Here is a 46,003-nt window from a genome sequence, read left to right as displayed (position 1 = left end):
GCAGGTGCCGGGCGCTGTGCCAAATGAATAACCAAAGGTGACTCAATTGCTCCGGCCAAGCTTAGGCCCTCAGTCATCAGAGCAAATCCACCGCCAGCAGTATTTACCATTGCTCTGGCACCTGCGTACCAGGCTCCGATTGCCATATTTATTGCCGCAATCTCGTCTTCTGCTTGCTCTACGACCAGGCCTAGTTGACCGGCTCTTTCAGCCAAAAATGTAAAGACATCAGTTGAGGGAGACATAGGATATGCGGACATAAAATTGCACCCACCAAGCAGCGCGCCAATTCCAACAGCTCTTGAACCATTAATCAAAAAATCTTTTTTTATGCTCTCGGTAACCTTTAAAGGTAACCCGGACAGCTTCCCGGCAAGCAGTTCTTTGCCGGTATTATAGCCGTTTTTTAAGGCTTTTCTGTTTTTTTCGCGAACGCTTTCGTCTTTATCGGCAAATTTTTTTAAAACATCATCTATGATATTCTCAAGATTTAAGCTGAAAACTCCAGCTAAAACACCAATCAGTACACTATTTATGAACAGTATTCCTCCTGCTTCTGTTGCCATTTTCTGTAAAGGAATTTTTATTTCGTTTACATTTTTTTCTTGCAGTAATTTATCTATAAATGTATCATCGGTAAGTACCAGTGTTTCAGGTGTGATGCGTTCCAGGAATCTTTCACTGGCATTAGCGTTAAATGGTATGAAGATATCAATCCTGCTCAGGTTTGCCTTAACAGGAAATTCAGCTATTCTCACGGTCAGAGAATTATTGCCACCTCGCACCCTCGACATAAACTCCTGAGAGCCATGCACATGATAACCATTCTTTTTGAAAGCTTTGATAAGTATATCGGCTACAAAATTCAGCCCTTGCCCAGCTTCACCTGAAAATACGATGTTTCTAACCTCTTCAGGAAAATCATATGCCATCTTTAGTCTCCTTTTTGAATACAGTTTGATATGTCTTTATTATAAAAAAAGGAGCTATTTATTTAATGCTTTTACGCAGCTTTTAACTGACTTTTTTCCTCATAAAACTTTTAGAAAAGCCAAACTAAAATGTGTGAGTCTACTCTTCGCCGGGAAACGAAGGTTTGTTTACATACATCTGCCAAATACCGCAAGGACAAACAGCCGCGCAAATTCCGCAGCCGATACATTTTTCCGGGTCGGCGATATATTCGTAATTCTTTTCATCATGCTGAACCCGATAGATGGCAAGTTCAGGACAGGATTCCTTGCAAAGCCGGCAATCGCGGCAGGTACCGCAACTTATACAACGATCAACATCCTTACAGATGCCATCAATACATTCTTCATGGACCGTATCAAAATAAGCAGTCACAATACGGTTTTTATTTATCAGATCCTTTACTTTAGGTTCGTAAGTACGATTGTTGAACCTGGCATCTAATACCAAGGCAACTTCGCGGCCATGACCTATAGAATCAGCCAGAAGCCCTAGCCTGGTCATATCTCCTATGGAATAAACATTATCCATCAGCTGATAATCTTTTTCTACCTTAAGATACCCCCGGATATTTTCCACTTCGTCGTTTATATAATCCAGTACCGGCACTTCGCCGATTGCCAGAATTACAGAGTCCGCTTCAAGAAGCCTGCCGTCAGTTAAAACTACGCCTTTATCAGTAATTTCCTTGGTAAATACCGGCCATAAAATTTTAGCACCCAGGTTCCGGGCATGTTCCAACTCTTTGGGGAAAGCGCTGGGCTTTTGTACGTCAATTGCGGTTACTTCTTTGGCTCCGCAGGTGTAAGCGCCATAAACCACATCCATGCCTGTATTCCCGGCTCCGATAACCACTACCTTTTTACCAAGGTTTACTTTTTCGCCTTTATTTACTTTTGCCAGAAAATCAAGAGAAATCAGCAATTTTTCCTTGCCCGGCCAATTGGGAATTTTCGGCTCATAAGCACCAGTAGCTAATATAACAGCGTCAAACTTTTTCTTTAACTCATTGTATAATTTTTCGTCCACAGCTGTATTTAATTTATAATCAATACCGATTTTTTTAAAATTATCCAGATCTCTGCTCAGAGATTCGGTAGATAAACGATCCCTGGAAACCGCATGGAAAAGCTTGCCACCGATTTGTGAACCCTTTTCATAAACGGTAACCTGATATCCCATGTGCCGAAGATGCCAGGCTGCAGACAATCCACCGACTCCTCCTCCGACAATAGCTACTTTCTGCGGCTTTTCCGCTGCATTTAACTTTACAGTGGTTTCAGATACAGAACCCAGACCTTTTACATCAATAGGCTGGTCTACGTCGCCGCGGGTACAACTTTCCATACAAAGGTTAGGGCAAACTTCCCCACAAACAGTACGAGGGAAGGGGTTATATTGGTAAATAAGTTCCAGCGCTTCCCTGATTTTTCCTTCGCGGATCAAATTATAGCGCTGCTGGGTTGGCACAGAAATGGGGCACTTGTATTCACAGGGGGCGCAATGTTTGATATTTTCCCACTGGGGATAACGCAAACGATTGTCGCCAGTATTAACCAGCCCTAAAACTTTCCCTTCGTCAGGATAAACGTCAGAAAAAATACCATCCTTTACCCAATCATTCAGCCTAAACTGCTGCGGACTAATAATTTCGTAGTAATGACGTTCCTTATAATTCTTGGGAACAATTTTCTGCCAGTCTTTCCAATTGGAAAGCTCTTTTTCCAGTTTCTCTTTGCCAATGGCTTTTAAAAAAGGTTTCAGTCCTTTGCTTAAAAACTCCTTATCCTGTTCTTCCAGAGGATAAAGGCGAACCTCGCCGGATACTCCGGAAATATTGCCTCTTACATATACCAGGCCGCCGACCATACCAACACAGGCTCTGTCACCTAAAACAGAATCAAATTCCTGGCAGTCATAACCGCAAACTACACCTATACCTCCTCCCATAAACTCAAAGGGGAAGCTTCCTGTGTTTTTAAGGACCCAAAACTCAGGGGGCTCGTATCTGGGATCATGCTTCATAAGCGAGCCGGAACGCGTTCCCACTCGCCCGCTGGCATATATTTTTCCAGCTGCAGCACAATGAGCGGTTGTGTCGCCGCTATCACCTTTTATTGTTATGATTCCGCCGGCATTAAGCCATCCTACATCCGCAGGGGCTGGTCCCTCGATAATGATTTCTGTATTTTCCATACACATAGAGCCCGCCCGCTGTCCCGGATCATGTAAAAGAAATTTTAATGTTTTCCCGTCCTTGTTCCACAGGGGACCGCCAATATCATGCTGACCGCAGGCATATATCTCAAAGTCTGTTTCTCCGGCAGCAATCGCCTGGTTTATCTGTTGCAAAAGGTCCTGAGTGGACATTCTGTCATGTTTTTTTATTGAATGTATAACTTTTACCATCTTTATTCCTTCTTAACAGGCATATGGAATTTGCAGTTTATCCGCAATTCCCTTATCCACAGAGACCAAGGCATCACTACGTCCCACGGGCAATGAACTGTTTCCTATTGGTGCCATTAATTTCCTAAATTCTGTATCTACCGACAACATATAATTCACTAACGTTTCCGCTGCTTTATCTATATCCAGTCTTTGTACCAACCGATAATCCTGAGTAGTAACTCCTGTAGGGCATAAACCTGTGTTGCATTGATTACAGCGACCGTTTTCATTACCAATACAACCGAGCAATTGAATCAAAATTTTACCTGTAAATACTCCGTTTGCACCAAGGCAAATCATCTTGAAAGCGTCTGCGGCCATGGTTCCTGTCAATCCTACACCACCACCGCCCCATAAAGGAATTCGGCCCTGTTTACCCTGATTGACCGCGGCTATGTATGCGTCTCTTACTTTTGAAACTACGGGGTGTCCGGTATGATCCAGAGAAACCTCATGCGCGGCTCCTGTTCCACCCTGAATACCATCCAGAAAAAATCCTCCGACTATGTGGTACGGATCACGCAGCAAATTGTTATATACGGATACCGATGAAGAAGAAGCAGCTACTTTGATAGCAACCGGGACTCTGAATTGAAAGGCGGCATTAAATGACAAAAACATTTTCTGCACTGATTCTTCAATACTATACAAACCCTGATGATTTGGGGGAGATAACAGGTCAGACCTTGGCACACCACGGATTTCCTGAATATGACGAGCAACTTTGGCAGCCATGAGAAGGCCTCCGTCACCGGGTTTTGCGCCCTGTCCGATCTTGATAAGAATACCAGCCGGATCCTCTGTCATCTGCGGCATGGCTTTTATTATTCTGTTCCAGCCAAAGTGCCCCGAGGCAATCTGCAATATCATATATTTTAAATATTTGGACTGCATCAGCTTTATCGGCATGCCGCCCTCACCAGAACACATCCGCACCGGCATATTATATTTTTCATTTAATATAGCAGTTGCTATACAAATTGCTTCCCAGGCTCTGGTGGAAAGCGCGCCTATAGACATATCCGCGAATATTATTGGGTATATCCAGTGTACGGGAGGTATTGAACCTTTTATTTTTAGTTCATCGTTTTCTATTTTAAAAGGAAGTTCTTCGGGGCCAAGCACCCTTCCGAAAGGACTAAGCATATCAAATGTATGGCGCTGCGCATCCAGCGAGGGGTCTGTCATCTGGGATATACGGCCGACTTTAATCCGGTCGAGCGTACGCTCAATGCTTAAGTTGGTCCTTCCGCCTCTTTTAATAGGGCTGCCCAGTTCATGATTTAAAAGATTTTCCCTTGTATCAATATTTCTAACCGGTTTAATTGCCTGATTCGGGCAAACTTTTTCACACATACCGCAACCAACACACTTTTGTTTAATTGTAGCTATTTGCTTGACTACAGGTATTGTGCTGAATACTCTTTTGGGAGCAGGTACTTTTGTATCCGAAACAGTATAAGCCCTGCGTTCAACTTTCATTTCCAGGGCATGAAAAGTACAGGTGGAAATACATCTTCCACATCTGGTGCAACGAGTATTGTCATATTCTACTTTCCAGTTAAGGTCATTCTCGGTTATATCATTAATTTTTATATTTGCTTCCATCGTTCAATCCTTAATTCGTTTGTCACAACAACCGTTTCCCTCTCGTTAGGGTAAACATCCTTTGTTTTATCACGGTCGGGCAAAATCACATTCAGCCCGTTCACTTCAGAAGTAATAGCAACTATTTTATTGTCAGCGCCTACGACAACAGGTCTTAACTTCTTGGAATCACAAACCGTAAACATTGTATTATCCGGCAACAGACCTATTACGGTATTGGGCCCGTTAATTTCCAGATGGGCCAACGACTCTCTGATCTTGTATAGTATTTGCTTGTCGGGATGTTCTTCTATTTCTTCAAAAGGCAGAGGAGTTATCACGTGCTTGTAGTAAGCGAAAGGCCATTTTAGTTCATGATGCAGATAATGCAGGGTATACAAAAAACATTGGGAATCCGATTCAAAACCTATATAACCTTTATGCAGGCTTTGCTGATATTCCTTGTTTTTTACGTAAAATGTATTTTCTCCATTGGCACAAAGCGTGTAGCCCTGAAGAAAAAAGGGATGCGCGGCATAACGTACAATTTCATAATTGGTATTCTGCCGATATTGAATCATAATATTCTTTGCCAAAATATCCTTGTTTTCTTTCCATAAATTAAAATACTCTCCTATATCATTAGGGTTGCCTATTTCCTTAATGGTTAATGTATCGGGCCAGAAAGAAAACACATAACCGTCCGCGGTTTTTTCCAGTAACTTCCTAAGTTCCAGCCTGGTGTTGAGAAGAATTTCTTCTTTTTCTTTAACACTTCCTTTTAAAATAGATTCCGGATAGTTAAAAACATCAAAACCGTAAAAGTCCATTTTGGCAAAATCATAGTGCTCTTTTTCAACGAAATCCGGCTCCCAGGTGAATATTTTTTTACTGAATCCCTTTTTTAGCATGAAGTTACTGATGATTTCTTTGCCTTTATTGGTACAGGAAAAGGAAAGCAGGGGAAGTTCCTTATACGGCTCAAAAATGCCATATAAGTCTTTCATTACTATAGCAAATCCCGAATTGTCATGTCCCTCCTGCTGGGGAAGCATTAAATACAATGCTTTGGAAGGATGAAACGGTTCAATACTTTTAATACAACCAATTCTACACATCGTTCAGTAATTTTGCTATAAATTACATCAAAGGTCAATAGCATAGCTTTCATAAAAACTTATTTCATTGTATTTTCAATTTGATTATAAATTTTTTACTGTAAATCTAAAAAATCCGCTTGTCGTTTACAGGCAAAAACAAGCTGAAAGCCTTATAATATCTGGCATTCAATGATTTTAATCCGAACAATTTGTGGTATAATTTAATACGAAAATGCAACGAGCATCCAATAATGATTTACTAAAAGCTTTATCAAAAATAAGCCAGGCAATAACATCTGAAGGTTATCTGGACGATATTCTTAAGCTGATTGTTGTTGTCACTGCCGAACTTATGAAATCCAATATTTGTTCATTGATGCTTTATGATGAAGAAAGTCATGTGCTTAAAATAAAGGCAACCCAAAGCATAAGTGACGAATATATTAAAAAGCCGCCCCTGAAACTCGGTGAAGGTATTGCTGGAAAAGTAGCTCAAACTAACAAACTCATGGTAATTAAAGATGTAACCAGCGAAAAAGATTACAAATATCGAGATATCGCCACAAAAGAAGGCTTAAAATCTCTACTTTCAGTGCCCATGGCTGTTAAAGGCAGGGTTATCGGTGTGATAAACTGCTACACCTCAGAAGTGCATAGCTTTACCAAAAATGAGATACATATTCTTACCACTATTGCCAACCAGGCAGCAATGGCCATTGAAAACACGAATCTTATTTTAAAAAGCAAATTAATTCAGGAAGAGCTGGAAACACGCAAAAAAATAGAACGCGCCAAAGGAATAATCCAAAAAGATACAAACATCTCGGAAGAAGACGCCTATTTAAAAATTAAAAACTATGCCATGGACCACAGAATATCCATGCAGGATGTGGCTAATCTCATTATCACTGCTGAAGAGATTAAGTCGTATAAAATAAATAAATAAAACCCGTCTGCATGCCGAAGTTGTCACGCAGACGTTATTAATTGAATAAACAATGTCGTTGATTCTTATCTCAAAAATTGATGAGGAGGGTGCTTTATGTTGCAATGGTCAAAAAGTAATGATGTTATCGGAAGCGTTAATAGAGGAAATCCGACCGAATCCGGACTTTGTACGCTGTGTATGGCAGATTGTTCTGGAAAATGTGAAACCTGGTTGTCCAGTATAAAAGGCAGAAAGATGCTTTATCCCAGAGAATTCGGGTCAGTAACCGCCGGCAGTGGAAATACTACACATATAGGGGTCGCTTATAACTCATTACGCATTCAGGGTTATAACTATGGTGTTCACGGTCTGCCCAAAGGTCTTTCCACATCGGCTGACGACTGTATTTTCCCTAATGTCAGCCTGGAAACTTCGTTCGGTACGAAAATTAAAACAAAATGCAAAATCCCAGTCATGACCGGCGCTCTTGGCTCTACTTTTGTAGCGGCCAAGTATTGGGAATCTTTCGCTGTAGGCGCAGCGTTAGTGGGTATTCCGATTGTAGTCGGAGAAAATGTAGTCGGTGTTGATAAAAAATCTGAAATTAAAAATGGCAAAATCAAAAAAGCTCCTGAACTAGACCGCAGAATCGATACTTTTCTGAAATATTATGACGGTTATGGTGCTATTATTGTGCAGATGAACGTGGAAGATACTCGTAACGGCGTTGCCGAATATGTTGTTAATAAATATGGCAACAAAGCAATTATCGAGTTGAAATGGGGACAGGGAGCCAAGGATATCGGCGGAGAAATTCAGGTTACAAGTCTGGATTATGCTATTTTCTTAAAGGAACGCGGCTATGTAGTTGACCCTGATCCCACTAAAAAAGAAGTGCAGGAAGCATTCAAACATAGGTCTATCAAATCTTTTGCCCGTCACAGCCGTCTTGGCTACACAGATTTAACTTCCTGGGATGCTGTACGAGAAAACTTTATGGATTCAGTCGCTTATTTGAGAAAAATAGGTTTCGATAGAATTTCATTAAAAACAGGTTCTTATGGTATGGAAGCATTAGCCATGTCTATAAAATTTGCTTCTGAAGCAAAGCTTGACCTGCTAACCATTGACGGTTCAGGTGGCGGGACAGGCATGAGCCCATGGAACATGATGGAAAGCTGGGGTGTCCCCTCCATCCTATTACATTCCAAGGCATATGAATATGCAGCCATTCTGGCAGCCAAAGGCCAAAAGGTTGTAGATATGGCTTTTGCAGGAGGACTGGCAAGAGAAGACCAAATCTTCAAGGCTCTGGCACTGGGTGCTCCCTATACCAAACTTATTTGTATGGGCCGGTCAGTAATGATTCCGGGATATCTGGGTTCTAATGTGGAAGGTGTACTCAATCCCAAAAACAAAGCTAAAGTCAACGGCAATTGGGACAGCCTGCCTAAAAATATTGCGGAACTTGGTTCAAGCGCTGAAGAAATTTTTGCCGGATACTATGATGTCGAGAAAAAGGTCGGCAAAAGTGAAATGAAACATATTCCATACGGCGCAATAGCTATCTGGACTCTCTGCGATAAACTCTCCGCCGGACTACAGCAACTAATGGCCGGGGCAAGAAAATTTACACTAAACCAGATTGCACGTGAGGATATTTTTTCCGCGAACAGAGAAACTGAAAAAGAAACAAAAATTCCCTTTATTACCGATGTAATGGATGAGTGTGCAAAAAAGATACTGAATTCTTAGTTTCTTTTTTTTAGCAAGGAGAGGCTGGAAAGCATTACCGGCCTCTCCTTGAACTGTTTCTTGCAAAATTTTTCTTTTAATTTTTTAAATTTATGCTACATTAATAATATTATGGACCCTTATAAAATATTAGGTGTGAGCAAAACTTCGTCTGATACTGAAATTAAAGCGGCTTTTCGCAAGCTTTCCAAAAAATATCATCCGGACTTGAATGCCGGGAATAAGGATGCTGAAAAAAAATTTAAAGAAATAAATAATGCTTATGAACTAATAAAAAACAAAGAAGCACGTGACAGACTTGAACAGGAAAATGCACAACCTAATTATCAGGATTATGCGCAAGCAGGGCGTCAGGGGCCATTCTATTATGAAACTCAAACACCCGGTTCCAGATATGGTAATTACGCACAAGGAGATTATGAAGATTTTTTTGATACCTTATTTAAGGGCAGTACAACACGTGGTTTTTCAGGAAATTTCGAAGACCAGGTCGAATTCCCTGGGCAAGACATACAGTATTCAATGGAAATTACGTTTAAGGAAGCCGTGTTGGGTGTAGAAAAAGAAATTATTCTGGCTAAAGGAAAACATCTGAAAGTTAAAATTCCAGCAGGCATAGAATCCGGGACCAAACTTCGCTTCAAAGGCCACGGCTCCAAGGGTATGGGTAGAAGCAAGTCCGGAGACGCATATGTGGAAGTGCGTGTAAAAAATTCTCCGACCTTTAGAAAAGAGGGAGCCAATCTGGTACTGGAAGTGCCAGTAACAATTAATGAAGCTATAAACGGTGCAAAAATTGAAGTCCCCACAATAGAAGGCAAGGTCCTTTTAACCATACCTGCCGGCGTGAATAGTGGCACAAAGCTCCGCATGAAAGGCAAGGGGTATTACTTAAGGTCAACAAAAAATAAAGGGGACCAAATTGTTGTAATTAAAATTGTCTTGCCGGAAAAAATTGACCCTGAATTAAAAACTTTTTTTGAAAACTGGAGTAAAAAACATTCTTACAACCCCAGAAGCCATTTAAATTTTCAGGAGTAAGGCCATGAAAAAAAAGCATTATCAATTAAAAGAAATAATTAAAATCTGCAAAGTTAGTAAAACTTTTGTTTTAAGCTGTATAGAAAATGAGTGGATTGTTCCTTTTGACAACGAAGGCTCAATCTTTGACCAGGAAGATATTGCGCGCCTGCTGTTAATAAATGACCTTATAAATGAGATGGGGGCCAATGATGAGGCAGTGCCCATCATTCTGGGCCTGGTAGACCAAATCTATTATCTGAAAACAAAAATTCGTAATCTAAGTTAATTATAATTTTAAAAAGTTAGTTCGGCTTGTTTTGTCAAAACCATTGCCCTTCGTTATAATAAGGCTATGTTCGGTGTTTTCTTAAATTTGCTTTATTCCCTGTATTTTATTTTTATCAGTTTTTTTCTGTATTTTTTATTCTCAATTCCGATTTTTATTACCTACCCTTTTCTGGGGAGGAAAAAGCATTATTATTACTCTGTGTTTGCCAGGGCCTGGGCCAGAACAATTCTTTTTCTCTGCGGTCTTTATCCCAAAATCACAGGCAGAATGTCTGATGCCGGAAAATCATATATCTATATTTTTAATCACCAAAGCCAGTTGGATATACTTATTGCTCTGGCAGTGCTGCCTCCGGGGTTTTTATTCATTGCCAAAGAGGAACTATTTAATATCCCCTTGTTAGGCAGCTCAATGAAAAAGTGCGGTTATATAGCAATAAACCGCAAGAATACCAAAAAAGCCCGTGAAACTATCGAACAGATAAACGAAATGGTCAGAAAAGGTACTTCTATTTTAATTTTTCCAGAAGGAACACGTAGCCGGACAGGAAAGCTCGGTACTGTTAAACGCGGTACCATTATGATCGCTTTTGATACTGAAACTCCCTTGCTCCCGGTGGTCCTTAATCCAGCCTACAAAGTTATGCCCAAGGGTTCACTTTTTTTAAAACGTCAACCAATACGTCTTGTGTTCGGTCATCCTCTGGTTTTTGATTGGACAAACAGAAGCAGGGAATATAGCATCAAAACCGCTGAGAACATCGAAAAAATTCTTAGTGAGATGCTTGCAAAAATAAAATGACAGCTGAAATTTTATCTCATATTTACACCTTTTTTTTAAATATCAATTTTATTTTTATCATCATTGTTTTATTTTCTAAAAAAAATCCGACAAAAATAATCAGCTGGCTATTGGTATTATATTTCATACCACCAATAGGTTTTGTGCTCTATCTTTTCTTTGGAATTAACTGGCGTAAACGTGTAATTCAGGCTCGAGTATCAGAATCAAGTTATTTTCAGACATTAAAAGAATTGCCCCCAAAACAGGCTCTGGAGCAGCAAATCGCAGCCAGTATGGAAGCCACCAAAAAACGCGCCATTATAAATATCGCCACCTTTACTACCCATTTGCCGGTAAGCTGGAATAATTCCATACAACTATTTAATGACACAGATGATGCTTTTCAGGCTATTCTCTTTGATATCTCTCAGGCCAAACACCATATACATCTGGAATATTATATTTTTCAAAATGACGAAACCGGCAAACTTTTTAAAAATCTTCTGCTCAATAAAGCAAAAGAAAAGGTTAAAATCAAGCTGATCCTGGACGCTCTTGGCTCAAAAAAGGGTTTGGACCATGGCCTTTTAAAAGACTTACATCATCCCAATATTGAAATTTCTCTTTTTCATCCTTTTTTTCTGCTAAACCTTTCCGCGAACCATAGGAATCACCGCAAAATAGTGATTATTGACGGTACTATCGGCTATCTGGGGGGCATGAATATCGGCAATGAATATCTGGGAAAAGATTTACGCTTCGGCTACTGGCGCGATACGGTTGCAAAAGTCTCGGGTGATGCAGTGTTAAGTATGCAGGCTATTTTTTTTCAGGACTGGTTTTTTACAACCAAAAAGAAACTTCAACGTAACAGTTACTTCTTTCCTGATTTGGCTGACCAGGCTTTTGGCGATTGTGCAGTACAAATTATGCCCAGCTCCCCTCATGAAAAATGGGATACTATAGCGCAGCTTTATTTTGAAGCAATCGCTTCCGCCGAGAAAACATTATATATTACTACTCCTTATTTCATACCTGATGAGGCTCTGCTTATGGCTCTGAAAACAGCTGCGCTAGGCGGTTGTGATGTAAAGATACTTATACCCGGCAAACCTGATAATATGATCGTTTATCTGGCAACTTTTTCGTTTGTGGAAGAAGTAATGGAAGCCGGTGTGGAATTTTATGTATATAATCCGCACAGGTTTATACACTCCAAAGTAATAACAGTAGACGGAGTTTTTGCCACTATCGGAAGTGCCAATGTGGACCAGCGCAGCATGAATATCAATTTTGAGATAAACGCATTGATTTATAATAGTCAGGTCGTCAACAAGTTGAACATGGACTTTCTTGAGGATATTAAAAACAGCACCAAAATAAATTCAATCGATATAAAAAAGAAAAATATTATTCAAAAAACCGCTGAATCTGTGGCAAGATTATTTTCACCTATTTTGTGAGTCGTGAGCTATTTTTTTTTACGCTTCTTAACGCCCTGTTTTAACTGAATATTCTTTTTTAAGTCTATCTGCTTTTCCTCGCTTCTTTTAAGGAAATCCATAATTTTTTCTTCAAAAGGATTAAGTGTATCTTTATCTACCTTGCGATATTTGCCCACCATCTTGTTGTTAGAGGAATTCATTCCAACTTTTCTGGAATCATCAGTACCTTTTTGAGTATCTGTATTGGCTTGTTTCAAAGATAAATCATACTTGTTTTTCTTATTCAACCCCAACACTTTAATCTTGACGGTATTACCCAGGCTTACATAATTTTCTATGTTGGTAACATATTCATTGGCAATTTCGGAAATGTGTATCAGGCCCTCAACTCTACCCGGAAGTTTTACAAAAGCACCGAAACTTGTTATGCCCGAGATTGTTCCTTCTACAATACTGCCAATCTCTAGCGGCTGTTCTTCACTGTTATTAATCGCGATCACCCTTTTTGTTTATGATTTGATAAGCAACTTCCCCTTTTTTCACAAGCCCGAGGATTGTTCTTGCTTTCTCCTCAATATAACTCTCTTTCTTTGTATCCTTTATCTTATCCTTCAAGTCATCTTGCAAGACTTTTTCTTTTACAATTTCTTTCTTGATCCTGTTTATCTCAAAGCTGTATTTGATATTAAAATACAGCACCTTCACATTTATATACGTCAAGTATATGATAACAAACCCCAGAACGTATATAAATATTTTTTTTCTCAAAAGTTCCCAAACTCAAACAACTAACTTCTATTCAAATTATAAAATGTTTTTAAGCCCTTGTAAACGGCTGCGTCTGCCAATTCTTCCTCAATTCTCAAGAGTTGGTTGTATTTTACTATACGATCCGTACGGCTGGCGGATCCAGTCTTGATCTGGCCTGTATTGGTTGCTACAACGATATCTGAAATCGTACAATCTTCTGTTTCTCCTGATCTGTGCGAAATAACCGCAGTGTATCCTGCTTCCTTGGCCATCTGTATAGCTTCCAGCGTTTCAGTCAAAGTGCCGATCTGATTTACTTTAATCAGTATGGAATTGGCTATGCCTTCATTGATACCTCTGGATAATCTTTTGGTATTGGTTACGAACAAATCGTCGCCGACAATTTGAATCTTACTGCCCAATTTTTCGGTCATAAGCTTCCAGCCTGCCCAATCATCTTCGGAAAGACCGTCTTCAATAGAAATAATAGGATATTTATTGGCCAGACTTACATAGAAATCCACAAGCTCGGCTGAAGTTCTGGTAACGCCTTCACCTTTAAAATTATAAACATTGTTCTGAAAGAGTTCGGTCGCTGCTACATCCAAAGCGATCATTACATCTTTACCGGGTTTATATCCTGCTTTTTCTATAGCTTCCAAAATAATCTGGATGGCTTCTTCATTGGTTTTCAAATTGGGCGCAAATCCTCCCTCATCACCTACGGCAGTGTTTAAACCTTTGGAAGAAAGTACTTTTTTTAAGGAATGAAACGTTTCAGCTCCGCACCTTAATGCTTCACGAAAATTCGGCGCGCCTACCGGCATAACCATAAATTCCTGAATATCCACGGTGCTGTCCGCATGCTTGCCGCCATTTAAAATATTCATCATAGGTACCGGCAATTGATAAGCATTTACACCACCGATATATTGATATATAGGCAAGCCACGGCTCACTGCTGCCGCTCTGGCCGCAGCCAGAGACACACCAAGAATGGCGTTGGCGCCAAGTTTTCCTTTGTTTTCCGTACCGTCCAGCTCAATCATTTTGTAGTCCAGTTTTCTTTGTTCGGTAACATCATAGCCGATTATTTCTTCGGCAATTATTTCATTAACATTTTTTACAGCCTTTAGAACACCTTTACCCAAATAGCGGCTCTTATCTCCATCTCGCAATTCTACTGCTTCGTGTGCTCCGGTTGAAGCGCCGGAAGGAACTATTGCCCTGCCGAAAGCGCCGTCTTCGCATTGTAATTCCACCTCGACTGTTGGGTTACCCCTGGAATCCAAAACTTCTCTTGCTCTGATATCTATAATTTCTGACATTTATGCTCCTCCTTAATTAAATAATTAATTGATTTTTGACAGCCTTCTTATTATAGTAATTCCCGGAAATGCTGTAAACATCTTTTACTGTTTTGCGCGCTTGGCCTCATTCCAGAGAAAATCCATTTCTTCAAGGGATGATTCGCTGATATCTTTCTTTTTTTCTATGAACTTGTTTTCCAAATAAGAAAACCGGCTGATAAATTTTTTATTGGAATGTTGCAGTGCATCCTCCGGATCAATATCCAGCTTGCGGCACAAATTAACAACCGAAAACAGCAAGTCACCGACTTCCTCCCGAATATGTTCTTTACTATCTTCTTTTACCGCGTCTTTCAGTTCCTGCAATTCCTCATGAACCTTGTTCCAGACCTTACTTACGTCTGCCCAGTCAAAACCGACTCTGGCTACACGTTTTTGAATTTTTTCCGCTCGCAGCAAGGCCGGCAAATTTTTCGGCACATTATGCAGCATGGATTCTGCTTTATTGTTATCTGACTTTTCTTTTTTTTCTTTTCTTTTGATACTGTCCCAGTTTTTCCAAACCTCATCAACTGAAGAAACTTTTCCATCCCCGAATACATGTGGATGCCTACGTATCATCTTTTGAGAGATTTTCTCGGCAACGGATTGTAAGGAAAATTTGTTGTTTTGTTCCGCGATAACAGAATGAATAACCACATGGAACAACAGATCCCCCAGCTCTTCTTCCATTTTCAGATAGTCATTCTCTTCCACAGCCTCAACAAATTCGTAAGCTTCTTCAATTAGATAATTTTTTAATGTCTCATGAGTTTGTTCCCGGTCCCAGGGGCAGCCTTCGGGAGATAATAGTTTTTTTACAATATCGGTCAGTTCCTGATATTTTAACAAATAATCATGCATGTTATTTAGAGTCTACCTCAGATGTTTTCTTTTTGAAAGGTGACCAAAAATCCTGGAATAAATATTTAGGTTTCGATTGCTGTTGTTCCTTTTTTATTAGCTCCTGGTTAATTAAAATCTTGCTTTTAGCTTTTTGATCTTCAATCCATTGATTAAAGTATCTATTCCTTTTTTCAGCCTTCAGGGCATTACGCACAGAAGCCGAAATACTGTTTGTATCTACCAGCGAAATGTTCTCGATGTGATTTACCATTATCATAAAATAATGGTTGTCTTCCAGCGTATCTATGGTTGAATATTTCTTTAATTCGCTGACAACTATCATATCCTTAATAGTAATCGGTAATTCTTCATCAGATATATTCTTTGAAAAATAGGACAAGGCCTTATCGATTTTTAAAGACTCCCAATTTTCCGATGTAATGGAAAAATCTTTTAATCTTTCCAGATAAAGTGCATCATCGGTAACCAGCAAGGTCAAGTTATATTGAACAGCCATATTGATCAGCATATTTTTTTTGAGATAAAACAATATATCCTGCGAGCTTATTTCTTCATAATCGTGATAAATTGAGGCCATAATTTTATCCTTGGTTATTTGTTTTTTTATATTGCTTTTTAAATTATCAGTTGTTATATGTTGGTTTTTGAGTGTTTTTAGAAATTCTTCTCTGGAAGGAAAACCTTTTTCCAGATCATTGATGCGCTTTTTTATTTCTGTTTCATTTATAGTGATTCTTTCTTTCCCGGCATAACTAGCCAACATGGTGTCTTCAATTAGTGTGCTCAGAACTGATTGTTTGATGCTGTCTATTTCCTCGTCGCTCAATTTGGCATCACTGGCCAGGAATAAATTTTTTTTATATTCCGAAACAGAATCCTGCACCATTTTGTTAAATGTTTTAAAGTTAATGGTAACGCCATCTACAACGGCTACGTATTGATCGGCCATGGCCAATGTTGCTATAAAGAAAATTATGCTTATAAAGACCTTTTTCATTGGCTAATATTATAACATGTTCTGAAATAAAGACTTAATAGGCTTTATGATATAATTAGGAAAACTTTCGAGGTGATAATTATATGAGCAAAACAAGGTTTTTTATAACAGTTACTTTTTTTATCCTGATGTCGTTCAGTTATTTATGGGCAGAAAATTTAAATATTATAAATGAAAATCCCGAAGCCGAAATTTATCTGGACGGGGTCATGGTAGGCAAGGAAGCTGCCTATAATCTTAATGTAACACCCGGCTCTCATCATGTGCGAGTGGTTCTTCAGGGCAATACTGTTTTTTCTCAAATTGTAGAAGTAGAATATGGCAAAACAAAAAGCATTAACACCACTCATTTTGTCGATATCAAAACCGATATGGCCAATAAAGGAGCGAAAATTCAGGAAGCTGAAAGGATCAGAGAGGCTAAAGGTGATCTTGCCCTTGGATTTTATCTCGGAGATATCAGCTCGGGCTTAAGCATGAAATGGTTCCCTTTTAAAGATATAGGGTTCCAGGCTATGGGTTGGTGGGCTTCTAATCCTGACAGCAGCCTTACAAGCCTGGAAATAAGGCCGGTATTTACACTGGTAAATACAATAGCTTTTAATCGGCCCATGAGTTTATATTTTGCTCTAGGCAGCGCCAGCCGCGCATCCACTTACGTTTCTCCCAAAGAAACCGGAGAACTCCTGGAGGCAGTGCTGGGCTTTGAATTCAGCGGCGCAATTGTGGGGATTCCGTTATCTTCAACTTCCAGCGCTTATCATGACCGCGATTCCAACATTATGGCTTCCGCAGTGGGAGCCGGTGGTTTAGCTCTTAGTTTTTTTGAAAATGCTTATATTGATGTAGAAATCGGAATAGAAAGAATGATGATAAATAATAACTTGCGTTATGAGGGTGTAAAATTCAGCACAGGGCTGTTTTTTTACTTTTAATACATGCAGGTCCAGCGTATTCGGGTTGGCGCAATCGACACAATTTGTTATATCATAACAACTGCGCAAAACCAGTCCATAATTATCGATCCTGGGGCGGAACCGGATAAAATAACTAGTTTTATTGAGCAAAAAAAGATCGTTCCAAAGTTTATTCTCTTAACACATGGACATTACGACCATATAGAAGCGATAAATGTTCTCAGACAAAAATATCAACTGCCGGTCTATGTTAGCGAAGAGGATCAAAAACTTTTGAAACCTGAAATCTGGAGCCTGCTCCTGGGGCGCAATTTTGCCAATGTATCTGCAGCCGATCATTTGTTAAAAGACGGTGATACACTTGAACTGGATGAATTGACTGTTAATGTAATATACACACCGGGGCATTCTCCGGGTTCGCTGTCTTTTGTAATTGAAAACTGTGTTTTCTCGGGCGACACCCTCTTCGCGGGCGGTGCAGTCGGCCGGACAGATCTCTGGGGCGGCTCGCAGGAGCAAATCGTAAACTCCATAAAAAACAAACTTTTTTTGCTACCGGATGATTATATTATTTACCCCGGGCATGGCAATAGTTCGACCATCGGAAAAGAAAAAGCGATCCATTCCCGATATAAAATTCTAAACTGAAAATTATTTTTAAACTCTTAACCTTTTAACAGACTTACCTATAAGCAGTTTGGTTTCCATTTTTACAATACGCATTTTTTTATCAGGAATAACTTGCAGCAAAAGATCTACCGCCTGTTTGCTAATATCTGTTCTGTCGGCAAACACTGTAGTCAGCTTAACCTCTGGTTCATTTAAGTAAAAGGGCAGATTAATACCATCAAACCCAGTCAAAGATATCTGTTCGGGAACTTTTATTCCATATCCTGATAAAATTTTTAAAGTTTGATAAGCAAACAGATCGTTGGAGCACATGATGCAACTTACATTTTTGTTGGTGGATAATATTTTGTTAATATTTAACTCAACAGTTTGAATGTTAGAATAATCCGCCTGATAAAATTTCATGTGAGTGCTGCTAACATTATTTTCAGCAAAAGAATCCAGGATAGCCTTTTGAAAATTCTTCCAGAAAAAGTCTTCCGGATCGGTTTCGCCGTTAAGAACGGCTATATTGTGATGCCCGCAATACAGTAAATAATCTGTGAGCTGCTTTACTCCGCTATAATTATCAAAATAAATCCGGGAGAATGTTTCAGCTTCTTTTTTTGTACATTCCACCAGAACTGTCGGCATTTTGAAATCCAGCAGGGGCTTAGCTATAGAAACCGTATTATTGCCAACAACCAGAAAACCATGTAACTCACAGATGTCGGCATATTTTTCCGGTACTTTGTTAAAAATCTGGCAACGCAGGTTAAGCTGCGAAAGCCTCTCCATAATTCCATAAATAATTTCATTATAATATTCACCAAAAAAATGATCGTGGAAATTGTTAAATAATAAGCCTATGTTTTTCACTTCAGTTTTTGCGGAGAAATAGCCCATATCAAGTGCTGCGGCAAGAATCTTTTCTCGCACTTCTCTGGATAAATGCTGTGGTCTTTTAAAGGCTGCGGATACCGCAGACACCGATACTCCACATTTTTTAGCCAGCTCTTTTTGCGTAATCACAATATAATCATAACATTTTTGTAGAAATTCTACAAAAATATAGTGAATTTTCTACAAACATAATGCGAAATATCATTATTAATAAAAATGGAGGTTAGCATGAAAAAGAAAATAATCGCAGACAAAAGAAAAGTTTTCATCGACGCATTTGAAGGCATTAGACAAAAATATTATTTAACGATTATGGGAGCGCTGGAAACTCTAGACACTAAAGTCATACAGGAATTGTTCCAAAGAGGTGAAGCCGGAATGATGGGTGACTTCTTTTATCGGGATAAAGACTCCATCTCCTGCAGACGCTTGATAAACGAAATCTTAACATATCTGATAAAGGTCGAAACCCAGCAATTCAGGGTTTTTAACTTAATGCAAAAATGGTTTGAGAAATGGGAGACTGCCTATATGTTTGTAAATTTTCATTTGGCCGGCTGTACAAGCAGGGATTTTATAAATTTATTATTGGAAAAGAGACAATATGAGCTTCTTGTTAAAATTGCCCGAACATTTGATGATGACCTTAATCCGACTATGTTTTGGGAAATTGCTCTTAATAATTACTTTTTCCCTAAATGGGGTGTAATATCTGAAACCCAAGCAGAATCAATGTTGCCCAGTCATACAGATATAAAAAAAATATTCGGGATTGCTGGCAAAGAAATAAAATGCTGTGCCGGTAATTTTTTTGAATTCAGGCAAGACATCAATGCCGAAAAAATCAGAGAAAGAATAACAGACTTAACATCGCAGGAAAAGCTAATCAGGCTATATGAACTACAAAAATATGTACAAAGTTTGGGAAAAAACAGCTAAATCCGGATGTTCCACAAATATTTTTGGTCTACCTGGCCTGATTTATTAAATTTAACTCCTTCTTTTTGAAGCAGTTCCCTTTGCGCTCCCTCTCCGCCGAACACATAACCGGGAGTCAAAGAGCCGTCTTTAAAAACCACCCTGTGGCATGGTGTTTTCTCTGCTGAGGGATTCCGATGCAATGCATAGCCTACCACTCTGGGGTTAACACCTAGTATCTTGGCGATTACTCCGTAACTCGTCACTTTACCTTTGGGAATTTTTCTAACAATTTTGTAAATTTGCTCAAAGAGCTCACTCGAGGCCATTTTGTAGTTTTACTGCTTTTATGGTATTAAGAAGCAGCATCGCCCTGGTCATTGGGCCAACCCCGCCGGGCACAGGTGTGATCCTGGATACAAACGGCATTACCTCTTCGCAATCCACATCTCCGCATAAACCTTTTTCTTCACGGTTAATACCCACATCCACAACTACGGCGCCTTTTTTTACAAATTCTTTTTTTATCAACCTGCTTTTTCCTACTGCGGCAATAAGCACATCAGCCCGTTTGCAAACTTCGGCCAAATTAACAGTGCGGGAATGACAAACCGTTACAGTAGCGTTTTCACGTAACAACAAATGAATCATTGGCTTGCCGACTATGTTGCTGCGGCCTACAATGACTGCCTCTTTTCCTTCCAAATCAATGCCTGCACTTTTAAGCAACCAGATTATGCCGCCAGGTGTGCAGGAGACAAAGCCGGTTTCGTCTCCGGTTACCAGTTTACCGATATTTATGGGATGAAAGCCGTCAACATCTTTTTCCGGACTTATTGTATTTATCACTTTGGATTCATTAATGTGCCGAGGTAACGGCAGCTGCACCAGAAGGCCGTGTACGGTTTTGTCGCTGTTTAATTTTTTTATTAATTGCAATAATTTCTGTTCACTGATATCTTTATCCAGTTTTATAACTTCAGACTTGAAACCGACTTCAGATGCGTCTTTTTCCTTATTGCGCACATATACCTGAGAAGCCTGATTTTCACCAACAATAATAACTGTAAGCCCGGGAGTAATCCCCCTTTTTTTCAGCCCTTTTACCTGTTTAATAACTTCCTGCTTTATTTGAGCCGCTGCAAGCTTTCCATCAATTATTTTTTTTGAAAATTTGTTATCCATAGACTCAATTATATTGAGCCGAGGCTAATGTGGCAAATTATTTTTTACGCAGATAAACCTCTCTGCGGGCAGCATTATCGCTGTTAAAGGCCCTCCCCAGGCCGCGCTGGTATCGATGCCGATTTTATCCTTTAAAACTAACGGTTCGTTGTAATGCGTATGACCGAAAATTACTTTTTTATCAATATGAGTAGGGTTATTGATAAACTCCTCCCTTATCCAGAGCAGGTCATGTTCCGTTTGTTTATTTAAAGGTTTATTGGGATTAATGCCGGCGTGTACAAAAAAATATTTGTCTGTTGAATAATAAGGCAGAAGCGTTTGAAAAAATTTCCCATGTAATCTTATAATTTCTGTTTCGCGACCATAACTGTTTATTGTTTTTTCTCCGCCATTTAACATCCACATTTGATAATAAGAAGCATCTCCGGCCAAAGCCCTGAGCATCATGTCCTCATGATTGCCTTTCAGGAATATGCACTCCTGTGTTTCGGCCAAACCAAGAAGATAATCAATAACACCACGAGGATCAGGCCCTCTGTCGATATAATCTCCCAGAAAAATTAAAAGGTCATCGGGTTTTAAATTTATTTTCTTGATAAGCGCAGTGAGCATTTCCAGCTGGCCATGTATATCACCGATAGCATAGATTGTTTTCATGTTGAGGATTATATAACTTTTATATATCGCAGTACAAAGATAAACGAATTAGCTAAATTCTTTTCTCGCATAAAATTGGTTTATGGTTTTAATCTTTTATATTACTCTACTACGCTCTGAATAAGCTGCTCTATGTTTCATTAAAATCATGGCGATAACGAGGCGTCGAGGAAGAAGCGATGAGACAGTACTGAAACGTACGGGGAAGAGCTTCTGACGAAGACAACAAAGTTAGCGTCTTGATTTTAATAGAAACAAAAAAAGCTTGCTGGCAACGACTTACTCTCCCACAAAGTTTCCCATGCAGTACCATCAGCGCTGAAGGGCTTAACTTCTGTGTTCGGGATGGGAACAGGTGTTTCACCTTCGCTATAGTCACCAGCAAGCTTTTACATACTTGCTTAATAATTTCGTGTTTTTCAAATTAATAAAATATACCTGCACAATCCTTTATTGTAAACCGAGAAAGAATAGGTTAAGACCTCGACCAATTAGTATCAGTCAGCTTAACGCATTGCTGCGCTTACACCCCTGACCTATCAACCTAGTAGTCTTCTAGAGGTCTTACTTCCTTATGGAATGGGAAATCTAATCTTGGGGTTGGCTTCGTGCTTAGATGCTTTCAGCGCTTATCCAGTCCAGACGTAGCTACCCGGCGTATGCCGCTGGCGCGACAACCGGTACACCAGAGGTCTGTTCATTCCGGTCCTCTCGTACTAAGAACAACTCCCCTCAAATTTCCTGCGCCCACAATGGATATGGACCGAACTGTCTCACGACGTTCTGAACCCAGATCGCGTACCACTTTAATGGGCGAACAGCCCAACCCTTGGAACCTGCTCCAGCTCCAGGATGTGACGATCCGACATCGAGGTGCCAAACTCCTCCGTCGATGTGAACTCTTGGGAGGAATAAGCCTGTTATCCCCGGGGTAACTTTTATCCGTTGAGCGATGACCCTTCCACGCGGCGTCACCGGATCACTAGGTCCGACTTTCGTCCCTGCTCGACATGTCAGTCTCGCAGTTAAGCTCCCTTATGCCCTTACACTCTATGGACGGTTTCCAATCGTCCTGAGGGAACCTTTGAGCACCTCCGTTACTTTTTTGGAGGCGACCGCCCCAGTCAAACTGCCTCCCAAACTCTGTCCTCTGACCGGATCACGGCCAAAGTTAGAATTCCTAAATTTCAAGGGTGGTATCTCAACGACGGCTCAGCAGAAGCTGACGCTCCTGCTTCAAAGCCTCCCACCTATCCTGCACATGAAATTCAAAAATTCAAAGTCAAGGTACAGTAAAGCTCCACGGGGTCTTTCTGTCCTATTGCGGGTAATCAGTATCTTCACTGATAATCCAATTTCACCGAGCCCCTCGTTGAGACAGCTCCCAGATCGTTACGCCTTTCGTGCGGGTCGGAACTTACCCGACAAGGAATTTCGCTACCTTAGGACCGTTATAGTTACGGCCGCCGTTCACTGGGGCTTTGATTCGCTGCTTCGCCTTGCGGCTAACACCTCCTCTTGACCTTCCAGCACTGGGCAGGCGTCAGCCCCTATACATCACCTTACGGTTTAGCAGAGACCTGTGTTTTTGGTAAACAGTCGCCTGGGACGTTTCACTGCAACCATTTCAAGCTCCAGTTGTAAAAACCTTCACTCTACAATGGCACTCCTTCTCCCGAAGTTACGGAGTCATTTTGCCGAGTTCCTTAACGAGGGTTATCTCGCGCGCCTTAGTATTTTCTACTTACCTACCTGTGTCGGTTTTAGTACGGATACCTGATTTCTCCCTAGAGGTTTTTCTCGCCAGTGTGGAGTCAATTGCTTCACCCTTACGGGCTCGGCGTAATACCTCAGGATTAATGAGAGAACGGATTTGCCTATTCTCTCTCCCTACATACTTGCACCACAATCCAATAAGTGGCCAACATATCCTACTGTGTCACCCCATTGGTCAAACAAAATCAGGTAGTACAGGAATATTAACCTGTTGCCCATCGACTACGCCCTTCGGCCTCATCTTAGGACCGACTTACCCTGGGAGGACGAGCCTTGCCCAGGAAACCTTAGGTTATCGGCGAATAAGATTCTCACTTATTTTTTCGTTACTCATGCCGGCATTCTCACTTCCATTTCGTCCACCAATGCTTCCGCATTGACTTCATCCTAAGATGGAACGCTCTCCTACCACCTGTATCTTGCGATACAGATCCATAGCTTCAGTAGTATGCTTGAGCCCCGTTAAATCTTCAGCGCAAAATCGCTCGACCAGTGAGCTATTACGCTTTCTTTAAATGATGGCTGCTTCTAAGCCAACATCCTGGCTGTCTGAGCGACTTCACCTCTTTTCACACTTAGCATACATTTGGGGACATTAGCTGATGGTCTGGGTTGTTTCCCTTTTGAGCGCGAAGCTTATCCCTCGCGTTCTCACTCCCGGATATTAATTAGCAGCATTCGTAGTTTGCCTGAGTTTGGTAACCCTGGTGAGGCCCCTAGCTCAAACAGAGCTCTACCTCTGCTAATCTTCGTCCGAGGCTGTCCCTAAAGACATTTCGGAGAGAACCAGCTATCTCTGGGTTCGATTGCAATTTCAGCCCTATCCACAGGTCATCCAAAGATTTTTCAATATCAACTGGTTCGGTCCTCCACCCGCTTTTACACGGGCTTCAACCTGCCCATGGATAGATCACCCAGTTTCGGGTCTACAATCAGCAACTAACGCCCTATTCAGACTCGCTTTCGCTCTGGCTCCGGCATAAACCTTAACCTTGCTGCTGACCGTAACTCGCCGGCTCATTCTTCAATAGGCACATTGTCATCCCGCTAAACGGGACTCCAATTGTTTGTAGGCACACGGTTTCATGTTCTATTTCACTCCCCTTCCGGGGTTCTTTTCACCTTTCCCTCGCGGTACTGGTTCACTATCGGTCACTGACGTGTATTTAGCCTTGGAGAGTGGGCTCCCCAGATTCCCACGGGATTCCACGTGTCCCATGGTACTTGAGAACAAAATTATGAAGAGTTTACATTGTCGCATACAGGACTATCACCTACTATGGTAAAGCTTTCCAGCTTACTTTTGCTAATATAAACCTTTGTAACTTCACGCCAGATTAGCAGCTCTGGCACATTAAGTCTCGCAACCCCTGATATACAGCACCTGCAAGTTACTAACATACATCAGGTTTAGGCTCTTCCCCGTTCGCTCGCCACTACTAGGAGAATCTCGGTTGATTTCTTTTCCACAGGGTACTTAGATGTTTCAGTTCCCCTGGTTGCCTCTAATATCCTATGAATTCAGATAATAGTTGCCAGACATTACTCTGGCAGGGTTTCCCCATTCGGAAATCTTCGGATTAATGCTGTTAGCAGCTACCCGAAGCTTATCGCAGCTAACCACGTCCTTCATCGTCAGTCAGTGCCAAGGTATCCACCATGCGCCCTTAGTATCTTAACCTATTCGCTCGATTCACAATAAAGGCTTGAGATAAATTGGTATATTTTTTTACCCTTAATTTGAAGAAACACTAAATTATCAATTTGCTATCTCGTAATCGAGAAGCCTATCAAATCTCTTTGCAGAGAATGATTTTTAAAGTAATAACAAACTAAATTTCGCCATAGTGGCAGTTATTATTTAAATCCGCATATCGTTGATTAACGATACTTGGTGGAGGTGAACGGAATCGAACCGATGACCTACTGCGTGCAAGGCAGTCGCTCTACCAACTGAGCTACACCCCCTCCTACGCCAAAGCTTAGGAGAGCATACTCCCTTTGCCTTATCTAAATCCTGGCAGCCCGTTCACTCTTATACTCAGGGTAGTTATAACAGTTTAATCTGTTATGCTACACTTAACCGCGCCGGAAAACCATAATTTCTATGGCTTGCCAAACGAAGCTCGAGTGACGAGAGCGTAGTATGGTGGGCCTACCTGGACTTGAACCAGGGACCTCACGCTTATCAGGCGTGCGCTCTAAACCACCTGAGCTATAAGCCCTTAATCAACAATTTGCAATGCCTATAGCATAGGAAACTCAAAGTTGAATAGCAAACCCTTTCGGCCTATTTTGTACGTGAGATACAAAAATGGTTCTCCTTAGAAAGGAGGTGATCCAGCCACACCTTCCGGTACGGCTACCTTGTTACGACTTCACCCCAATTATCGGCTCCGCCTTAGGGGGCTGCCTCCCGTGAGGGTTGGCTCACCCATTTTGGGCGTATCCGACTTTCATGGTGTGACGGGCGGTGTGTACAAGGCCCGAGAACGTATTCACCGCAGCGTAGCTGATCTGCGATTACTAGCAATTCCGGCTTCATGAAGGCGAGTTGCAGCCTTCAATCCGAACTGAGAGTGGTTTTTTGAGATTAGCTTAACCTCGCGGTTTTGCAACTCTCTGTACCACCCATTGTAGCATGTGTGTAGCCCTGGGCATAAGGGCCATGAGGATTTGACGTCATCCCCACCTTCCTCCTATTTTCCATAGGCTGTTTCGTATGAGTGCTCACCATGACGTGTTAGCAACATAAGATAGGGGTTGCGCTCGTTGCGGGACTTAACCCAACATCTCACGACACGAGCTGACGACAACCATGCAGCACCTGTCATCCGGCTCCCGAAGGCACCCCTCTATCTCTAGAGAGTTCCGGAGATTTCAAACCCAGGTAAGGTTCTTCGCGTACCATCGAATTAAACCACATGCTCCACTGCTTGTGCGGGCCCCCGTCAATTCCTTTGAGTTTTAAACTTGCGTTCGTACTCCCCAGGCGGGTCATTTAACGCGTTAGCTGCGGCACAGAGAGGGTCGATCTCCCTATACCTAATGACCATAGTTTACAGCATGGACTACCAGGGTATCTAATCCTGTTTGCTCCCCATGCTTTCGTGCCTCAGCGTCAGAAATGCCCCAGAAAGCCGCCTTCGCCACTGGTGTTCCTCGCGATATCTACGCATTTCACCGCTACACCGCGAGTTCCGCTTTCCTCTAGCATCCTCTAGCCAAGCAGTTTTAGGCGCAACTACAGGTTGAGCCTATAGCTTTCACACCTAACATACTTGGCCGCCTACGCACCCTTTACGCCCAATAAATCCGGATAACGCTTGCACCCTACGTATTACCGCGGCTGCTGGCACGTAGTTAGCCGGTGCTTCCTTTGTGGGTACCGTCATCATCTTCCCCACCGACAGAACTTTACATCCCGAAAGACTTCATCATTCACGAGGCGTCGCTGCGTCAGAGTTTCCTCCATTGCGCAAAATTCCTCACTGCTGCCTCCCGTAGGAGTCTGGACCGTGTCTCAGTTCCAGTGTGGCTGACCATCTTCTCAGACCAGCTACCGATCATTGCCTTGGTAAGCCGTTACCTTGCCAACTAGCTAATCGGACATAAGCCTCTCTGCTCGCGATCGAAACCTTTCCTTGTTTTAACATGCGTTAAAACAAGCTTATTCGGTATTAGCCCTGGTTTCCCAAGGTTATCCCCAACAAGCAGATAAGTTGCTTATGTATTACTCACCCGTCCGCCGCTTAGCGACATCTGTATTGCTACAGACTCGTTCTCGCTCGACTTGCATGTGTTAGGCACGCCTCCAGCGTTAATCCTGAGCCAGGATCAAACTCTCAGTTAATTAGAAAGTTTTTTTAGTTAAACAAAACGAATTGAAGGGTTTGCTATTCAATTTTCAATTTCCTATGCCGTTAAAGTGGCAGGATGGAATTGTACCGTAATGTTCTGGGTCAGTCAACAAAAAAAACGCTGTTTTTTAAAAAAGATTTTCCTTTATTAATTCTCCTTGCCATTACAGCGTTTTTATAGGTTTTTTTTATGCTGACAAAAGCACTTTTTAAAGAATTTTTATTATCAAATATTCCAAATACCGTAGAACCAGATCCGGTCATAAGTGCATGGGTTGCTCCGGCGGCCAATAATTTTTCCTTAACCCTCCCAATTTCCGGGTACATGGGCAGTATTATAGACTCAAAAGCATTATACAGAGTTTTCAATTCTCCAATTTCTTCCGCGCTTTTATATAACGGCTGGTATTTTTTTTGTTGAGTATCCCACAGTCGATAAGCTTCTTTCGTGGAAATATGAATATCCGGGTTCACGAGCAAAAAATATTTATAGGGAGAATAAAAACCGGTCATTTGTTCTCCTTTACCAGACACGCATTTTGTTCCGCCGCTATAACAAAAATTTACATCCGACCCTATGGAGTAATTAAATTTCGTCAGCTCTTCCCCTTTTAATCCCAACTTATAAAACTTGTTAAATACTTCTATGGCAGCCGCGGCATTTGAGCTCCCACCGCCCAGGCCAGCCCCAAGAGGAATATTTTTTTGAATCTTTATTCTAAAACCATTTGTAATCTTTCCGGGATAATCTTTCCGCATACGTTCATACACTTTTTGGATTATATTATTTTCCAGAATATCTCGATTATTACTTTCTATAAAAATGCCTGGTCGTTTTTCCAGAAAGAACTCTAAAATATCATGCAAAGACACAGACTGCATAACCATCAGCAGATTATGCATTCCGTCGTCTCTGCCCAGGATATCCAGGAACAGGTTTATTTTGGCATATGATTTGCAGGCGATTAAGGGTCGATTATTCATGGTAAGAAAAAAACAGCCTCCGGGCAGAGGCTGTTTTTAAATTCATTTTCAAAAATTTTTTTACTTCTTTGTAGTTTCTTTTGGTGGTTCTACTTTTAACAGTAATTGTTCAGAATGATCTTCAACTTTGATTTTCTTTTCGGCGTTCATGACCAGTTCGTCCAGCATTTCCTTTTGTTTCTTCTGAGTTAGAAAAACTTTAACATCTTCCTTGACGTCATCATAAACCAGGTCCTGGGCCGGCTTCTTGTCTTCGACCAGAATGATATGCCAGCCGTACTGGGTTTGAACGGGTTCTTTTGTATAAGCGCCTTTTTCCAGAGCGAAAGCGGCTGTTTCAAATGGCTTTACCATTTGTCCCTTGGAAAACCAGCCCAAGTCACCCTGATTGGTTTTTCCGGACGGGTCAAGAGAATACTCGGTAGCCAGTTTACCGAAATCTTCGCCTTTATTTAATTTGGCGATAAGACCTTTGGCCTCTTCTTCGGTTTTCACCAAAATATGTTTGGCCTTAACCTGGTCCTTGCTTTTGAATTCATCTTTATGGTCTTTGAAATACTTCTTAACATCAGCTTCGGTAACTTCACTTTTTTTATCTATTTTATCTCTTAAATAAATAGCAACTATTACCTGTCTTTTCACTTTTTCCATCTGATCCAGCACATCTTTGTTGTTGGAATAATTATCTTTCTTGGCCATTTCATAAACCAGCATTTCTTTTTTCAGGTTATCAATAAGCAGCTTTTTCCCTTCGGGACTACTATAATACTCCTTATATTGAGGAGGCATAGTGTTCAGCTTCTCATTAATCTCATCCTGCGTAAGCTTTGTATCGCCAACCTTAAGGATAACTTTATCGCTGCCTGCCAGATTAAGCTTCAATCCCATAAAAAGGAAAAACGACAGCACTACAACTAAAACTAACCATACTTTTTTCATATACTCTCTCCTTTACAAAAATTTTCCTTACTTAACAAATATTTAACAAGAGATAAAGTTTACAACATTTCTTTTTTTTGGGCTATCATTTTTTTAATTTCTGATACGCCTCGGTGATTTCTTTAAGCTTGGTTTCATTGGCTTTTTTAAACTCCTCTCCCAAATGACTTACAACGTCCGGATGAAATTTCTTTACCAGGATTCTGTATGTGTCACGTATTTCCTCCTGCGTAGCCCCGCGCTGCAATCCCAATATCCTGAAATATCTATCTTCTTCCTCTGAACTTGCTACGCCTGATGATGCTCTTTGATAACGTCTGATTATAAAGTTTACGTCTTCATAACTGATTTGCAGAAGACTGGCTATCTCGTGCAGCATTTTTTCTTCTGTGTCGTGAAGTTCAAAATCGCAATAGGCTATTTGGTACAGCAAATCCAGCATTACACATTTCAAGTCATAATTAAACTGGTGATTAATCTCATCTGCCAGCTCGTTCAGATTGTGTTCTTTTTTCAACTCTTTTTTCAGCAAATCTTCTACAAGCAGCAGTGCGTTATTGGAAAAACCCAGTCTGGTTACAAAAAAATTTTTGAATGTTTGAATTTCTATGGGCTCAACCTTGCCGTCTGCGTTCATCAGATGCGCGGATATCCTGGCCAGAAGCTCCACAAATTTATTATGCTCGGGAGTTTGTGTGCTGGTATAGGTATATATATGACTGTTTTTATTAATAATATTAAAAAGGGTAAAAAGTACAAAAATAAATATCAGCAAAGGAAAAAGAAGGAAAACAATCCCCAAGAATAACATGAAGAACCTGGCTCCCCCGAAAATAAGGATAAGCATCATTATCAGCCAGAAGTAATTTCCCCGATTATTGTATGATTGATAGCGCATAATATTTCCCGGCATTATTATACACTATTTCCAGGAAAGCGTATTTTTGGACAATATTTTTTGAACTGAAATGTTTTTTTTCACGATAAATTTATGGTGGATTTATTTGCTAAAACTTAAAACTATTTCTCTTCAAAAATCGTTCAATATCCGGGATTACTCCGTGTTTTGCAGATTCATTGATCCGCAGGAAAGAATTCATGTTTATTCCGGAAAAAGAATAAACGCTCTTACTCCTCTAGTATTTCTTTCCGAATATAATGTCGCCTGGACCAATAAACCGCTTGTTCACCCGGACATCACTGTCAACCTGCTTGATCAGGAACGACAACTGTATAAAACCATACCTAAAAAAAGATTTAACCCCTTTAGCCCCTATAGTTATAAAAAAGCATGGTTGTTAAACAAATGTAAGTGCGCCCTGGATAACGGGTTTAATGTTCCTTTATATATCAAACACATAAATAATGAAATCGGATTCGGACTTTTTGCCAGAGACCAAGCAATACCGCCGTTAACCCCCTTTATTGAATATACCGGCATCATTATCCCATCAAATCAAAACCCTGAAAGTGCCTATCTCCATAACAGGACGCCTTTTAGGGATATACCCGCAGAATCTGTTAAAACCCTTTTTCGCACTGATGTGGACGCCGAGCCGGCCGGCAACTACGCCCGTTACGCAAATCACTCCTATAGGCCAAATGCCTCGCGAATACTTTTTTTTCATGAAAAATCAGGCATGTGGAGAATTGTGTGCATAAGTAACCGCAGAATAAACCAAAATTCTCAAATACTTTTTAACTATGGAAGCAGATACTGGGAAAAAAGGGATGTGCCTGTTGTTCTGTAGATTGTAATATATATGCTTCTAGAATAATTGGACCCTCTTTGTTATACTTTTTAAGTAATGGCCAAACTAAAACTTGACCTGCATGACATTTTTAACAAAGGAGCTCTTATAGAAAAAGAATTAAACGAGCTTATTGATGAGGCACTGGGGAAAAAAATAGAACTGGTGGAAATTATTCCGGGCAAAGGTAGTGGGCAACTTAAAAAAAGCGTGCTGCGCTTTCTTAACCGTCCGGAAATAAAAAAGCTCTATCATCGGCTGGAAAAAGACGACAAAAATTTCGGCAGGATTTTCGTACATTTTAAGTTTAAAGGATAGTTATGGCAAATGATCAAAATATTTATGCTGTTATCGGACTTGGCAACCCAGGCCCTGAATATGAACATACCCGTCATAACGCCGGATTTATGGCTATCGATGCTCTTACAAAAGCCTGGAACACAGGCAAGTTCAAGCAGGAGAAAAAATTATGTTCTTATGTTCTCACCCAGCAAAAGGGAGCCAGAATTTATCTGGTTAAGCCTACTACTTTTATGAATAACAGCGGAACAGCTGCGATTTGGATCAAATCATTTTTTAAAATTCCTGAAGCCCATATTATTATAATTTATGATGATATTGCCCTGCCCTGCGGGCAAATCCGTATCAGAAAAAAAGGTTCATCGGGCGGGCACAACGGTGTAGAATCAATAATCTCCCAGATTAGTGACAATTTCGGTAGAATACGGATTGGAATAAAAAGCGCTGATCCTATCTACAGTCTGCATAATTTTGTTTTAAACAACTTTACTCCGGAAGAATCAACAGTTATTTATCACAGCCTGAAGCAGATGCCGGATATTATTAAAACTATTGTAGCAGAAGGATTTGAAAAAGCCATGAACCTCTTTAATGCAAAGGTTCCAAAAATAAATGGTCAAAACTCAGAATAGATTTTTCTGACAGTTTCTCTCACTCCGGGAATGTGCGTGTTAAACCATATCCCTGCCAACAAACAACATAAGCCCCCCAGGGAAAGCGTAAGCCGGATGCCGATATTGTGCGAAATAAAACCCGCCAGCAAATTGCCGATTGGCACCGTGCCGGCAAAGGCAATTGAATATATACTCATTATTCGCCCGCGCAATTTGTTCTCGGTTATAGTCTGCAGTAAAACATTGCTGCCACCGAGCTGCATCATCATACTGAATCCCACACAAATGAGCATGATTAAAGAAAGATAAACGTTATGAGCTATGGAAAAAGTAACCAGGCTGAACCCCAGAATACCGGAAGTTATGACCATTAAATAAACCAGGTTTGTTACTTTTTCTCTGGAAGCCAGATATATGGCCCCAGTTAGTGCCCCGGCTCCAGCAGCGCTCATAAAAAAACCCAACAATGCAGAATCACCATGATAGACTTCCTTTACAAAGGCAGGCAATAATACAACATAAGACATACCCATAAGACTTATAATCCCCACAAGAGTAATAATTGGCAATATCACTCTGCTCTTAATGATATATTGAATACCTTCCTGAAAATGGAAATATATTGTTACCTTTTTTTGTTTCTCCAGCGCTATAGCGGGTATCTTTATCATAAACATCAATGCCAGAATAACCGGGATGTAGCTCAGTCCGTTTAATAAAAAACAAATGTCTTCACCTAACCATTTAATAATAAATCCCGCGATGGCCGGTCCGATTAATCTTGCCCCGTGAAAGGCCACAGAGTTCAAGGCTACGGCATTGGTAACATCTTTTTTATTGTCTATCAACTCTATAAAAAAAGACTGGCGTACTGGGATATCAAAGGCATTAATAAATCCAAAAATCAGTCCCAATATCAAGAAATAATGAATATGCAGCTCGTTTCTATAAACCAGATAAGCGAAAAACAAGGCAATCACCGCGAACAATATCTGGGTGAAAATAAGCAACCTTTTTTTATCGTGTCTGTCTGCAAAAACACCGGCAACAGGCGATATAAACAGAGATGGTATCTGGCTCAAAAAACCCATCAGTCCAAGTAAAATCAAAGAATTTGTAAGCCTGTAAATTAACCAGATCATAGCAATCTGCTGCATCCATATCCCGATCAGGGAAACAATTTGTGTTGTAAAAAAAATACGGTAATTTTTATACTTCAGTGTACGGAAAATCTTCTTAACAAAATCCATTTAAAAACTCCTGTCGTTTTTCGATAATAAACGAATTCCCGACAATAAACAATATCGAAGATAGCAGTTGCACTATTGTTAATTTTACTTACAATAATAAGGGTGATTAAAGTATGCTAAAAAATATTTTTTTTGTATTATTTGTATGTTTTGCGGTTATTCTGGCTTCTGATGTTTCCAATTATAAAGATGGTAAACAACTATTAAAAACCGGGGAATACCAAAAGGCGTATTTAGCTTTTCATGATATCGGGGAAGGCTCTGTCTTGTATCCTTATTCCAGCTATTATGAGGCTTATTGCGCATTACGAGGGAAACTTTATAATGAAGCAGCCAGCGCCAACATCTATCCAGCCAGTAACGAGAAGCTTCCTTTTTCCATTTCCAGAAAAAATCTGAAAAATATTATCAGTTATTATCATGGTGAGCCGCAAACTCCCGAACAACTTATCTGGCTTGGCAAACACTTCTTTGAGCAAGGCAATTATAATGAAGCCGTGAAATGTTTTGAATCAATTCCCACAACTTCCTCAATTGATTCGTCCATTCCCTTATATGTCGCGCGTTGCAGCCTTGTTATCGGCACAAAAAACAGAACTCTCGAACTTTTTAGTGCACTTCCTAATTCGGCTGAAAAATTTTATTATTCTGCGGTTTTACATGATGAAGAAGAAAAAAAGTTCATGTATGATCAAATTCTGGAGAATTATCCGGAAAGTTCACTGGCTTCCGACGCTGCTTTTTATTTATATACCGATGCCAAAAAAAAGAAAAATTTCGAAAAAGCTTTCAGGTATCTGGATTTTTTAGAAAAAACAGGGAAATACAAAAACATGACCTATTTCGAACGCGGCATTTTGCTTTACACCCAGAATGATTACTATGGAGCTCTCGAAGCTTTTAAAAATTCTGAAGCGGATGTGTACCAGGAAGCCTCACTCTATTGGCAGGCCAAATGTTTGGAGAAGCTGGATAAAGCCGATATTTCCAGACAATATTTGTTGCGATTGCAAACTTTATATCCATACTCATATTATTCTTACAGAGCATTTTTTCAAACAGAATATATACCCGACATTTCCGACATCAAATACAGCCCGGCAGATATTCCTGCAGAGGATGTTCCGCAAAGGTTGAAAAAACTTCTGGCAGCTGAAGCTTTTGATGATGCCATATATGAGCTGACTTCTTATTATAATATAAAAAATAACCGAAATCTCTGGGAATATTACGCAAATCAGGCTATCCAGAAAAAACAATATTATTATGTTTACCGTTCTTACGAAGGAATAAAAAATAATTATCTGGCATATCCTCTTGTATATATGGACCTTATCGAACAACGGATCAGCGCTGATGAAGTGGACCCTTATCTGGTTCTGGCGCTAATCAGGGGCGAATCAAGTTATAATCCTGAAGCTGTATCCTATTCGGGAGCAGTGGGATTAATGCAATTAATGCCTGCCACAGCCGCGGCTATCGCTTCTAAAATAAAGCTGGAAAATTATAGTCTGCGAAACCCGTCAGATAATATCACCATGGGCATGTTGCATTTAAAATATTACTTAAAAACTATCGGTGTCATAAAAGGTGTAGCAGTTTATAATTGCGGTATCGGAAATATGACCCGCAATTTTAATAATTTCGATGATATTGACCTTTATGTGGAAAATATTCCAATCGGCCAGACGCGCGGTTATGTAAAAAAAGTCCTGGGTAATTATTGGGTATATAAACTTTTATATGACAGGAACAGTAAAAATCCGATTATGTTTTAGAGAAGCGGTTTCAGTTTAATAACCAGATCCGAATGTTCATATAAATCCTCCGCGTTACTTGGGGCCAGCAGGTTAACGATAACCTTGACTCCTTCGCGACGGGCAAACTTCAGGGCAGGAATGAAGTCGGTATCGCCGGTTATTAGAACAATACAGTCCGCCAGCTGTTTGCTTGCCAGCCAGGCAATATCCAGTCCTATATTAATATCCAGTCGTTTTTGTTTAAAATCAGCTCTTATATCCTGCGGTCTTATCGTTCTGTGCTGACTGATTACATCCCGCAAACCTTCGCTGGATATTTTCCAGCCGTTCAGTTTAAGTATCCCCTTGCGAAAAGCTATATTCGGCTGGACCTTAAGTTCATTTAAAAATTTCATGTTTTGTTCAAACTGAGGAGTTTCGGCATAAGAAATTTTTTCTTTGGTTACGGGATGAACATCATCTTTATCATAAGGCAGACAATCGTAATAATAAATTCTGAGCAGTTCGTAATTAAGCAGAGCTTTCTGGTTCAGAAGTTTATCGCAGTGGTTCAGCAGATCTTCTGGCAAGGGGTTTTCTTTATACCTTTGCCAGTAACAGGCTTTGTAATAACCTCCATCAACTAATATTGCAACTTTACTCATTTTTCTCCGATAAATTTAATGTTCTCAATAGTTATTATAATGTATTTTATGCAAACCTGCCAAAGAAATTCTTTTGCGGGCCTAAAAAAGGAGGCTAATAATGAGCGTTGAAAACAAACAGGTTGGATTTTATATGTGCGCAGAAATGACTCCGACAAGAATAACAAATAAGACGAAACCTTTATCAGATGAACAACTTTACGGGTTGGTCAAAAATGTTGTTTTAAATAATCTCACCAACACCGGTATAATTGTGGAGGGAAACCCGGAGTATTCTCTTAATCCTGCAAAAGATGCATTTGACGGGTCAATAAAATTATTTGTACCGACAAATTTTAACGGCGACAGAATGTTCGGTATTTTGGATAAAATTAAAACTGACCTGAAAACTTCCGGCATAATTACACAAAAACTTATTTATGATGCACCGGACGAATTTGCTAAATCGAAAAGAACAGCTTATATCAACTTTTCAATAAATCCGGTCAAATAATATTTGATAGTCTCCAAAAATTGGAGTCCTTTTTTTAACAACATTTTTTCAGGTTAAGCAGATGCTTCAGCACGCCGCCAAAACCCAGCAGACTAACAATCATACAGATGAAGCCGCCCACAAAGGGAATCCAGCTTATAAGCCAAAGTACTATTATGCCCCAAAATGTTTCCCAGAAGATAGGCAGATTCATTTTTCTTAAGGCTGCTGCTACTTTCTTGCCTAGAAGTTGGGCAGTAGCAATATAACCGAATAATACTGATAGTCCTACCAGCACCAATTCTACAGGTATTAACAATATACCCACCAGAGAAATCGCCAGAAGAATGGCAACAGGAACGATCAGCAGCACACCAAGTATTGCCCACAAAAATGATTTAACAGGGCTTTTCTCGATAATAACGGAAACCTTTCCGATTTGATTGGGAAATAAGGCGACAATTAATAAAGCAAGTGCCAGAAAACCTATAAAGGCAGCTCCCTTAAATATCTTCTCCACTTTTTTCCATTTTTTATTGGGTAAATCATAAAGAATCGTCGAAACATCCATGGCTTTGGTTTCTATCATATTGCCCTTTATTTGGGCGCCCTCGGCTTTATTAATAGAACCACCGACAGATACAACTTTTCCTCCGACTACAGCCTTGCTGCCCAAAATAACAGACCCGCCAACCGCAACAACATCCTGCTGCGCTTCGCCGTTCAGGGAAACACTCCCACCTACAGCGACGACATTATTGGCTTTTTCCCCTTGCTTAATATCTATGCCGCTGCCAATTTTTACTATATCCAGAGCCGATGTCGCAACTGTTTTTGCTTCTGCCGCAAAGGTTATTGCCGCAAGCACCATTACCATAATTAAAATGCTGATTTTTCTACTCATATCTTGCCCCCTTAATAAAATTACCCCCCTAAACATGGTAATTATAAACCTTTTTGTAATTTTCTGGTAATAATTTCTAGTTTCTTTTCTATTAAGTGCTTATTATCTTTTATATATTAAATAATCTTCCAGCTTCCGATCCAGTGAAAATCCTTGTTTCTTAATAATTCCCAAAACTTTTTCACGATTAATATTGGCATTTATATCTGACTCTGGAAAACTCAAATACCCTATATTTTTATCTTTGGTCAGCCTTTCATTTAATACTTCAGGAGAAACTATCGAAAAAACCGTTTCATAGCCTGAGGCATAAAGTTGTCGTCTGTCAGATAAATAGTATTGCAGGTCATATCTGCTTAAAATTTGATTATAACGGACATGCCCGGCCTGTAAATAACGTGTTGCTGCCGAAAAACCTTTTTCGCCGTAAGCATATCGTACATTATAAGATGCAAAGGCCTGGAAAAAATTGGTCATTAGCGCATATAAAAGGAAAAAAAATAAAACTGCTTTTAAACTATTTTTCAGCATAAGCCAAAAAATCAGGAATAATATGGTGAGCATTGTATACAAAAACAAATAATGCGTGATTTGCTGAAAAACAATATTTGCAAAACCAGGCATGTAAAAAAGTTCCAATCTTAAAACCTGCCCTGAATATAGCGGGTCGCGAATAAAAAAAATCCATCCCGCCATGCCTGACAAAAAAAGGACTGAATCACGAATTTTGAACTCAAACAATTTTTTATGATTTATCACAAAAACATATGCGACTAACAGACTTAAGAAAGCGCAGGCTGGAAAGGTATATTTAGGAAAACCCGCAGCTGTAGTTTTGATAATAAAATAGCCGGCAGACACTAAAACCGCTTGCAAATATAGAAACACCAGTGCTCCTTTATTCTGACGCGAACTTTCTTTTCTGATAAACATAATAGAAAAAAAACCGAGAATAATTAGAACCGGACCGCACCATAAAACAAAAGTATTGATATTATAGAGCACAAACAAAATGGTTTTTAATCTAAACAACTGGTTTAGCCCGGCTAAAAAATATGAGTTGTTATGGCCGATTGCGCCCGCATAATAATTTGCAGGTGAAAATAATGAAAAGCAATATAAACTTATATAAAATAATCCGGTTGTAATTAGTCCCAAAATCAGGGATAGACCGGCTGACCATAATTTTTTGGTTTGAAACCATTCCATAACAGGTATGATGATGAGATAAAGATAGGGGGTCGTGTTTTTTGTCCAAAGCAGTATAAAGAAAAATATAGCAAAACCGAGCTGTCGCTGAAGCGTAGCAGATGTCCACAGATATATAAAGGTAAAAAGAAGCATGAACATGGTCAGCAAGGAGTTGTCGATATCGGGCAATAAACTGCCCTGTATAACTACCGGTAAAAGCAAATATAGAAACACTGCCATCTTTCCCATATTCTTATAAATTCTTTCACCGATCAGGTAAAGGAAAAAAGCTGAAAGCAAATTGCAAATCACCCCGAAACTGCGGAAAACCCATTCAGTATTACCCAGCATTCTGCTGTAAAATAAAAGCAATGACTGATATAAGGGAGGCTGAACATCCACCGGAATTGAAGAAACTACGAATGCAGGCTCGTCATACACAAACATATCCTGCAAATGAAAACTGCAAAAAAACAAAAAAAGAAGTACAGGAACAATCAAAATTAGTTCATGTCGAAAAAACTGTTTTATCTTATCTTGTGGCATGATAATATCAGTCTATAGTTATTTAATTGATTTATTTTGTCAAGCCAAAACAGGAGGCAGAACTAATCGTCTGGTTTATTTTTTTGTGAGTGTAAATAATCTAAAAAAGAATAACTTTTCCACCTTAAACAATCTGGGGCTTTCCGAACAACTGGAATTTCAGAAAACTCTTGGTTATATAAAAAAACATTTAAATACTGACAAGCAAAAAATATTAGAAATCATCGATAATTTCAGGCTCAATGCCAATCAAAGCTATGAATTTGTGCAGCTTCTTTACGAATTGCAGTTACAAAAAAACAAAAATTTTAAATTTGCTCTGCTGGAAAATTTTGAGCCTAAATCTTCAAAAAGATCAGAGGAATTCATGCGTTACCTGCGCAAACTGCGATACCCTCAATATATGGATCTTAAGGAAAAGCTGGAACAATCTTTAAAAAAAATTAACAGCTCCACCCTGAAGGCCAGCTATAAAGATAATTTTGAAAGTAACTGCCTGGACCTTTGTATTTCGCTTAAAAATCCTGCTGATATTGATAAGATTTGCCTGGAACTGAAAAAGAAAAAAGCTGAAATAGAAAACCTTCTGGAGATAATCGGTGAGGGCGTTTAAAAATTTACTGGTCAATGAACAAATCAAAGCTCTGCCTTTTACAAAATCTATAATAAAACATTTTAAAAATATCCCTGTTGCTTTTTTTAAACCGGCGGAAGAACAAAATATTATTAAAAAATTCAACAGGGCGGATGTATTGCTTTTAACAGGATTGAAGGGATCTTTTCTTAAAAAATGTCCTGGAACAACCGAGTATAGTTGCTGTAATTATTATATTTTGAATACCGAGATTAACTGCCCTTTTTCCTGTTCCTACTGTATTTTGCAAGATTATTTCGAGCTGAAAGCACATGTTATCTATACCGATATTGATGAATTGTTATTACATTTGCCACGACAGCTGAAAAAGCTTAATAAAGAAAAAATGAGGATTGGGACCGGCGAGTTTACCGACAGCCTGGCCCTTGATAATATTTCCGGGATATCTTTAAAGCTGATTTCTTTTTTTAAAGATTATCCCCATATCCTGCTGGAGCTTAAAACCAAATCGCTGAATGTCGGCAATCTGCTGACTATTACTCCACCGGGAAACATTATTGTCGGCTGGTCTGTAAACACTGATAAGATAATTCAAAAAGTGGAAAGAAATACTCCTTCCCTGCTAAAACGTCTGGAAGCAGCTCAAAAACTGGCACAAGCCGGTTATAAATTATCTTTTCATTTCGATCCGATTATTTTTTATGAAGAAATGGAAAAGGATTATAAAAAAGTCATCGACTTAATTTATCGTTATGTGCCCGCGGAAAAAATAAGCTGGATAAGTCTGGGCTGCTTGCGTTTTACTAAAGGTCTTATGCAGTCCTTTTTTAAAAAATCCCCCGGCTTTATAGATGAATTTATTGTCGGCGATGATAACAAACTTCGTTATCTGCGTCCCAGAAGGGTACGGGCCTATAAAACAATAACCGGCCGGATAAAAAAATATAATCCCGAACAATTTATTTATCTATGCATGGAGTCGCAGACAGTATGGAAACAGGTTTTCGGTTTTTCCTTTGAGACTAATGAAGATTTTGAAAAATGGTTTAATGATCATGTTTTTGAAAAACAAAGGAGCTGATGTGTTGTGCGGTATCGCAAATTAGGAAACTCTGACCTCAACATTTCTGTTATCGGACTGGGGTCATGGATAACAGGCAGAACAGGCTGGCACGATGTTAAAGACAGCGAGTCTGAAGCTGTTATAAAAACAGCTTTGGAAAATGGTATAAATTTTATTGATACCGCTCCAATCTACGGTAACGGTCACGCCGAATCTGTGGTGGGTAAAACCATTAAACCTTTCCGGGATAAAGTTATTCTGGCCACCAAGTGCGGCTTAAAAGAAGGTTTTATTCATGACCTTTCCAAAAAACAGATTTTTAAAGAAATAGAAGATTCTCTGCGCAGGCTGCAAACCGAATATATAGATCTTTATCAACCGCATTGGCCTGATCCACGGGTTGATATTCAAGAGACTATGGAAGCTCTGCTTATTCTGCAGGATAAAGGCCTTATTCGTCATATCGGTTTTTGCAACCATCAGGTCTCTTTGTTGGAGAAAGCACTGACACTGGGCGAGCTTGTCAGCGTTCAGCATCAGTATTCCCTGCTGGACCGAACCATAGAAAATGAAATTGTCCAATTCGCTTTAAAAAATAAAATCGGTGTTCTGGCTTATGGCCCCCTGCATGGCGGACTTTTAACCGGGAAATATAAAACCAAACCTGATGTTTCGCGTAAAGAAGCAAAGGTATTCTTTTATCAGTTTATGAATGATCAAATCTGGAATAAAAGCGTCGAACTGGTTGCCGATTTAAAATCCAGGGCTGAAATGAGCAAACGCAGTATTGCCTCCGAAGTGCTTTGCTGGACAATACAACAGCCAGGCATAACCTGTGCCCTGACCGGTATGCGTAATCTGAAACAGCTTGCTGACAACCTTAAAGGTTTATTTTAATTATTTTGCCTTTTTACAAGCTTCATAAATGTTGCCGAAAAGCAGAGGTATTTTATCTTTGCTTACAGAGGAAAAAGCAACACGAATTACCCCGGATATAAAGATAACGCCGGTATCGTAATCATTTAATAAAATCTGTCTGACTTTCTCACCATCCAGGCCATGTTTTAATTCCAAACACATAAAATATCCCGAATTAAACGGGATGGCCTCAAAATAATCCTGATATTGCGGATTGTCTTTTAATGTCTGTTTTACAGCTTCATAACGAGACTTGAGAAGTTCATATTTCTGCTGTTTCTCGTTTTCGTATTCAGCGGATTTATAGGCGGCGAGCAGCAAAGACTGTGAAAGATTGGAACAATTTGAAACATTCCCCCTTATTGCTCCGGCTGTTTTGGCCTCAAGTACATTGTAAAGTTCTTTTGTCGCACCTTTTATACCAAAGGTCAGAAAACCTACCCTGAAGCCCCACACATAATCCTCTTTTGTAGGGCCGTCTACCTTTATGGCCAGAACATTTTCATGACAATCTGCAAGATAAGAAAAAACAGATTCTTTTTCAATACCATCTTCATAAACAAGGCCAAAATAAGCGTCATCGATAATAACCAGAATTTTATTTCCTTTATCAGCAGCTTTTTTAATTACTGCCACTATTTTCTGCACTTCATCCGTTGTCGGGGTATATCCGGCAGGGTTGTTGGGAAAATTTAAAAGCAAAATTTTTTTCCCGATTTTACCGTTAAAACATACTTTTTCCATCGATTCCATATCAAATCCGCCATTTTTAAATAATTGATAAGTGATAATATGCCCGCCGCTGGCGTTTTCAAAAATCAAACTATAATTATCCCAGCACAGATCCGAGACAGCCACTTCATCACCCGGCTCCACAAACATATAGCTTACCATGCTTAAACCATGCGTCAGAGCACTGGTCACCACCGGCTGACTTACTTCTTTCCCTGCAAGCGAAGGATTTTTTTCAAAAAGCATGGTTTTCCATTTTTCCCTGATATCCGGACGACCATAGCTTGCCGCATAAGGAAAAGCCCCAGCCGGACTGATATTGATTTCTTTGGCAATAGACATAAGACGCATAGGAGAACCGTCGTCTTCAACGGCTGTTCCAATGGTCGCATTAATTTTTTTGCTTGCCGCGTCTGCGGATTGGGCAAGAATTCCTTTTTTGGGGAAATAAATCTGCTTGCCTTTATGGCTCAGCAAAGAAAAAACAGTCTTTGATGTTCTCTCTATAACTTCATTTAATTCAAGTGCCAGTGGGTTCATGCTTCCTCTCCTTTTAGGTTTATTAATATAATAGCAAATTTAGTATAAATTGACAGTTGGAATATTGTTTGTTTTTAATTTATTTTTATGTTGTTACTAAGAGATTAAGTGTCATGCTTCGACAGGCTCAGCAGGCTCAGCATGACAGAAGTAAGCCTGAAATAGTTGAATGCGCAAGACTTTTCCTACTTCATTGGCCTGGCTTTGGTTATTAACGGCCGTTGTCTTTTCTTGTCTCTGGAGTTGGAAACCTGCAGGAATTTTTCCGCGATATTAAAAGGTACTGTAACAAAGGAAAACTTGTCATAGACCTTTATATCTTTTATTAAAAAAGGCTCTATGTTGCCTTCGCGGGCCAGAAATTGCGCCAGGCTCTGCGGCGTCATGCGGTCCATCTTGCCCAAAGCTACAAAAAGCCTGGTTTTGCCCTGCATATCAACTGAAACATCATTAATTTCCCGGTAGCTGCTTTCCTTGAACTCATCATCATAAATGTGCTCTATGAGCGCGGCTACAATATTTTTGGGATCATTTTCAGCAGTTAATTCCGATGCCAAATCCAGGTAATCCTGATGTTCACCGGCTATAATTATCCTCTCCAGTTCCTGCTTGATTTTTGCTTTTTTTGCGGTGATCAGTTCCGCAATAGCTGGAAGCTTTTTTTTCCTAATATCGGCATTAATCAGATTTTTTATATAGTTTAGCCGTCTGTATTCGGAAGATGTAATAAAAGTAATGGCAGTTCCCTTTTTACCTGCCCTGCCTGTGCGGCCGATACGGTGAATATAGGAATCAGGATCCTGCGGAAGTGAGTAATTTATAACATGTGTTAAATCTGTAATATCTATGCCTCTGGCGGCCACATCGGTTGCCACCAAAATAGATGTGTTGTGACTGCGAAATTTCTTTAGTATCTTTTCCCTCATGGTCTGGGATATGTCTCCATGCAAACCCTCGGCCTTATAACCTCGTTCTTTTAATTTAATGGCAATCTCATCTACTTCCAGTTTGGTGCGGCAAAAAATAATACCGAACATATCTGTTTCAGCATCAATGATCCTGCATAGGGCCTCGAACCTGTCGGCGGAGTGCACTTCAAAGTAAATCTGTTCGGTTAAAACTGTGGTTACTTCTGAGCTGTTAACTGAAACATGTGTGGAATTACGCATATACTTTTGTGCTATCTTTTTTATAGGTGCCGGTATTGTCGCAGAAAAAAGCAGGGTCTTTTTCTCCGGAGCGGTATTCTTCATAATCAGTTCAATATCTTCTATAAAACCCATGCTCAGCATTTCATCAGCTTCATCCAGTATTAAATATGATATTTTATTCAAAATTATTTTTTTTCTTCTGATTAAATCCAGCGTACGTCCGGGAGTGCCCACAATAATATCCACGTTGCGACGCAGTTTGTTTATCTGTATTTCCATTGATTGTCCGCCGTAAACAGGAAAAATAACCAGCGCGGAATCGTTTTTAATAGAATTTAATTCTTCCGAGACCTGTATGGCCAGTTCTCTGGTAGGTACCAGTACCAGTGCCTGAGTAAAACCGCTATTTTCCACCAGCTTTTCCAGAAGTGGTATGCCAAAAGCGGCTGTCTTGCCTGTGCCGGTCTGCGCCTGACCGATAATATCACCTGTGCCTTCCAAAAGTAAGGGAATGACCTTCTTCTGAATGGGAGTAGGCGCTTCAAAACCCTTTTTTTTAAGGGCCCGCAGCATTCTTTCCGATACACCCAATTCTTTGAATTCTCTAAGTTTTTCCATTTCTTACACCTTCTGTTTTCTATAATTACAGATAATTTTTCAGGAATATATGTCGGCAGTATAATTAATCTGTTATCTTCTCCAGTTCCTAAGTATAGCATATTCAAAAAACCACACACAGACCAAGATTTGTACTAAAATTTTCTATTTTTTTGCATCGGGTTTTCTTTTTTAACGACAATTATATTATGTTTACCAAAATTATCTCCTCGAATAATTACCTGCCAGTTGAAGCCACTGGGGTCTTCTTTGATGATAACTCTTCTTTTGTTTATCTGAACTTGATGAACTCCCTGATTTCCGAAAGGCCTACAATAAGAGGTTTATGGAATGCCAGAAGCGAAAAAATATTATTGGGGAAAAATATTACACACCAGTTATTGGCACAAAACAATCAATTACTGCTTAATAAAAAAAATCTGGAAAATAATTGGTTCGGTTTCAGAATAAAAAAAGGGTCTGACGACTTTAGTCTTGTTGTTTCACCCGGAAGCATGCGGTTCGGCGGAATCCCCATAGAATATAATAAAAAATTTGAGCTTCTGATTAAATCACTATTTTCCGGACGTTTCCCTGCTTTATTTTTTGAGCAATTCAACTATCAACGCAAATTAAGGCCCGAACTGTTGCGTATAGCCTTACTTCTAAATGATCATCTGGTAGAAGAATCCCTGCCTGACCACAAATTGCTGACAGAAACAATACCGACAATACAAAATTCTCTTAACAATTCCAGACTGTTTAATAAAATTGCTGTCGCAGTATATTTTCTGAATTATAAATTTCGTCTTTTCTATTAATCAGTTGGATTCTTTCTGGATTCTTTTTTTCGGGAAATAATTTTTTTATCCCGCAGTATTTTTTCTTTGGTTTTGCGGGAACGTCTTTTCTTTTGTTTGCGTATTTTTGCTTGTTCCGCCTGTATTTTTGATTCTTTTTGAAAAATTAAAGACTCAATTTTATCGCAAAGCAGCCGCCTGGCTATAAACCGATTAAGGGCCCGGGAACGATCCTGCTGACATTTCACCTCAATACCCGTGGGGATATGCTTTAAATAAACACAGGAAAAAGTTTTGTTGATCTTTTGCCCGCCTTTGCCGCTGCCCAGAATAAACTTTTCAACGAGATTTTCTTCTGTTATGCCCAGCGCGTTCATCCTGTTTTCCAGTTCTTGTTGTTTTTGTGGTAAGATTAACGTCTTTTCCATAGAATTATTTTATCACGTTTTGCTGCCAAACATCTTTTTGGCTGCTTTTGTGGGAAAAAGTTTCGCGTTTTTGCTCCATTGCCACTTAACAAATTTATCAATACACTCCGCGCAAATGTCCGCGCAGTGAGCTTCATCAATTTTTAACTGATTAAACTCAGGGTTATACTCACTGATAGGCTTCTTGCACAAGGTGCAGTTCATTTTTTGTTTTTATTAAACAGCTGTTCCGCGGGGCAGCCGATTTTTTTTTGCTTACAGTATTTGCAGGCCAGAGAGCCGCGAACAAAGCCGTTCCCGATTGAATCAATATCCTACTGAAATAATCTAAAGTCAACTGGTTTTATGTTAAAAAAAGGGTGCATGGCTTCGTTATGCTGACTTGCCGAGTCGAAGAGTTGAAAGACAACACTTAACTTTTACGCTGCCCGGCTTAGCTAAAGCTACGCCGAGCCAGTCTTCGCTATACTCCTCACTTCGTTCGTCGTTAAGCGAAGACTGGCGGAGAGAGGGGTAGCCGACGCCAAGGCTTTGGCGACTAAAGGATTCGCCCTGCTTTCGCAGACCTCCTGTCAGCTCATTCCGGGCCAGCCTTGCTCACTTCCGCTCACATCCTGTTCGCTCTTCCCTTGCGGGCGTTCGCTTGGCTTCGAATCCGCCAACCTCAGTCCTTCTTAGAGTTTTACTATTACTATTTATG

Annotated in this window: 42 protein-coding genes, 2 tRNA genes and 3 rRNA genes; 18 read left to right on the top strand and 29 right to left on the bottom strand. The window is 40.0% G+C overall.

Annotated features, from left to right (window positions below; genetic code table 11):
• From PHV30_03510 to PHV30_03495, 4 genes are all read right to left on the bottom strand, one after another.
• Nucleotides 1-932, bottom strand: a 932-nt coding sequence (locus PHV30_03510) for a 2-oxoacid:acceptor oxidoreductase family protein (protein MDD5456079.1), incomplete at its 3' end; no start/stop codon positions are given.
• A gap of 139 nt (nt 933-1,071) precedes the next feature.
• On the bottom strand, nt 1,072-3,381 hold the full coding sequence (locus tag PHV30_03505; GenBank protein MDD5456078.1) for an FAD-dependent oxidoreductase: 2,310 nt from the start codon (nt 3,379-3,381) through the stop codon (nt 1,072-1,074).
• 12 nt (nt 3,382-3,393) lie between these two features.
• Nucleotides 3,394-5,031, bottom strand: a complete 1,638-nt coding sequence (locus PHV30_03500; protein ID MDD5456077.1) for a glutamate synthase-related protein — start codon at nt 5,029-5,031, stop codon at nt 3,394-3,396.
• Nucleotides 5,016-6,128 carry a glutamate synthase gene (locus PHV30_03495; protein MDD5456076.1) on the bottom strand — a complete coding sequence of 371 codons (1,113 nt, stop codon included), beginning with the start codon at nt 6,126-6,128 and terminating at the stop codon, nt 5,016-5,018. The genes PHV30_03500 and PHV30_03495 overlap by 16 nt, the downstream gene beginning before the upstream one ends.
• A 214-nt stretch (nt 6,129-6,342) precedes the next feature.
• Between PHV30_03495 and PHV30_03490 the strand changes: the two genes are divergently transcribed.
• The 6 genes from PHV30_03490 to cls all read left to right on the top strand — a co-directional run bounded on the left by PHV30_03490 (nt 6,343) and on the right by cls (nt 12,351).
• Nucleotides 6,343-7,056, top strand: coding sequence for a GAF and ANTAR domain-containing protein (locus PHV30_03490; protein ID MDD5456075.1), 714 nt, complete (start codon nt 6,343-6,345; stop codon nt 7,054-7,056).
• 96 nt (nt 7,057-7,152) lie between these two features.
• Complete coding sequence (locus tag PHV30_03485) at nt 7,153-8,793, top strand: glutamate synthase-related protein (protein MDD5456074.1); 1,641 nt, start codon at nt 7,153-7,155, stop codon at nt 8,791-8,793.
• Between the two features lie 111 nt (nt 8,794-8,904).
• Nucleotides 8,905-9,834 carry a DnaJ C-terminal domain-containing protein gene (locus PHV30_03480; protein MDD5456073.1) on the top strand — a complete coding sequence of 310 codons (930 nt, stop codon included), beginning with the start codon at nt 8,905-8,907 and terminating at the stop codon, nt 9,832-9,834.
• Nucleotides 9,835-9,838: 4 nt separating this feature from the next.
• Nucleotides 9,839-10,102, top strand: coding sequence for a chaperone modulator CbpM (locus PHV30_03475; protein MDD5456072.1), 264 nt, complete (start codon nt 9,839-9,841; stop codon nt 10,100-10,102).
• A gap of 66 nt (nt 10,103-10,168) precedes the next feature.
• Nucleotides 10,169-10,906 (top strand): lysophospholipid acyltransferase family protein, encoded by a 738-nt coding sequence (locus PHV30_03470; GenBank protein MDD5456071.1) that lies wholly within the window; start codon nt 10,169-10,171, stop codon nt 10,904-10,906.
• A complete protein-coding gene (gene cls / locus PHV30_03465; protein MDD5456070.1) occupies nt 10,903-12,351 on the top strand; it encodes a cardiolipin synthase in 1,449 nt (482 codons plus the stop codon). The genes PHV30_03470 and cls overlap by 4 nt, the downstream gene beginning before the upstream one ends.
• A gap of 8 nt (nt 12,352-12,359) precedes the next feature.
• Here the strand turns inward: cls and PHV30_03460 are convergent, their stop codons facing one another.
• From PHV30_03460 to PHV30_03440, 5 genes are all read right to left on the bottom strand, one after another.
• Complete coding sequence (locus PHV30_03460; protein MDD5456069.1) at nt 12,360-12,833, bottom strand: S1 RNA-binding domain-containing protein; 474 nt, start codon at nt 12,831-12,833, stop codon at nt 12,360-12,362.
• On the bottom strand, nt 12,820-13,101 hold the full coding sequence (locus tag PHV30_03455) for a septum formation initiator family protein (protein ID MDD5456068.1): 282 nt from the start codon (nt 13,099-13,101) through the stop codon (nt 12,820-12,822). Before PHV30_03455 ends, PHV30_03460 begins: the two co-directional genes overlap by 14 nt.
• Before the next feature lie 20 nt (nt 13,102-13,121).
• Nucleotides 13,122-14,411 (bottom strand): phosphopyruvate hydratase, encoded by a 1,290-nt coding sequence (eno, locus tag PHV30_03450; GenBank protein ID MDD5456067.1) that lies wholly within the window; start codon nt 14,409-14,411, stop codon nt 13,122-13,124.
• Nucleotides 14,412-14,495: 84 nt separating this feature from the next.
• A complete protein-coding gene (mazG, locus tag PHV30_03445; GenBank protein ID MDD5456066.1) occupies nt 14,496-15,296 on the bottom strand; it encodes a nucleoside triphosphate pyrophosphohydrolase in 801 nt (266 codons plus the stop codon).
• 1 nt (nt 15,297) lies between these two features.
• Nucleotides 15,298-16,296: a SurA N-terminal domain-containing protein gene (locus tag PHV30_03440; GenBank protein ID MDD5456065.1), complete on the bottom strand. Its 999-nt coding sequence runs from the start codon at nt 16,294-16,296 to the stop codon at nt 15,298-15,300.
• An 83-nt stretch (nt 16,297-16,379) separates the two neighbouring features.
• Between PHV30_03440 and PHV30_03435 the strand changes: the two genes are divergently transcribed.
• Together PHV30_03435 and PHV30_03430 are read left to right on the top strand one after the other, a co-directional pair.
• On the top strand, nt 16,380-17,231 hold the full coding sequence (locus tag PHV30_03435) for a PEGA domain-containing protein (GenBank protein MDD5456064.1): 852 nt from the start codon (nt 16,380-16,382) through the stop codon (nt 17,229-17,231).
• Nucleotides 17,232-17,234: 3 nt separating this feature from the next.
• Entirely contained in the window at nt 17,235-17,861 is a 627-nt protein-coding gene (locus PHV30_03430; protein ID MDD5456063.1) for an MBL fold metallo-hydrolase, read from the top strand.
• A gap of 9 nt (nt 17,862-17,870) precedes the next feature.
• Here PHV30_03430 and PHV30_03425 read toward each other — a convergent pair whose 3' ends face one another.
• Nucleotides 17,871-18,854 carry a LacI family DNA-binding transcriptional regulator gene (locus PHV30_03425; GenBank protein ID MDD5456062.1) on the bottom strand — a complete coding sequence of 328 codons (984 nt, stop codon included), beginning with the start codon at nt 18,852-18,854 and terminating at the stop codon, nt 17,871-17,873.
• Between the two features lie 99 nt (nt 18,855-18,953).
• On the opposite strand from PHV30_03425, the gene PHV30_03420 reads away from it, so the two are divergent.
• Nucleotides 18,954-19,664: a hypothetical protein gene (locus PHV30_03420; protein MDD5456061.1), complete on the top strand. Its 711-nt coding sequence runs from the start codon at nt 18,954-18,956 to the stop codon at nt 19,662-19,664.
• Here PHV30_03420 and PHV30_03415 read toward each other — a convergent pair.
• From PHV30_03415 to PHV30_03365, 11 genes are all read right to left on the bottom strand, one after another.
• A complete protein-coding gene (locus tag PHV30_03415; GenBank protein ID MDD5456060.1) occupies nt 19,661-19,972 on the bottom strand; it encodes an MGMT family protein in 312 nt (103 codons plus the stop codon). The two genes, PHV30_03420 and PHV30_03415, sit on opposite strands and share 4 nt — an antisense overlap.
• Nucleotides 19,959-20,828: a bifunctional methylenetetrahydrofolate dehydrogenase/methenyltetrahydrofolate cyclohydrolase FolD gene (gene folD, locus PHV30_03410; GenBank protein ID MDD5456059.1), complete on the bottom strand. Its 870-nt coding sequence runs from the start codon at nt 20,826-20,828 to the stop codon at nt 19,959-19,961. Before folD ends, PHV30_03415 begins: the two co-directional genes overlap by 14 nt.
• A gap of 24 nt (nt 20,829-20,852) precedes the next feature.
• Entirely contained in the window at nt 20,853-21,488 is a 636-nt protein-coding gene (locus PHV30_03405; protein MDD5456058.1) for a metallophosphoesterase family protein, read from the bottom strand.
• 266 nt (nt 21,489-21,754) lie between these two features.
• Nucleotides 21,755-21,871 (bottom strand): 5S ribosomal RNA (gene rrf, locus PHV30_03400).
• An 88-nt stretch (nt 21,872-21,959) separates the two neighbouring features.
• Nucleotides 21,960-24,945 (bottom strand): 23S ribosomal RNA (locus tag PHV30_03395).
• Nucleotides 24,946-25,156: 211 nt separating this feature from the next.
• A tRNA-Ala gene (locus tag PHV30_03390) sits at nt 25,157-25,232 on the bottom strand.
• Nucleotides 25,233-25,411: 179 nt separating this feature from the next.
• Nucleotides 25,412-25,489: transfer RNA gene (locus PHV30_03385), tRNA-Ile, on the bottom strand.
• A gap of 103 nt (nt 25,490-25,592) precedes the next feature.
• A 16S ribosomal RNA gene (locus tag PHV30_03380) occupies nt 25,593-27,117 on the bottom strand.
• Together the 16S, 23S and 5S rRNA genes with 2 tRNA genes alongside form the textbook arrangement of a ribosomal RNA operon.
• A 109-nt stretch (nt 27,118-27,226) precedes the next feature.
• Nucleotides 27,227-28,108, bottom strand: coding sequence for a 4-(cytidine 5'-diphospho)-2-C-methyl-D-erythritol kinase (gene ispE / locus PHV30_03375; protein MDD5456057.1), 882 nt, complete (start codon nt 28,106-28,108; stop codon nt 27,227-27,229).
• 60 nt (nt 28,109-28,168) lie between these two features.
• Entirely contained in the window at nt 28,169-29,047 is an 879-nt protein-coding gene (locus tag PHV30_03370; GenBank protein MDD5456056.1) for a peptidylprolyl isomerase, read from the bottom strand.
• A gap of 85 nt (nt 29,048-29,132) precedes the next feature.
• The gene (locus PHV30_03365; GenBank protein ID MDD5456055.1) at nt 29,133-29,960 is read right to left on the bottom strand and encodes a TerB family tellurite resistance protein; all 828 of its coding nucleotides are present in this window, start codon (nt 29,958-29,960) and stop codon (nt 29,133-29,135) included.
• A gap of 91 nt (nt 29,961-30,051) precedes the next feature.
• Between PHV30_03365 and PHV30_03360 the strand changes: the two genes are divergently transcribed.
• Genes PHV30_03360 through pth form a run of 3 tightly spaced genes read left to right on the top strand, consistent with a single transcriptional unit; the run spans nt 30,052 to nt 31,730 of the window.
• Nucleotides 30,052-30,798, top strand: a complete 747-nt coding sequence (locus PHV30_03360) for an SET domain-containing protein-lysine N-methyltransferase (GenBank protein ID MDD5456054.1) — start codon at nt 30,052-30,054, stop codon at nt 30,796-30,798.
• A 57-nt stretch (nt 30,799-30,855) separates the two neighbouring features.
• Complete coding sequence (locus tag PHV30_03355; GenBank protein ID MDD5456053.1) at nt 30,856-31,116, top strand: Smr/MutS family protein; 261 nt, start codon at nt 30,856-30,858, stop codon at nt 31,114-31,116.
• A gap of 2 nt (nt 31,117-31,118) precedes the next feature.
• Complete coding sequence (pth, locus tag PHV30_03350; protein MDD5456052.1) at nt 31,119-31,730, top strand: aminoacyl-tRNA hydrolase; 612 nt, start codon at nt 31,119-31,121, stop codon at nt 31,728-31,730.
• On the opposite strand, the gene PHV30_03345 is transcribed toward pth, so the two are convergent.
• Nucleotides 31,715-32,962: an MFS transporter gene (locus PHV30_03345; protein ID MDD5456051.1), complete on the bottom strand. Its 1,248-nt coding sequence runs from the start codon at nt 32,960-32,962 to the stop codon at nt 31,715-31,717. The genes pth and PHV30_03345 overlap by 16 nt on opposite strands.
• 113 nt (nt 32,963-33,075) lie before the next feature.
• On the opposite strand from PHV30_03345, the gene PHV30_03340 reads away from it, so the two are divergent.
• Complete coding sequence (locus PHV30_03340; protein ID MDD5456050.1) at nt 33,076-34,740, top strand: transglycosylase SLT domain-containing protein; 1,665 nt, start codon at nt 33,076-33,078, stop codon at nt 34,738-34,740.
• Here the strand turns inward: PHV30_03340 and PHV30_03335 are convergent.
• Nucleotides 34,737-35,366 (bottom strand): NYN domain-containing protein, encoded by a 630-nt coding sequence (locus PHV30_03335; GenBank protein MDD5456049.1) that lies wholly within the window; start codon nt 35,364-35,366, stop codon nt 34,737-34,739. The two genes, PHV30_03340 and PHV30_03335, sit on opposite strands and share 4 nt — an antisense overlap.
• Nucleotides 35,367-35,466: 100 nt before the next feature.
• Between PHV30_03335 and PHV30_03330 the strand changes: the two genes are divergently transcribed.
• A complete protein-coding gene (locus tag PHV30_03330) occupies nt 35,467-35,859 on the top strand; it encodes a hypothetical protein (GenBank protein ID MDD5456048.1) in 393 nt (130 codons plus the stop codon).
• Nucleotides 35,860-35,893: 34 nt separating this feature from the next.
• On the opposite strand, the gene PHV30_03325 is transcribed toward PHV30_03330, so the two are convergent.
• On the bottom strand, nt 35,894-36,742 hold the full coding sequence (locus tag PHV30_03325; protein MDD5456047.1) for a hypothetical protein: 849 nt from the start codon (nt 36,740-36,742) through the stop codon (nt 35,894-35,896).
• Between the two features lie 102 nt (nt 36,743-36,844).
• A complete protein-coding gene (locus tag PHV30_03320; protein ID MDD5456046.1) occupies nt 36,845-38,479 on the bottom strand; it encodes a glycosyltransferase family 39 protein in 1,635 nt (544 codons plus the stop codon).
• On the opposite strand from PHV30_03320, the gene PHV30_03315 reads away from it, so the two are divergent.
• The 3 genes from PHV30_03315 to PHV30_03305 are packed head-to-tail and all read left to right on the top strand — an operon-like array spanning nt 38,478 to nt 41,034.
• Nucleotides 38,478-39,092 carry a hypothetical protein gene (locus tag PHV30_03315; protein ID MDD5456045.1) on the top strand — a complete coding sequence of 205 codons (615 nt, stop codon included), beginning with the start codon at nt 38,478-38,480 and terminating at the stop codon, nt 39,090-39,092. The two genes, PHV30_03320 and PHV30_03315, sit on opposite strands and share 2 nt — an antisense overlap.
• A complete protein-coding gene (locus tag PHV30_03310; GenBank protein MDD5456044.1) occupies nt 39,079-40,155 on the top strand; it encodes a radical SAM protein in 1,077 nt (358 codons plus the stop codon). Before PHV30_03315 ends, PHV30_03310 begins: the two co-directional genes overlap by 14 nt.
• 6 nt (nt 40,156-40,161) lie before the next feature.
• The gene (locus tag PHV30_03305) at nt 40,162-41,034 is read left to right on the top strand and encodes an aldo/keto reductase (protein ID MDD5456043.1); all 873 of its coding nucleotides are present in this window, start codon (nt 40,162-40,164) and stop codon (nt 41,032-41,034) included.
• Here the strand turns inward: PHV30_03305 and PHV30_03300 are convergent, their stop codons facing one another.
• Entirely contained in the window at nt 41,035-42,327 is a 1,293-nt protein-coding gene (locus PHV30_03300; protein ID MDD5456042.1) for an aminotransferase class I/II-fold pyridoxal phosphate-dependent enzyme, read from the bottom strand. It lies immediately after the preceding gene.
• Between the two features lie 185 nt (nt 42,328-42,512).
• Nucleotides 42,513-44,096 (bottom strand): DEAD/DEAH box helicase, encoded by a 1,584-nt coding sequence (locus PHV30_03295; GenBank protein MDD5456041.1) that lies wholly within the window; start codon nt 44,094-44,096, stop codon nt 42,513-42,515.
• A 188-nt stretch (nt 44,097-44,284) separates the two neighbouring features.
• Here PHV30_03295 and PHV30_03290 point away from each other — a divergent pair, with 188 nt between their 5' ends.
• Complete coding sequence (locus tag PHV30_03290) at nt 44,285-44,896, top strand: hypothetical protein (protein MDD5456040.1); 612 nt, start codon at nt 44,285-44,287, stop codon at nt 44,894-44,896.
• Here the strand turns inward: PHV30_03290 and PHV30_03285 are convergent.
• Nucleotides 44,893-45,303 (bottom strand): peptide chain release factor-like protein, encoded by a 411-nt coding sequence (locus tag PHV30_03285; protein ID MDD5456039.1) that lies wholly within the window; start codon nt 45,301-45,303, stop codon nt 44,893-44,895. The two genes, PHV30_03290 and PHV30_03285, sit on opposite strands and share 4 nt — an antisense overlap.
• 12 nt (nt 45,304-45,315) lie before the next feature.
• Nucleotides 45,316-45,507: a hypothetical protein gene (locus PHV30_03280; GenBank protein MDD5456038.1), complete on the bottom strand. Its 192-nt coding sequence runs from the start codon at nt 45,505-45,507 to the stop codon at nt 45,316-45,318.
• Nucleotides 45,508-46,003 lie beyond the last annotated feature (496 nt).

Source organism: Candidatus Margulisiibacteriota bacterium (assembly GCA_028715625.1).
Taxonomy (GTDB): domain Bacteria; phylum Margulisbacteria; class Riflemargulisbacteria; order GWF2-35-9; family GWF2-35-9; genus JAQURL01.
The sequence above is the reverse complement of the archived record's forward strand: the minus strand, read 5'-3'. Positions and strand labels throughout refer to the sequence as shown.

What these genes read in the sequence shown, in the direction of transcription:
- PHV30_03355 (MDD5456053.1), top strand. Translation starts at nt 30,856, where the DNA reads ATGGCCAAACTAAAACTTGACCTGCATGACATTTTTAACAAAGGAGCT.
- PHV30_03485 (MDD5456074.1), top strand. Translation starts at nt 7,153, where the DNA reads ATGTTGCAATGGTCAAAAAGTAATGATGTTATCGGAAGCGTTAATAGA.
- PHV30_03300 (MDD5456042.1), bottom strand. Translation starts at nt 42,327, where the DNA reads ATGAACCCACTGGCACTTGAATTAAATGAAGTTATAGAGAGAACATCA.
- pth (MDD5456052.1), top strand. Translation starts at nt 31,119, where the DNA reads ATGGCAAATGATCAAAATATTTATGCTGTTATCGGACTTGGCAACCCA.
- PHV30_03370 (MDD5456056.1), bottom strand. Translation starts at nt 29,047, where the DNA reads ATGAAAAAAGTATGGTTAGTTTTAGTTGTAGTGCTGTCGTTTTTCCTT.
- PHV30_03480 (MDD5456073.1), top strand. Translation starts at nt 8,905, where the DNA reads ATGGACCCTTATAAAATATTAGGTGTGAGCAAAACTTCGTCTGATACT.
- PHV30_03290 (MDD5456040.1), top strand. Translation starts at nt 44,285, where the DNA reads ATGTTTACCAAAATTATCTCCTCGAATAATTACCTGCCAGTTGAAGCC.
- PHV30_03430 (MDD5456063.1), top strand. Translation starts at nt 17,235, where the DNA reads ATGCAGGTCCAGCGTATTCGGGTTGGCGCAATCGACACAATTTGTTAT.
- PHV30_03280 (MDD5456038.1), bottom strand. Translation starts at nt 45,507, where the DNA reads ATGAACTGCACCTTGTGCAAGAAGCCTATCAGTGAGTATAACCCTGAG.
- PHV30_03440 (MDD5456065.1), bottom strand. Translation starts at nt 16,296, where the DNA reads ATGAAAAAGGTCTTTATAAGCATAATTTTCTTTATAGCAACATTGGCC.
- PHV30_03295 (MDD5456041.1), bottom strand. Translation starts at nt 44,096, where the DNA reads ATGGAAAAACTTAGAGAATTCAAAGAATTGGGTGTATCGGAAAGAATG.
- PHV30_03495 (MDD5456076.1), bottom strand. Translation starts at nt 6,128, where the DNA reads ATGTGTAGAATTGGTTGTATTAAAAGTATTGAACCGTTTCATCCTTCC.
- cls (MDD5456070.1), top strand. Translation starts at nt 10,903, where the DNA reads ATGACAGCTGAAATTTTATCTCATATTTACACCTTTTTTTTAAATATC.
- PHV30_03505 (MDD5456078.1), bottom strand. Translation starts at nt 3,381, where the DNA reads ATGGTAAAAGTTATACATTCAATAAAAAAACATGACAGAATGTCCACT.
- PHV30_03415 (MDD5456060.1), bottom strand. Translation starts at nt 19,972, where the DNA reads ATGGCCTCGAGTGAGCTCTTTGAGCAAATTTACAAAATTGTTAGAAAA.
- PHV30_03475 (MDD5456072.1), top strand. Translation starts at nt 9,839, where the DNA reads ATGAAAAAAAAGCATTATCAATTAAAAGAAATAATTAAAATCTGCAAA.
- PHV30_03335 (MDD5456049.1), bottom strand. Translation starts at nt 35,366, where the DNA reads ATGAGTAAAGTTGCAATATTAGTTGATGGAGGTTATTACAAAGCCTGT.
- PHV30_03340 (MDD5456050.1), top strand. Translation starts at nt 33,076, where the DNA reads ATGCTAAAAAATATTTTTTTTGTATTATTTGTATGTTTTGCGGTTATT.
- PHV30_03420 (MDD5456061.1), top strand. Translation starts at nt 18,954, where the DNA reads ATGAAAAAGAAAATAATCGCAGACAAAAGAAAAGTTTTCATCGACGCA.
- mazG (MDD5456066.1), bottom strand. Translation starts at nt 15,296, where the DNA reads ATGCATGATTATTTGTTAAAATATCAGGAACTGACCGATATTGTAAAA.
- PHV30_03320 (MDD5456046.1), bottom strand. Translation starts at nt 38,479, where the DNA reads ATGCCACAAGATAAGATAAAACAGTTTTTTCGACATGAACTAATTTTG.
- PHV30_03285 (MDD5456039.1), bottom strand. Translation starts at nt 45,303, where the DNA reads ATGGAAAAGACGTTAATCTTACCACAAAAACAACAAGAACTGGAAAAC.
- PHV30_03470 (MDD5456071.1), top strand. Translation starts at nt 10,169, where the DNA reads ATGTTCGGTGTTTTCTTAAATTTGCTTTATTCCCTGTATTTTATTTTT.
- PHV30_03500 (MDD5456077.1), bottom strand. Translation starts at nt 5,031, where the DNA reads ATGGAAGCAAATATAAAAATTAATGATATAACCGAGAATGACCTTAAC.
- PHV30_03330 (MDD5456048.1), top strand. Translation starts at nt 35,467, where the DNA reads ATGAGCGTTGAAAACAAACAGGTTGGATTTTATATGTGCGCAGAAATG.
- folD (MDD5456059.1), bottom strand. Translation starts at nt 20,828, where the DNA reads ATGGATAACAAATTTTCAAAAAAAATAATTGATGGAAAGCTTGCAGCG.
- PHV30_03365 (MDD5456055.1), bottom strand. Translation starts at nt 29,960, where the DNA reads ATGCCGGGAAATATTATGCGCTATCAATCATACAATAATCGGGGAAAT.
- PHV30_03490 (MDD5456075.1), top strand. Translation starts at nt 6,343, where the DNA reads ATGCAACGAGCATCCAATAATGATTTACTAAAAGCTTTATCAAAAATA.
- PHV30_03325 (MDD5456047.1), bottom strand. Translation starts at nt 36,742, where the DNA reads ATGAGTAGAAAAATCAGCATTTTAATTATGGTAATGGTGCTTGCGGCA.
- PHV30_03435 (MDD5456064.1), top strand. Translation starts at nt 16,380, where the DNA reads ATGAGCAAAACAAGGTTTTTTATAACAGTTACTTTTTTTATCCTGATG.
- PHV30_03315 (MDD5456045.1), top strand. Translation starts at nt 38,478, where the DNA reads ATGATAATATCAGTCTATAGTTATTTAATTGATTTATTTTGTCAAGCC.
- eno (MDD5456067.1), bottom strand. Translation starts at nt 14,411, where the DNA reads ATGTCAGAAATTATAGATATCAGAGCAAGAGAAGTTTTGGATTCCAGG.
- PHV30_03345 (MDD5456051.1), bottom strand. Translation starts at nt 32,962, where the DNA reads ATGGATTTTGTTAAGAAGATTTTCCGTACACTGAAGTATAAAAATTAC.
- PHV30_03405 (MDD5456058.1), bottom strand. Translation starts at nt 21,488, where the DNA reads ATGAAAACAATCTATGCTATCGGTGATATACATGGCCAGCTGGAAATG.
- ispE (MDD5456057.1), bottom strand. Translation starts at nt 28,108, where the DNA reads ATGAATAATCGACCCTTAATCGCCTGCAAATCATATGCCAAAATAAAC.